The following is a 56,972-nucleotide window of genomic DNA, read 5'->3' on the forward strand; positions in this document are numbered from 1 at the left end:
GCGATGTCGATCGTGACGTTGGGTCGCGCCTCGTAGATCGCACCGATGACGCCGAACGGCACTCGCACCTGATTGATCGAGAGACCGTTCGGCAGCACTGAACCGCGCACGGTCTGCCCAACGGGGTCGGTGAGGGCGATGATCTGTTCGACGGCCTGCGCGAGCGCCTCGAGTCGTGGCTGGTCGAGCTTGAGACGGTCTTGCAGCCCCAGGCTCATGCCGCTCTCGCGGCCGTTTGCGAGGTCGAGCTCGTTCGCGGGAACAATGCGTTCGATGCCTCCCCGAACGCCGTCGGCGATCGCCTGCAGCGCAGCGTTCTTCTGCGCGGTAGTGATCGTGACGAGCCCTCGGGCGGCGTCCCGCGCCGCCACGAGCTTGTCGTGGAACGTGAGCGTAGCGGTGTCAGGCATGACCCGAGTCTATTGGGTCACGATGCCTGCACGCTGGGCGCTAGCGGGTGGCTCGAGAGGTCGGAACGGGCGCCGTGAGGGCGAAATCCGGGGTCTTCGCAGCGAACCAGGTGCCTGTGCGTCGGCCGCTCACTGCGGTCATGACCTCGTCGGCAGAGGTGAGCAGCACGGGGATGCCGTGCGCCGCCGCGTACCGTGCAGCACCGACCTTCGTGCCGGCCCCGCCTGTTCCCACGCCTGCTGCGCCGGTGCCGCCGATCTCGACCTCGGCCAGAGCGTCGCCGAACGGGACCTCGGCGATGTGCTCGGCGCCGGGACGCTCGGGAGGCATGGTGTAGAGCCCGTCGACGTCGCTCAGGAGAATCAGCACATCAGCACGCAGCAACTGCGCGACCAGCGCCGCGAGACGGTCGTTGTCGCCGAAGCGGATCTCATGAGTCGCGACCGTGTCGTTCTCGTTGACGATCGGAAGGATGCCCAGGGCGAGCAAGCGGTCGATGGCACGCTGCGCGTTGCCGCGCGACGTGGCGTTCTCGAGGTCGCCGGCCGTGAGCAGCACCTGCCCGGCGATGATGCCGTATCGGCGAAGGCTCTCCTGGTAGCGCACCATGAGCACGTTCTGGCCGACGGCCGCGGCCGCCTGCTGCGTTGCGAGGTCGCTCGGTCTCGCATCGAGCTTCAAGAAGGGGATGCCCGTCGCGATCGCACCCGAAGAGACGAGAACCACTTCGCTCCCCCGGGCATGCGCCACCGCGAGGGCATCGACGAGGGGCGCGATCCGCCCCGCGTTGTGGCCACTGATCGATGACGACCCCACCTTGACGACGATGCGGCGGGCGGTGGGGATCCCGGCGCGCTCGCTCAACGGCATCCGCACCCCGCCGTGCGGGGTCTCGACGCCAGAGCTCACGACTGAGATTCTTCCGTATCGGCCTCACCGGCATCGCCATCGGAGGCGGCTTGGCCGCGGTCGCGCCGAACCTCGAACCCTTCGTCATCGCGCCAGATGCCGGCCGCGCGCTCTCGCGCAAGCTCTTCACGCGCCGCCGCCTTCGCGTCCATGCGCTCGAAGTACGCTTCGCGCCGCTCGGCGCGAGTCGCACGAGCTCCCCCGCTGATGCGCTCGTCGAGCCCGCGGGGGCTCGTCACGAGCTCAGCAGTCGAGGTGAGCGTCGGCTCCCAGTCGAACACGATGCCGTCCTCTCCGCCGATGACGACGGTGGCTCCCGCAACCGCGCCGGCCTTGAACAGCCCCTCTTCGATGCCGATCTTGGCGAGCCGGTCGGCGAGGTAGCCCACCGCCTCATCGTTCTGGAAGTCGGTCTGCTCGACCCAGCGCTCTGGCTTTTCGCCGCGCACACGGTAGACGTTGCCGTGCGTTCCGCCCTCGACCGTGATGGTGAACGGAGCCTCGTCGACGGGTCGGGGGCGCATCACGATGCGCGGAGCCTCGGGCTGCGCGAGACGTTCGAGACGCGCGGCTTCGACGATCTCGGCCATGGCGAACGAGAGCTCACGCAGACCGGCGCGACTCACCGCGCTGACCTCGAACACGCGATAGCCCCGCTGCTCGAGCTCCGGACGCACCATCGCGGCAAGGTCGGTGCCGTCTGGCACATCCGTCTTGTTGAGCGCGATCAACTGCGGGCGCTCGAGCAAGGGCGTCTCCCCCTCGGGAACCGGATATGCGGCCAGTTCGCCGAGGATGACCTCGAGGTCGGTGATGGGGTCGCGCTGAGGTTCCAGCGTGGCGCAGTCGAGCACATGCACCAGCGCAGCGCAGCGCTCCACGTGGCGGAGGAACTCGAGCCCGAGTCCGCGCCCCTCGCTCGCGCCCTCGATGAGGCCGGGCACATCTGCGACCGTGAAGCGCATGGAACCGGCCTGCACGACGCCGAGATTGGGGTGCAGTGTGGTGAACGGATAGTCAGCGATCTTCGGCTTCGCCGCCGAGAGCGCGGCGATGAGGCTCGACTTGCCGGCGCTCGGATAGCCGACGAGGGCGACATCCGCAACGGTCTTGAGCTCGAGGCGCACGTCGCCCTGCCAGCCGCGCGTGCCCAGCAACGCGAAGCCGGGCGCCTTGCGCTTCTGGCTCGCGAGAGCGGCGTTGCCCAGCCCGCCGACGCCTCCCGGCGCGACGACGAAACGAATGCCGGGCTCGTCGAGGTCGGCCAAGATGCTGCCGTCGACGTCCTTGACGACCGTGCCGACCGGTACGGGGAGTTCGGTGTCGGCGCCGTTGTGGCCCTCGCGGTTGTCTCCCATGCCGAAGCCGCCGTTCTCGGCGGTGCGGTGCGGCCCGCGGTGGTAGCTGAGCAGTGTCGTGACCTGGGGATCGCTGACGAGCACGATGTCGCCGCCCTTGCCCCCATTGCCGCCGTCGGGCCCGCCGAGGGGCTTGAACTTCTCACGGCGCACCGAGACGCAGCCGTTGCCGCCGTTGCCGGCGCGCAAGTGCAGCACCACGTCGTCGACGAACGTCGCCATGGTTCGCTCCTCTCTGCCCTGAACCCTGCCCTGAAACACCAAAGGCGAGCCGAAGCTCGCCCCTGGAGTGATGTCTGACTTAGCCGGCAGCCACGATGTTGACGACCTTGCGGCCGCCCTTGGTGCCGAACTGCACTGCGCCTGCTTCGAGCGCGAACAGCGTGTCGTCGCCGCCACGGCCGACGTTCACGCCGGGGTGGAAGTGCGTGCCGCGCTGGCGGACGATGATCTCGCCGGCGCTGACGACCTGGCCGCCGAAGCGCTTCACGCCGAGGCGCTGGGCGTTCGAGTCGCGACCGTTACGGGTGGACGATGCTCCCTTTTTGTGTGCCATTGCTGCGCTGCCTTACTTGATGCCGGTGATCTTGACGCGAGTGAGCTCCGAGCGGTGGCCCTGGCGCTTCTTGTACCCGGTCTTGTTCTTGTACTTCTGGATGACGATCTTCGGGCCGCGCAGGTCGCCGAGCACCTCAGCGGTGACCTTGACCTTCGCGAGCGACTTCGCGTCGTGCGTGATGGTGTCACCGTCGACGAGCAGCACGGGGGCGAGCTCGATCTTGCCGTCCTTGTCTGCCGCGATCCGGTCGACGACGAGAACCGAGCCGACCTCGACCTTCTCCTGCCGGCCGCCGGCGCGCACAACTGCGTAAACCACTTGTAACCCTTACTTGTCAGAGGAAATCTCTTGGCACCTCGCGCGGACCGAAGCCGGCGCACGCCAACGATCAAGAATACTTGACCGGCACATGCACGGTCAAACCGCTGCGAGCGGCATCCGTGGCGCACTGCGAGGTGACCAGGCGTTCGATTCTATCAGCAGCGGGACGGATGCCGTGACGGCACCGCTGCGACCAGCGTCGGCGCCGTGAAGTTCGCCCCGCCCGGCCGGGAGTCGGACGAGCGGTGGCGTCGCCCGAAAGCAGGCATAGGCTCGGCGCATGGCCGTGCTGATCGATCCGCCCGTCTGGCCGGCGCACGGCACCCTGTGGGCTCACGTGGTCAGCGACACCTCGCTGGAAGAACTGCACGCGTTCGCCGAGTCGGCTGGGATTCCCAGTCGCTCCTTCGACCACGACCACTACGACGTGCCCGAGCACCGCGTCGCCGAGCTGATCGCACTCGGCGCAGAGCCCGTGAGCGGCAGTGAGCTCGCGCGCCGACTCATCGGAAGCGGCTTGCGAGTGCGGCAGCGCGACAAACGGCCACGCGCCGGTTGATCCAGACGCAATCGGTCAGGATGCTCGACGCGCGGCCGCTCAAGACGTCGCTGCGTGGGTGGCGTCAGCCGATCTGCTCGGGCGCTCCGCCTGACGACGAGGCACGCCGCGAAGACCGGCCCTGACCGGGTCGCTTCGGCTCGGGCAGTGCGTCGAGCACCGATTCGAGCAATTGCTCCGTCGCACTGAGGTCGACGCTGCGCTTCGCGCGCTGGGCGTTCGAAACCGGCAGCGGGATGTCGAGGATCGACACCGGCGCCTCCTCGCTCTTCGCGGCCTCACCCTCGCGGCTCACGACATCACCGAGGACATCGCCATGCGACTTCGAGGGCGGGTACTCCGCAGCAGCCTGCGGCGCAGCGGCACGGCCGCGTCGATTCTTCGCGCGTGCCTGCGGCGCGGCCGAGTCGGCGCGGGGAGAACCCTCGTCGGCGGCCGGACGGTCCTCGAGAGGGACCGACGGGGCGTCTGCCGCTCCCCCGGCATCCGTCACGGCTGCTTTGACTGATTCCTCGGCGGTGTGGGCCACTGTGCTCGCGGCAATCTGCGCGAGCGCGTGACGGGCGTCCTCGGTGATGGAGTGCGTTCCGTTGCCGTTGGCCTTCTGCGCCGCTGGCTGCTGCCCGCCGCCGTTGCCGCCCTTGCTCCGGCGCCCGCGACCGCTGCCGCCCGATTCCTGCTGGGGGCGGTGCTTGAACACCGGCTCGTGGTGCACGATGATGCCGCGCCCGGCGCAGGTCTCGCAGGGCTCGCTGAACGACTCGATGAGCCCGAGGCCCAGCTTCTTGCGGGTCATCTGCACGAGGCCCAATGAGGTGACCTCTGCGACCTGATGCTTGGTCCTGTCTCGGCTGAGGCATTCGACCAGGCGACGCAGCACGAGATCGCGATTCGACTCGAGCACCATATCGATGAAGTCGACCACGATGATCCCGCCGATATCGCGCAGCCTGAGCTGCCGCACGATCTCCTCAGCCGCCTCGAGGTTGTTGCGGGTCACCGTCTCTTCGAGGTTTCCGCCCGAACCGACGAACTTGCCGGTGTTCACGTCGACCACCGTCATGGCCTCGGTGCGGTCGATCACGAGCGAGCCGCCGGAGGGCAGCCACACCTTGCGTTCGAGCGCCTTGTCGATCTGCTCGCTGACGCGGTACTCGTCGAAGCTGTCGCGTTCGCCCTCGTAACGCTCGACCCGCTCGAGCAGGTCGGGCGCCACCGCGCGCAGGTAGCGGTCGATGGTCTCCCGCGCGTCGTCGCCCTCGATCACGAGCTTCGTGAAGTCCTCGTTGAACACGTCGCGCACGATCTTGACGAGGAGGTCGGGCTCGGAGTGCAGCAGCGCGGGGGCCTGCGCCTTCTCGACCTGGCGAGTGATGTCCGCCCACTGCGAGGTCAGCCGCGTGACGTCCCTGGTGAGCTGCTCCTCGGTGGCACCCTCGGCCGCAGTGCGGACGATCACGCCGACGTTGTCGGGCAGCACGTCCTTGAGAATCTTCTTCAGGCGCGCGCGCTCGGTGTCGGGGAGCTTGCGGCTGATGCCGTTCATCGAGCCGTTCGGCACGTAGACCAGGTAGCGGCCGGGCAGGCTGACCTGGCTCGTGAGCCGGGCGCCCTTGTGTCCGACCGGGTCCTTCGTGACCTGCACGAGCACCTTGTCGCCGGGCTTCAGCGCGAGCTCGATGCGACGCGGCTGGTTCTTGCCGTCGCCCTCCGCGTTGGCGGCCGCTGCCTCCCAGTCGACTTCGCCCGAATAGAGCACGGCATTGCGGCCACGGCCGATGTCGACGAACGCGGCCTCCATGCTGGGAAGCACGTTCTGCACGCGGCCGAGGTACACGTTGCCGATGAGCGAGGCGTCCTGGGCCCGTGCCACGTAGTGCTCGACGAGCACATCGTCTTCGAGCACGGCGATCTGGATGCGGCCATGCTTCGAGCGCACGACCATGACTCGGTCGACGCTCTCGCGACGGGCGAGGAACTCGGCCTCTGTGATCACTGCCCGGCGGCGGCCCGCATCGCGGCCGTCACGGCGGCGCTGCTTCTTCGCCTCCAGGCGAGTCGATCCCTTGATGCGCTGCGGCTCGGTGATGAGTTCCTGGGGCTTGCGTGCCTGGCGCACGCGCACCACCGTGCTCGACGGCTCCTCGTCGTGATCCGCGTCAGCGCCGCGGCGCCGGCGACGACCGCGCGCAGCACTGCTGGGCTCATCGTCGATGTCATCGCGACGAAGTGCGGGAAGCGGAGCCGCGATCTTCGGCGCGTGGAAGATGAGCGAAGTCGTCGACGTGGCGACCGGGCGTGCCGCCTCATCGTCAGACGCCTCGGCGTCGGCCTCGGCTCCCGCCTCTTCTTCTCGTGATTCCGGTGCTTCGGCTGCTTCGGCGGCCTCGGCCGCATCGATCGTGGCACCGGCCTGCGGCGTCTGCGCCGGCGTGCCGGTCTGCTCGCCCTCGGCCACGTCGTCAGCACCCGCGCCGGCAGCCGATGCAGGCGCTGACGGAGTCAGGGGCGCGTCAACGCCCGCCGGGTCGGCGGGACGGGCCGCGACAGCATCCGTCGGCGCTGCATGCGTCGGCATTGCATCCGTCGGCGCGGCATTCGTCGGCACTGATCCATCGGCCATCTCGGAGGCCGTACGAGCGCCACCGTTCCCGGTCGATCCGTTCGTCCCTCGTTCAGCCGCGCGTCGGCGCACGCCGAAGATGCGCGTTCGTCTTCTCGGTGTCTCTTCGTTCTTCTCCACCATCGGTGGTGCACTCCCTGCCCGGTGCGGGGTACCGCGCACCCACTCCGGGAACTCTTATCGTGCGGTCGTCGCCTGCGGCGACCTGCCGCGAATCCTTCACTCTGCTGACGGCTCGCATCCTCTGCGATCACCGTCGCGTGCCCTCTCACGGCACTCACGGAACTGGCTATCCGTCACCGCGGCGAACTCTCGCCCTGCGCGTGGCCCGGTTCTCTGCCCGGTAAGCCTTCTCTGGCGCCGATGCGGGCGCGGCCCGCTCGACTGCTCTCGATTATCGCATGCCCCAGCCAGAATCGGCTGTGCGGGCGCGCCAAACGTCACCAGCGTGGCCTCGTCTGCCGTTCGCTGCGCGGCGCAGCGCCGCGCGCTAGCGGAACCAGAGGTCGAGCTCGCGCGCTGCGGTCTCGGGCGAATCGCTGCCGTGAACGAGGTTCTGCTGCACCTTGAGGCCCCAGTCGCGGCCGAGATCGCCGCGAATCGTGCCGGGGGCAGCGGTGGTGGGGTCGGTGGCCCCCATGAGCGCTCGAACACCTTCGATGACGCGTTCACCAGCGACTCGAATCGCGACCACGGGTCCCGACTCCATGAACTCCAGCAGGGGTTCATAGAACGGCTTGCCCGCATGCTCGGCGTAGTGGCGCTCGAGCAGGTCGCGCTCCGCCTGCACCAGGCGAAGGTCGACAAGGCTGTAGCCCTTGGACTCGATGCGGCGCAAGATCTCGCCGGTGAGGCCCCGCGCCACCCCGTCAGGCTTGACGAGCACCAGAGTTTCTTCGACGGCCATTACTCTCCTTCTGTTTCTGCGTCCGCGCGCTCGCTCTCGAGTCGAGCACGGAACCGTTCATTGCGGCGATCGAGCTGGCGCCCTTTCGCGAAGTAGTACCCGTACATCGCCGCGAACCCCACGCCGATCAAGAACATGATCGGCTCGAGGAATCCGCAAGCGATGAAGATCAGTTGCAGCGCAGCGCCGACCCAGGGGCCCCACGTATAGCGCAGCATCCGAGTGGCGATGACGAGCAGCACCACGACCAGGATGCCGCCGAAGAGCGCTTGCAGTGGTTCGAGCTTGCGCAGCCCGTAGAAGACCAGCGCGACGAAGAACACGAGCATCATCTCGAGCCCGAGCACCACGGACAGCAGCGACTCGGTGGCCCCCCGACGACGACGCGGCGCCCTGAGCCGCGACTGCTGCTGCTGGTGGGAGGCGGAACTCATCGGCGTATCGTCCTCAGGAACGTGCTGGGTCATGACTGCTTCCACTGCTCCTGCTCCGCGAGGTCGATGACATCGCCGGCGAGCGTAACCGACCCGGTGACGATCACGGCACCGCGCTCCGACTGCGAGGCGTCATCCCGGGCATCGTCCAATGCGGTGGGGAGATGCGGTTCGACCCGAACACGATCGCTGCCTGCGACGGCGACGACGGTGGCCGCAAGCTCATCGGCGTCGATGGCCCGATCCGAGCTCGAGGCCGTGACCACGAAGCGCGAGACGACCGGATCGAGCGCCTCAACGATTCCGCGGGCGTCTTTCCCGTGGAGGATGCCGATGACGCATACGACCTCATCGAAGTCGAAGTACGCGGTGAGCGCGCTGGCGAGGGCGCCTGCGCCGTGCGGATTGTGGGCGGCATCCACGAAGACGCTCGGCTCGGTGCCGACGAGCTGAAGCCGTCCTGGTGAGGTGACCTGACCCAGCCCCTCTGCGACGAGGTCGGCGTCGAGCGACCTCGAGCCCTCGCCGAAGAACGACTCGACCGCTGCGACTGCCAATGCGGCGTTCTGAGCCTGGTGGTCGCCGTACAGCGGCAGGAACAGGTCGCGGTACTCTCCCCCGAGGCCGCGAAGCGTGATCAGCTGGCCACCGACCGCGACCGTGGTGCTCTCGACGGCGAAGGCCGTTCCCTCGACGTCGACGCTCGCCTCGTTCTGCGATGCCCGAAGGCGCAACTCGGTGATCGCCTCCGGGTCTTGCAGTGCTGACACCACCCGCGCCGCGGGCTTGATGATCCCGGCTTTCGTCCTGGCGATCTCTTCGAGGGTCGAACCCAGCCGGTCGGTGTGGTCGAGCGCGATGGGTGTGAACACGGCCACCGCGCCATCGGCGATATTGGTCGAGTCCCACTCGCCGCCCATGCCGACCTCGATGACCGCCACATCCACCGGAGCATCGGCGAAGCTGGCGTAGGCGAGCACCGTCAGCGCCTCGAAGAAGGTCAGCGGCGGTTCTCCGTTGGCGGCGAGTTCGGCGTCGACCATCAGCAGATACGGCTGGATATCGGCCCAGTTGTCACTGAGGGCGGCGTTGCTGATGGGCCGCCCGTCGATGACGATGCGCTCGTTGAACCGCCGCAAGTGCGGGCTCGTCAGCATGCCCGTGCGCAGCCCGTGCGCACGCAGCAGGCTCTCGATCATGCGGCTGGTGGAAGTCTTGCCGTTCGTGCCGGTGACGTGCACGATCGCGTAGGCGGTCTGCGGGTCGCCGAGCAGCTCCGCCACCCGACGCGTCGGCTCGAGCCTGGGCTGAGGATTCGCCTCCCCGACGCGCTCCAGCAGCTGCGCGTACACCGCGTCCGCCGCGTCACGGTACTCGTTGTCGTCGAACGCGGCGTCATCCCAGGCGCCCGCCTCGTCGAAGATGTCGTCGTTATTCATGCCGTGGCGTCATCCAACCGGAGCGTCGTTGATACGGGCAAGGGTCACGGTCATCGATGAGCCGTCGCCGATCTTGACGTCGCCCCCCTCAGCCTCGATCACCTCGAGTTCGACCGCAAGGGTCTCGGCCGCGATGAGGTCTCGATGCGACTCGAGCTGAGCCGCCGCATTCGAGGTGAGCACGAGGCGGATGCGGTCGCTCACATCGAGCCCCGCCGCCTTGCGGGCCTCCTGCACGCCCCGGATCGCGTCTCGTGCAGCGCCTTCCGCCTCGAGCTCGGGCGTCGTGGCCGTGTCGAGCAGCACGAATCCGCCCCCGTTGAGGAACGCGATGGCGTTCTCAGGGTCGGCCGACTCGAGCACGAGCTCGAATTCGCCCTCCTGCAGTGCGACCCCGCCGACGGTGACGCCGTCTGCGTCCTGCTGCCAGTCGCCGGACTTCGCCGCCTGAATGACCTGCTGCACCTGCCGGCCGATACGAGGCCCGGCCGCGCGAGCGTTCACCGTCAACCGGTGCGTGATGCCGTACTCGGCGAGGCTCTGCTCACCGAGCGCCTCGGCGACGACGGCCTTCACATTCAGCTCGTCGCGCAGGATGTCGGTGAACTCTGCCAGACGCTCGGCATCCGCGGTCACGACACGCAGCGACGCGAGCGGCAGACGTACACGCAGCTTGCGCGCCTTTCGCAGCGCGAGCCCTGCCGACGCGATGTCGCGCACCCGATCCATGGTCGCCACCAGCACGTCGTCGGAGGGGAATGCATCTGCATCCGGCCAGTCCTCCAGGTGCACGCTGCGCCCGCCGGTCAGTCCGCGCCAGATCTCCTCAGTGATCAGCGGCAGGAGCGGTGCCGCCACCCGAGTGACCGTCTCGAGAACGGTGTAGAGGGTGTCGAATGCCCGGCGGTCGTCACCGTTCCAGAATCGATCGCGACTGCGCCGCACGTACCAATTCGTCAGCACGTCGGCGAAGTCGCGGAGCGCGGCAGCGGCGAGCGGCCCGTCGAGCCGTTCGAGGTGCCCGGTGACCTCGTCGATGAGATCGCGCGTCTTGGCGAGCAGGTAGCGGTCGAGCACATCCGTGGAGTCGGTGCGCCACTCGCCCTCCACCCCAGCGGCGTTGGCGTACAGCGTGAAGAAGTAGTAGGTGCTCCACAACGGCAGCAGCACCTGGCGCACCCCCTCACGGATGCCCTCCTCCGTCACGATGAGGTTGCCGCCCCGGATGACGGAGCTCGACATGAGGAACCAGCGCATGGCGTCGGCGCCGTCGCGGTCGAACACCTCCGCCACGTCGGGGTAGTTGCGCAACGACTTCGACATCTTCTGCCCGTCGCTGCCGAGCACGATGCCGTGGCTGATCACGTTCGAGAAGGCGGGGCGGTCGAACAGCGCGGTGGCCAGCACATGCATGGTGTAGAACCAGCCGCGCGTCTGGCCGATGTACTCGACGATGAAATCCGCGGGATTGTGCGAATCGAACCACTCGCGGTTCTCGAACGGGTAGTGCACCTGCGCGAACGGCATCGAACCGGAGTCGAACCAGACATCGAGCACGTCATCGATGCGTCGCATGGTGGATGCGCCTGTCGGGTCGTCGGGGTTCGGCCTCGTGAGCTCGTCGATGTATGGACGGTGCAGGTCCGGCTCGCCGTCGGCGTTGCGGGGCAGCGTTCCGAAGTCGCGTTCGAGCTCGTCGAGCGAGCCGTAGACGTCGATGCGCGGGTACGCCGGGTTGTCGCTCTTCCACACGGGAATCGGCGACCCCCAGTAGCGATTGCGCGAGATGGACCAGTCGCGCGCGCCCTCGAGCCACTTGCCGAACTGGCCGTGCTTGACGTTCTCGGGCACCCAGTTGATCTGCTCGTTGAGCTCCAGCATCCGCTGCTTGATCTCGGGGACCCGCACGAACCAGCTCGAAACGGCCTTGTAGATGAGCGGCTGCCGGCAACGCCAGCAGTGCGGGTAGGGGTGCTCGTAGCTCGCCTGCCGAAGCAGCCGGCCCTCGGCTCGCAGCGCCTGTGTGATGGGCTTGTTCGCCTCGAACACATGCTGGCCGGCCCACGGTTCCACTGCGGGCAGGAAGCGGCCTCCGTCGTCGACCGAGAGGATGACGGGGATGCCGTAGCGCGCCGTCGTGACCTGGTCGTCCTCACCGTAGGCCGGGGCCTGGTGAACGATGCCGGTGCCCTCGCCGGTCGCGACGTAGTCGGCGACCAGCACCTGCCACGCGTTCTCGTTTCCGTAGGCCTCGTCGGCGTAGAAGTCCCAGAGCCGGTCGTATTGAACGCCCTCGAGCTCGGCGCCTCGCACGGTGCGCAGGACTGCGGCTGCCGCGGCATCCGCACTGTCGTATCCGAGGTCCTTCGAATACGCGGCGACCGTCTCGGTCGCGAGCAGATACAGCGCTACTCCCTCGGCCGAACCGTCGCCCGCTCCGAGCGGACCGCTCGGCAGGACCGCGTACTCGATGTCAGGGCCGACGGCGAGCGCGGCGTTCGTGGGCAGCGTCCACGGAGTGGTGGTCCAGGCCAGCGCACGCACCGCGGTGAGTCCCAGGGCCTCGGCCTTCTCGCCGACGAGCGGGAACGTCACAGTGACGGTCTGGTCCTGCCGCGTCTTGTAGACGTCGTCGTCCATGCGCAGTTCGTGGTTCGACAAGGGGGTCTCGTCGTTCCAGCAGTACGGCAGCACCCGGAAGCCCTCGTACGCGAGCCCCTTGTCGTAGAGCTGCTTGAACGCCCAGATGACGCTCTCCATGAAGGTCGTGTCGAGCGTCTTGTAGTCGTTCTCGAAGTCGACCCAGCGGGCTTGCCGGGTCACGTACTCCTGCCACTCCTGCGTGTACCGCAGCACCGATTCGCGAGCAGCGCTGTTGAAGGCGCCGACGCCCATCGCGTCGATCTCGTCCTTCTTGGTGATGCCGAGCTGGCGCATGGCCTCGAGCTCGGCGGGCAGTCCATGCGTGTCCCAGCCGAAGCGGCGCTGCACCTGTTTGCCCCGCATGGTCTGGAATCGCGGGAAGAGGTCTTTCGCGTAGCCGGTGAGGAGGTGTCCGTAGTGCGGCAGGCCGTTGGCGAAGGGCGGGCCATCGTAGAAGACCCACTCCTCGCAGCCGTTGCGCTGCTCGATCGACGCCTTGAATGTGTCGTCGTTCTTCCAGAACGCCAGAATCCGCTCTTCGATGGCGGGGAAGCTCGGCGAGGGGCTGACGCCCTGGCCATCGTCGTCTCGGCGGTTGCGAGGGTAGCTCATGTCACTCCTGGCAGTTCTTTCGGCTGCACGAGGACGCTGCGCGATTCGAAATCGCACACCGCGGTACCACCCCGCTTGCCGCCTTGCGGCGACCGCTCTTCCTTGGCTGTGACGGGCCAGCCCCGTTCAGTTCTACTTGGCCTTGCGTCGCCGCGTCGGCTGTTCTTCTGAAGGCTCCCCGGTGATTGCCGGATCAGCGCCACTGAGCGTCGATCTTACCGGATGCCGTCCCTCGCGCCCGGCCGCCCGACGAGGACCGGTCAGCGACTCCTGCACCTCCCGCGGGCGCCGGGACGTCTTGCGCCGCTTGCCAGCAGACGCGGTCACCGCTCCGAATGGCGTCACCAGCACCGGCAGCGTGCGTGGCAGGCTTGGAGCATGCCTGTCGCCGCCGAGCCGCTTGATCGTCTGCGTCGCCGCACGAGCGTGAAATGGGGAGCGTATCCCGACGACGTTCTTCCGCTGTGGGTGGCCGAGATGGACCTGCCGCTGGCGGAGCCGATTGCGCAAGCCCTCCACGACGCGATCGACCGCTCCGACACCGGCTACCTCAACGGCCGTGGCGCCGTGCCCGAGGCCTTCGCCGGCTTCGCGGCCCGCCGACTCGGGTGGGAGGTGTCGCCCGCGGCGGTGCGCCTCACGATCGACGTGAGCTACGGGCTCGTGGAGGTGCTGCGCCGAACGATCGCTCCCGGCGACGAGGTGGTCGTCACTCCCCCGGTCTACCCGCCGTTCTTCGAGATCGTGCCCGAGGCCGGTGGGCGTGTGGCCGAGGTGCCGCTGCTCACGGACGGGGCCGGCACGCCGGCGCTCGACCTCGACGGCATCGAGCGGGCCTTTCGAGCCGGTGCGCGCGCCATGCTGCTCTGCAATCCGCATAACCCGCTCGGTCACCCTCACACGCGTGAGCAGCTCGAAGCGCTCGCCGTCCTGGCTGCCGCACATGGCGTGTCGATCGTGAGCGATGAGATCCATGCGCCCCTCACGCACTCCTCCGCGACGTTCACGCCGTTCCTCGAGGTGTCGGATGCCGCACGCGAGTGCGGCTTCTCGGTCACTTCGGCGAGCAAGGCGTTCAACCTGGCGGGCTTGAAGTGCGCGGTGATGGTCGCGGCGAGCGACCGCGGCATCCGCGCATTCGATGCGATGCCCGAGGAAGTCTTCTGGCGAGCCAGCCAGTTCGGCGCGATCGCCACGGCGGCCGCGTTCGCGTCGGGTGACGAGTGGCTCGACGGCGCGCTGCAGACGATCGAATCGAACGCGCTGCTCGTCGAGCGGCTCGTCGCCGAGCGGTTGCCCGGCGTGGCATATCGCCGCCCGCATGCCAGCTACCTGGCGTGGCTCGACTTCAGCGGAACGGCGTGGGCGGCCGACCCGGCTGGAGCCGCGCTCGAGCAGGCGCGGGTCGCGCTGAACCCCGGCGGCGGCTTCGGCCGGCAGGGCGCAGCGTTCGCGCGACTGAACTTCGGAACCTCACCCGAGATCATCGAGGAGGCTGTCGGCCGGATGGCTGAGGCGCTCGCATCGGCGACAGCCCGTCGAGCGGCGGCCGGCACAACGCCGCGAGCCTCCTCCGTGTCTCGTTCCGCGTCGACTCCCGAGGAGTGAACAGGGAATGCATCTGAATGGATCCTCCGCGCTCGTGACGGGCGGGGCCTCGGGTCTCGGCTTCGCGACAGCCAGCCGTCTCGCGGAACGCGGCGCCAAGGTGGTGATCACCGATCTCGAGTCGAGCCGCGGCGCGGATGCGGCCACACGCATCGGCGCGGAGTTCGTGCCGGCAGACGTGACCGACAGCGCGCAACTCGAAGCCGCGGTCGCCCGTGCGGTGGAACTCGCGCCCCTGCGCATCGCGGTGTGCTGCGCAGGCATCGCGACACCGGGCAAATTGCTGGGCAGAGACGGGCCGTTGCCGCTTGAGCAGTTCGAGCGCGTGGTCGCGGTCAATCTCACCGGAACGTTCAACACCGTGCGCCTCGCAGCCAATGCCATGGTGTCGTCACAGGCGGTGGATGGAGACCGCGGCGTCATCGTCATGACCGCTTCTGCGGCCGCGTTCGAGGGACAGATCGGGCAGCCCGCGTACTCGGCTTCGAAGGGCGGAGTGGCGTCGATGACGCTCCCCCTCGCCAGAGAGCTGTCGCGCTTCGGGATCCGCGTGGTGAGCATCGCTCCCGGCATCATGGCGACGCCATTGACGATGGGTCTCCCGCAGTCGGTGCGCGACTCGCTCGGGCACCAGGTGCCGCATCCGTCGAGGCTCGGACGTCCTGAAGAGTTCGCTTCGCTCGTCGAGCACGTGGTGACGAACGGGTACCTCAACGGCGAGGTGGTGCGGCTCGACGGCGCGATCCGCATGGCGCCGCGCTAGCGCCGCAGACGCACAGGCGCGTCGGCGCGCGGTGCTTGGGCTGGAGGCAGCGGCGTCACGGGCTGGGCAGACGCGGAGCGGCATCGAGCAGCTCGCGCGTGAACGGATGCTCGGGGTGACGCAGCACCTCGCGTGCGGTTCCCTGTTCGACCGCACGCCCGTCGCGCATGACGAGCACGTGGTCGGCGAGTCTGCTGACGACCGCGAGGTCGTGAGAGATGAACACCATGCTGAGCCGTCGCTCGTCGCGGAGCCGTTCGAGGAGTTCCAGCACTTGCGCCTGCACCGAGACATCCAGCGCTGAGACGGGCTCGTCGCAGACGAGCACGCGAGGCTCCCGAGCGAGCGCCCGCGCGATCGCAACCCGCTGGCGCTGGCCGCCCGAGAGCGCGTGCGGGCGGCGGCTCAGCAGACCGGTCTCGAGCCCGACCTCGGCGAGCAGCGCGCCGGCACGTTCGACCCGGTCTCGTGCTCCGGCGCGACCGCCGTTGCCAGTGTCATTGAGCCGCAATGCCTCGTGGAGCACGTGGGCGATGGTGAAGCGAGGGTCGAGCGAACCGAAGGGATCCTGATCGATCAATTGCAGAGCGTGACGTCGAGTACGGCGGCGACGCTCGGGAAGCACCGACCACGGCGCGCCTTCGAGCAGCACTTCCCCGTGATCGGGTTGCTCGAGAGCGAGCAGAACGCGCGCAAGGGTGCTCTTGCCCGAGCCGGACTCCCCAACGATGCCCAGGGTCTGCCCTCGCCGCAGCTGCAGCGATACCCCGTCGACGGCCCGGCGAACGCCGCGGCCCGGGGCCGGATAGCGCTTGCTGACCGAACGAGCTTCGAGCACCACCTCGCCGTCGCCCGCCTCCGCACGAACATCCGGCCGCGGCACGGCGTCGAGCAGCATGCGCGTGTAGGGGTGCTCGGGCGCTGAGAGCAGCTCCCGCGTCGGCCGGGATTCCACGATGCGCCCGTGGTGCATGACGGCGATGCGGTCGGCCAGCTGGGCGACCGCCGCGAGGTCGTGGCTGATGAGCAATAGTCCGATGCCCGAACGTTTCAACTCGGCGAGGAGTTCGAGCACACGTCGCTGCACCGTCGCGTCGAGCGCGGTGGTCGGTTCGTCTGCGACGAGGAGCACCGGATCGCCGGAGAGCGCGGAGGCGATCAGGGCGCGTTGACGGAGCCCGCCGGAGAGCTCGAGCGGGTATTGCCGCGCACGAAGCTCCGGTTCGGGGACAGCGACCCGACGCAGCAGGTCGATCACCCGCGAGCGGCGCATCGCGGCATCCATCCGGGCACGCCCGGGCGCCGCATGCACCTCGAACGCCTCGATGACCTCCGCGCCGACGCGCCGCAGGGGGTCGAGGGCGACCAGTGCGTCCTGGGCGATGAGCCCCACGCGTGAGCCCCGCACGCGCCGCCAGTCGCGCTCGGTGTATCGGCGGGCGTCGAGTCCCGTGACAGTGAGCTCGGTGGCCTCCAACGCGGCCCCGGGCGGTGCGAGACCGAGCAGAGCCCGGCCGGTGAGGGTCTTGCCCGAGCCCGATTCCCCGACGATCGCGAGACACTCGCCAGCAGCGACGGTGAACGCGACGTCATCGACGACGACGGCGTCGCCGAAGCGGATGCTGAGCCCTCGCACCCGAGTCACTGTGCGACCGGCGCTGCCCATCGGCGTGCCGCTCATGCGACCGCCCCGCGGGTCTTCAGATGACGGCCGACCGTGCCGATCGACACGACCGCGGCCATGATCGCAAGGCCTGGGAAGACGGCGACCCACCACGCGGTCGAGAGGGTGTTGCGACCCTCGGAGAGGATCACTCCCCACTCGGGCGATGGAGGCGCCGGGCCAAGACCGAGGAAGCTGAGTCCCGCGGCCGAGACGATAGCGGTGCCCACGCCGAGGATCGACATCACGAGCAGCGGGCCGAGCGTGCCCGGCACGATGTGGCGCAGAGCGCTGCGCCACGGGGGCACGCCGAGCACGGTCGCTGCGCGAACGTAGCCCGCGTTCCGCACGACAAGGGTCTGGTTGCGGGCGACGCGCGCGTAGGCGGGCATCGCGGCAGAAGCCACCGCCACGAGCAGCCCGGTCTCGCCCGGGCCCACGACCGCGATCACGACGAGTGCGAGCAGGAACTCGGGAAACGCCATGAGCACCTCGATGGAGCGCGATACTGCTGCATCGATCACCTTCGGTGCGAGCCCGGCCACCACGCCGATGATCAGGCCGGCGACGAGCGCGAGCGCTGTGGCGCCGAGGCCCACTCCGAGCGAGGCGCGCGCGCCGTGCACGACCCGGGCGTACACATCGCGACCCGCTCGGTCGGTGCCGAACCAGTGCTCGGCGCTCGGCGCGTCGAGGCTTGCCGACGCGTCGGCGCGGAGCGGATCGAGGGGGGAGAAAAGGCTCGGAACCAAGACGGCGGCCATCAGTACGACGAGAAAGAGGGATGCCGCGATCACCCCCGGCGTCGGCAGCCACCCCCGCGGCTCACGGCCTGGCCTCCCACGTCCGCCCTGGGCCTCGGCGCGCGTGCGCCACTGCAGAAGCGTCATCCGGCCATCCGAACTCGAGGATCAATACGAGCGACCAGCAGATCGACCAGCAGATTGATCACGGCGAACACCGCCGCGGCGAGCGCGATCAGAGCGAGCACCATCGGCAGATCGCGCCCGAGGATCGCACGCACCGTCACCGCGCCGAGTCCCTGTCTCGCGAACACCGTCTCGACGAGCACCGCTCCACCGAGCAGCGAACCGACGAGGTACCCGGAGAGTGTCAAGGTCTCGCCAGCGGCATGCCTCAGGCTGTGTCGGCTCAGCAGGCGGACATCGCTGATGCCTCGGGCCCGAGCGGTGAGCGCGAAGGGTTGGGATTCCGCGTGCCCGATGCCCTGCCTGAACACCTGACTCACGATGCCGGTGAGCGGGAGCGCGAGGGTGAGCGCCGGCAGCACGAGGGCGGGCAGTCCTGCGCTCGCGGCCGTCGGGAACCATCGCAGCTGATACCCGAAGACAGCGAGCAGCACCAGACCGATCCAGAACGTCGGTGAAGAGACGAGTGCGAGTTCGAATGTCGACACCACGGGCCGCAACGCCGGCGAGCGTGCGAGCAGGACGCCGGCGGTCGCCAGCCCGAGCGCGAACACCAGGGCGAGCCCGGTGAGCTGCAGGGTCGGCAGCGCTTGATCGGCGATCACCGTCATCACCGGCTGCCGCAGCTGGTACGAGTCGAGCTCTCCGGTGACGAGGCGCCCGAGCACCGTGAAGTACTGAACGATGGGAGGCTCATCGAGCCCCCACTCGACGCGGATCTGCTGGCGGACGGACTCTCCGACGCTGGCCGTGACACCGAGCATCACGTCGACGGGATCCCCCGGGATCGCCCGGAGCGCGATGAACCCAGCCGTTGTCGCGCCCCACACGACGAGCAGCATGCCCCCGAGACGGCCGAGCGCCCTCGCCACGAGGCTCGCGGGAGGGGCGCTCAGCGATGTCTGGGAGGCAGAACGGCGAGTGTCGACGCGCTTCGCGGCTCGCCCGCCGTCAGGGCTGCTCGGCGGCATCCATCGCCCTCGGCGTCAGCGCTCCACGGTCGCGCCGTAGAACGAGGCGCGGCCGTAGAGGTCGAAGGTGAGCCCCTTCACCGAGGTGCTCGCGACCGTGATCTCCGACGGCACGACAAGGGGGACGATGAGCACCTGCTCATTGTTCCAGCGCTGCACCTCCTGGTACAGCCGCTCGCGCTCGGCGGGATCGCTGGTCGCGACCGCCTGGTCGAGCAGTTCGTCGATCTCGGGCTTGCTCACAGTCGACACCGTCTGGAATCCGCCTGTGCGCAGGTGGCTGCGCAGCACATCTGCGTCGGGGCTGGAGAAGCCCCAGTCGGTGAGGTCGAACGCGCGGGTTGCGTAGAGCTCGTTGTACTGAGCGGGCTCCACCACCTGACGTGCGAGCTGGAAACCGATATCGCGCAGGTCGCTCTGAATGATGTCGGCGAGTGCGGCACGGTCATCGGGAACGGGCGTCCATGCGGTCCAGACCGCCCCGAGCCTCACGCCGTCCTTGGTGCGATACCCGTCGGCATCCCGCTCGGTCCAGCCTGCCTGGTCGAGGAGTGCGTTGGCCTTGTCGGTGTCGTACGACCACGTTCCCTCGACCGCCGGCTCGTAGGAGTTCGGCGTGGTGGGGGCGAGAACGCTCCACGCTCGTGCGTACTGACCGTCGTAGACGCCCTCGACGGCCGCATCGAGGTCGAACCCGAGCCGGAACGCCTGGCGCACCAGCGGGTCGGCGAAGACGCCGTGCGCCTCGTTGATGTAGAGAGAGTACGGGATGCCGGGCAGTTCGACCGCGGTGACGTCGAAGCCGTCGCCGACCTCCTGGACCATCGTCGGCGTCACATCGGCGATCACATCGACTTCGCCGCTGTTCAACGCGCCGACGCGCGACGCGGATTCGGGCAGCACCCGGATGACGAGCTCATCGGATGCCGCGCGTCCCTGGTGCTCCGTGCCCTCCGCCGGCCACGCGTACTCATCGTTCGCCGTGAAGCGCAACTCCTGATCGGGGGTGTACTCGCTCAGCACGAACGGCCCGGTGCCGACGGTTACGCCCGGCCCGCCGGCCTTCAGGTCGTCTTTGTGCTCCGCGAGGGCCTTCGGTGAGTAGAAACCCAATTGCGGGAGGCTCAGACCCTGCAGGAACGGCGCATACGGCTGGCTGAAGTCGACCCTCACCGTGTACTCGTCGAGCACTTCCGTGCCGACGTAGTAGCCGTCCTCTTCGGCGTACCCGATGAGACTCGCGGCCTGGGCCGACGCCGTCTCGGGGTCGACGATGTGGTCGAAGTTGGCCTTGACCGCCTCGGCGTTGAACGGTTCGCCGTCATGGAAGGTGACGTCTTGGCGCAGCGTGAACGTGTACTGCAACTGGTCGTCGCTGATCTCCCAGCTCTTCGCAAGCCACGGCACGAACTGGCCGTCTGCCGTCTGCCCCACCAGCGAGTCGAAGACGTTCCTGAGCACGAGCGAGCTCACGTCGAGCTGCGTCGAGTGGATGTCCATGTGGCCGGAGCCGAGGTTCGCCCCTTCGATCCCGAACGTGACGGTGTTCGTGTCGTCATCTGCGGCTGGTGCTGCGGCACACCCGGCAAGCAGCGCTGCGGCCGCGGTGAGCGCCATCGCGGCACCGAGGCGGCGGCGTGGGGCTCGCTGGGGCAGCTGGGACTGTGAGCGTTCGGCTCGAGTGGTTGGCATGCGGGAGTTCTCTCTGAGAGGGATCGGATGCAGGGGCGGCCGAGCGAGGGGCCGCAGGCCAACTCTAGTGATATTTGGACTGCGTCTAACAAATAGCGGTCGGGACTGCGGCCCGCCTTCCTGATTCGGATCGGTTGCTGGAAGGATGACGGGGTGACTGAGCGTGCGGCGAACCGAGGGCGTCCTCGAGCCGTCTCTCGCGGGATGCTGCAGGAGGCGGCGTTCGAGCTGTTCCTCGAGCAGGGGTATGACCGCACGACCGTGGACCACATCGCCACGCGTGCCGGCGTGAGCCGCGCGACGTTCTTCAACTATTTCGGGGCCAAGAGCGACGTCTTCTGGGTCGACGTCGACGATGCGCTCGACGCGCTCGCCGACGCGTTCGGGCAGCTTCCCGCATCCGCGGGCTCCGACCCGATCGCAATCGCCTCGAACGCCCTCGTCTCCATCGCAGCGGAGTTCGGCGCGGCCCGGGTGCCGTGGGTGCTCACGCAGTACGACGCGATCGGGGGCGCAGGCGAACTCCAAGCGTCGGCCATGTCGAGGCTGTCGCGATTCGCCGGGCTGCTCGAGCGATTCATCGAACGGCAAGGGGACCGATCGGCGTCTCGGCCTCCTGTCGACCGGGCCGCCCCGCCGCACTCCGCCTCGTTCCCGATTCCCCGGGCGGCCGCGTACTCGCTCGCGGGCGCGGTGGTCGCGGCAGCGCGCGAGTGGGCGGATGCCGGTACTGGCCGTGGCGGGCTCCAGCAGTACGTGCACGCCGCCGTCGGCCCCCTCGCTGCCGCCTTCGCCGCAAGCGGCTCACGGTAGGATCGATCGGACGGTTTTCGCCACACACTCAGGCACCCGCACACGGCGATCGGGCACTCCTCGACCGCCCGAGAACACAGACTCGGTGCCGCACATATCGAATCGGAGCTCCATGTCTGCCGCGCACGTGCCTGCCACCCCGCACGCCATTCCCGAGAAGCCCGCGCTCGAAGGCCTCGAGCCGAAGTGGGGCGAGCGCTGGGAGGAGCACGGCACATACCGGTTCGATCGCGCCCGGCTCGACCGCGAGTGCATCTACTCGATCGACACACCGCCGCCGACCGCATCCGGCTCACTGCACATCGGCCACGTGTTCAGCTACACGCACACCGATGTGATCGCGCGCTACCAGCGCATGCGCGGCAAGAACGTCTTCTACCCGATCGGCTGGGACGACAACGGCCTGCCCACCGAACGGCGCGTGCAGAACTACTACGGCGTGCGTTGCGACCCGACGCTGCCCTACGACCCCGACTTCACGCCGCCATTCGAGGGCGGCGACAACAAGAGCTCGAAGGCCGCCGACCAGCAGCCGATCAGCCGCCGTAACTTCATCGAGCTGTGCGAGCGCCTCACGGTCGAAGACGAGAAGCAGTACGAAGATCTGTGGCGCAAGCTCGGCCTGAGCTTCGACTGGTCGCAGACCTACCGCACGATCGCCCCCGAGGCGCAGGCGGTCGCCCAGCGCGCGTTCCTTCGCAACCTCGCCCGGGGCGAGGCGTACCAGGCCGACGCGCCCACGCTCTGGGATGTCACGTTCCGCTCGGCGGTCGCGCAGGCCGAACTCGAGGACAAGGACGTGCCCGGCGCGTTCCACACCATCGTCTTCCACGGGCCCGAGGGCGATCTGAAGATCGACACCACGCGCCCCGAGCTGCTGCCTGCCTGTGTCGCACTGGTCGCGCACCCGAGTGACGAGCGGTATCAGCACCTCTTCGGCAAGACCGCGACGAGTCCCGTGTTCGGTGTCGAGGTCCCGATCGTCGCGCACCATCTCGCCCAGCCCGACAAGGGCACCGGCATTGCCATGATCTGCACCTTCGGTGACATGACCGACGTCATCTGGTGGCGGGAACTCGACCTGCCCAACCGGGCGATCATCGGCTTCGACGGCCGCGTCATCGCAGAGGCGCCGGCCGCCATCACGTCGCCGACCGGCCGCGCCGCGTTCGAACAGCTCGCAGGCAAGACGGTCTTCAGCGCCAAGCAGGCAGTCGTCGAGCAGCTGCGCGCGACGGGAGAGCTCATCGGCGACCCGCGCCCCATCACCCACCCGGTCAAGTTCTTCGAGAAGGGCGACAAGCCGCTCGAGATCGTCTCGACGCGCCAGTGGTACATCAAGAACGGCGGCCGCTCCGAGGAGCTCCGCACGCGCATGATCGACCTCGGCAAGCGCATCGACTGGCACCCCGATTTCATGCGCGTGCGATACGACAACTGGGTCGGCGGCCTCAGCGGCGACTGGCTCATCAGCCGCCAGCGCTTCTTCGGCGTGCCGATTCCGGTGTGGTACCGGCTCGACGAGCAGGGCGAGCCGGTCTACGAGAATCCCATCGTGCCCGACGAGTCGGCACTGCCCGTCGACCCGTCGTCCGACGCGGCACCGGGGTTCGACGAGTCGCAGCGCGGCGAACCGGGAGGGTTCATCGGCGAACTCGACATCATGGACACCTGGGCGACCTCATCACTGACACCCCAGCTCGCGGGCGGGTGGGAGCGCGATGCGGCCCTGTTCGATGCCGTATTCCCGTACGACCTGCGCCCGCAGGGCCAGGACATCATCCGAACCTGGCTGTTCTCCACGGCCCTGCGCTCCCTGCTCGAGCACGACGGCCAGGCACCCTGGCGCAATGCGGCCATCTCAGGCTTCATCGTCGACCCCGACCGCAAGAAGATGTCGAAGTCCAAGGGCAACGTCGTCACGCCGGCCGGACTGCTCGACGAGCACGGATCCGACTCCGTGCGGTACTGGGCCGCCTCGAGTCGCCTCGGCACCGACGCGGCGTTCGACCCGCAGAACCCCAAGCAGATCAAGATCGGCCGCCGGCTCGCGATCAAGGTGCTCAACGCCGCGAAGTTCGTGTACTCCTTCGATGCGGATGCCGCGACAGCGGCCGGCGCGTCGGCCACCGAGGCACTCGACGCCGACCTCTTGGCGCAGCTCGCGCAGGTCGTGCGCGAAGCGACCAAGGCGTTCGAGCAGTACGACCATGCACGGGCGCTCGAGCTCACGGAGCAGTTCTTCTGGACCTTCTGCGACGACTACCTGGAGCTCGTGAAGGAGCGTGCGTACGGCGCTGCGGGTGAGGCTGGGCAGACCAGCGCCGTCTACGCCCTCCGCACTGCCATCGACGTCATGCTGCGCCTGTTCGCGCCGTTCATCCCCTATGCCACCGAAGAGGTCTGGAGCTGGACGCACGAAGGCTCGGTGCACACAGCTTCCTGGCCCACGCCCGAAGAGGTCTCCGACGCAGAGGCCACCGGACTGCTCGACCACGTCAGTGCTGCGCTCATCGGCATCCGTCGCGCCAAGACGGACGCGAAGGTGTCGCAGAAGACGCAGGTCGAGCATGCCGTCATCGCGGGCCCGGCGCTGCTCAGCGACGCCGCAGAAGATCTACGAGCGGTCGGCCGGATCGATCGGCTCGAGGTCGTCGACGGTGATGAAGTCGAAGTCCGCGAAGTGACGCTCCGCGAAGCGGAGGCGTGATGCAGCTCGGCACTCGCTGGCCTGTCGGAGGGGAGCCCCCTGCCTCGCTGCCTGCCGAGGTGCATGCCGCGATCAGCGAGGTCGAGGCGCAACTGGTGGGCATCGACACGGCCCTTTGGCGGTGGACCCTCACCTGGCTCGAACGCCGCCCGGTCGTCGACCTCGATGACGGTACGCGCATCACGGTGGACCGGTCGGGCGCGGTGCGCATCAGCCCGCCCGACGAGTCGACCTCAGACGAGGACGAACTGGACTTCTGAGCTTGGCCGGCCGCGTGCCGCCGCGACCCGGCCCGTGTCACTACGCGCGGATGCCCGGCCCTCGCAGCTGATCGACGCGACGCTCGTGAGCGAGCAGCGTCCGCTCGCGGACGATCGCTCGCTCATGCTGCGAAGCGTTGGGCAACGAGCGCGCTGCGAGCGCAGCACCCCAACGGATCATCGTGCGGCCGACGCTCGAGGCGAGCCGATCGGTGCGACCGCGGCGTCGGCGCAGCGCTTGGCTGACCGTGACTGACATGGCTGACTCCTGAAGAATGTGTGCGGGCGCTGCTGCACGCAGCGCGACCGGATCGCCGGCACAGGCCAGCGCGGTGACGGCGGTCATCGCGACCCCGTCTCGGTTTCCGCCCCATCGGCCTCATCAGCCCTGGGGACGGGGGCGTCCTCCGTGTGCTCGACACCATCGAGCACGGGGAAGCCGTTGTACTGAATCTGCACCGGGCGCATGCCGGGCACGGACTGCCCCCGATAGCGCTCGAGGTGCTTGCCGACCAGCTCGGTCACCTCACGATTGAGGCGCCCGAGCTGCTCGCTTGTGAGTGAAGCATTCGAGGTGTGAACGATGCTCGCCTCGTTCCAGCTCTGCGCGAGCTCATCGACACCGCGTTCGAGGAAGTCGTGGAGCAGTTGTTCCCGGTGCTTCGACCACTCGCGCACGACCAGCCGCGACGCCGAACGCCCGGCCGGGCTCCTCATGAGTTCGGCTGACGTCAGCGAGATCGGCCCGGGACGACGCTCCCACCAGCGCTCTCGACCGGTTCCGCGGCCATCGACCTCGCGGACGAGGGAATGGCGGGCCAGCTGCCGAAGGTGGTAGCTGGTTGCGCCACTGGACTCCCCCAGCCGATCAGCCAGACCGCTCGCGGTTGCCGGCCCGTAGGTGCTGAGCAGGTCGAGGATCTTGACGCGCAGCGGGTGCGCGAGGGCCTTGAGCGTCTCGAGGTCGAGCTCGCCGGTCTCCTCAGGTGCGCGCTCGCCCGTGCCCTCGGCAGCGGCGGTCGCCTCATCGGCGCCAGCGGCGGGCGCGAGGCCCTCTTCAATGCCGTCTGCGTGCCTGCTCATGATGCAAAGATATCATTGCAAAGAGGTCTTTGCAATCACTTCTTTGCATTGGAAGCTTTGCAAGGTTCTCTTTGCAACGCTTTGTTTGCACACCGGCAAGCCGTTCCCTGCAAACGGATGCTGGGCACTCTCCATCTGCGAAAGCAGCGTGCCGTCACACTGCGCAACCGCGCGGCAGCGCGACCATACGGCTCGTGGTTCTGCGCCTCCGTCAGCCGCGGCAGAGCACCCATCCGTGCGGCAGCGACAGCCATCCGTCCGGAGCCGCCGCCCAGTCTCGCCACGCCTGCGAGATGCGCTCGAGGTCCTGCTGGGTCGCAAGGCCCTGCTCTATCGCGTTCGTGGCGAAGCCCGACTTCACGGCGCGGTCGGCCCACAGCCCACCCCACCACTCCCGCTCATCGTCGCTCGTGTAGCACCACATGGCGCCAGAGGCCTCGACCTCGGTGAACCCCGCCTGCAGCGCCCAGGACTTCACGCGCCGCCCGGCATCCGGATCACCGCCGTTCGCGCGGTGCACACGCTGGTAGAGCGTCATCCACTCGTCCAAGCCTTCCAGCTGGGGGAACCAGAACATGCCGTGATAGTCCGCTTCCCGAGCGGACACGACTCCCCCGGGCTTGCACACTCGCCGCATCTCGCGCAGCGCCGCGACTGGATCCACCAGGTGGTGAAGCACCTGATGGGTATGCACGACGTCGAAGGTGCCGTCGTCGAACTCCAGTTCGTAGACGTCGCCGACGGCGAACTCGAGGTTGGAGCCTCCCAGCCCGCGAGCGTAGCTCTCGGCCTGATCGAGCACTTCGCTGGATGCGTCGATCCCCACGACGCGTCCAGGTGATACCCGGGCCGCGAGATCGGCGGTGATGGTGCCGGGACCGCAGCCGACGTCGAGCAGACTCATGCCGGGCGCCAGGTGCGGCACGAGGTGATCCGCCGAGTTCTCAACGTTGCGCCAGGTGTGGGAGCGCAGCACGCTCTCGTGGTGGCCATGGGTGTATCGCTCGTGCCGTGATGCCATGCTGCGAGCGTAGACCCGTCGCGCGCGGCCCGGATATCGTTGCCGGATGGTGAACCCCCTGCTTGATGACAGCGATCTCGACTTCGGCATGCCGCACTTCGAAGCACTGCGTCTCGAGCACTTCGCTCCCGCGCTGGATGAAGCGATGGCTCGTCAATCGACGGCTGTCGAGCGGATCGCGACCGACCCCACACCTCCGACGTTCGAGAACACGATCGAAGCGCTCGAGCAGAGCGGCGCCTTGCTCGACCGGGTCACCGCCGTGTTCTTCAACCAGCTCGACAGCGACGCCTCACCGGAGATCGACCGCCTCGATGCGGAGTACTCGCCGAGACTCGCCCGGCACCGCGACTCGATCACCCAGCATCCGGGCCTCTTCGAGCGAATCGAGGCGGTATGGCAAGCACGCGCCCAACTGGACGAAGAAGCGAGATTCCTCACCCAGCGGTACCGCACTGAGTTCATGCGTGCCGGTGCTGCGCTGGATGATGCCGCTCAACAGCGTCTGCGAGAGATCAACGCAGAGCTCGCTGAGCTCACCAGCCGCTTTGACGCTCATTTGCAGGCCGATACGAACCACCTGGCTGTCGAGTTCGACGACCACGACGAACTCGCGGGCCTCGGTCCTGGCGAACTGTCGACCGCTGAAGCGGCGGCGCGCGAACGGAACAGCGCGGCGCGCTACGTCGTCGCGCTTCCCCTGCCCACAGGACACCCGTGGTTGTCCCTGCTCGAACGGCCGAGCACCCGCGAGCGCATCATGTCGGCCTCCCGCGCGCGGGGGTCTCGGCCGGGGGCGAACGACAATCGACCGTTGGTGCGGAGGATCGCCGAATTGCGAGCCGAGCGAGCGGGGCTGCTGGGCTTCGATGATCACGCCGCGTGGGTGACGGCTGATGAGACCGCGGAGTCACCTGCGCGCGTCAGAGAACTGCTGCAGCGGCTCTCGGCGGCCGCAGCTCGCAACGCACGCATGGAGCAGAGTTCGCTCGAGACGCTCGCCGGACACGACATCGCAGCGAGCGATTGGTCGTGGTACGACGAGCAGTTGCGGCAGGCCGAGTTCGATTTCGCCGCGAGTGAGCTGCGCCCATATTTCGAAGCCGACCGCGTGCTCCACGACGGCGTCTTCTTCGCCGCGAACCAGCTGTACGGCATCACCATGCACGAACGCGACGATCTTCCCGCGCATCACGCCGATGTGCGCGTGTACGAGGTGCGCGACCACGACGGCGCCCGCCTGGGGCTCTTCCTGTACGACGCCTACGCCAGGCCCTCGAAGCGAGGGGGCGCGTGGATGAACGAATTGCGCACCGGTGCCTCGATGCTCGGCGGCGACGCCATCGTGGTCAACACCCACAACATTCCGAAGCCCGCGGCGGGCGAGCCGACGCTGCTCACCTACGACGAGGTGAACACGCTCTTCCACGAGTTCGGTCATGCACTGCACGGCCTGCTGTCGTCGGCCAGGTATCCGAAGCTCTGGGGCACGAACGTTCCCCGCGATTTCGTCGAGTTCCCGAGCCAGGTGAACGAGATGTGGATGCTGTGGCCCGACGTGCTGGAGAACTACGCCGCGCACTACGAGACGGGCGAGCGGATGCCGCAGCGGCTCGTCGACAAGCTGCTCGCCGCCCGGAAGCACGGCGAAGGCTTCGCGACCAGCGAATATCTCGCCGCCGCGCTGCTCGACCAGGCCTGGCACTCACTCAAGCCCGGCCAGCGGGTCGACGACGTCGCGGTCTTCGAGGCTGCGGCGCTGGCCGACGCGGGGCTCGACAACCCTGCCGTCCCGCCTCGGTACTCGAGCACGTATTTTCAGCACGTGTTCGGCGGCGGCTACGATGCCGGCTACTACTCCTACATCTGGAGTGAGGTGCTCGACGCCGACACCGTCGAATGGTTCAAGGAGAACGGCGGACTCACACGCGAGAACGGCGACCACTTCCGGCGCACGGTGCTCTCGGTCGGCGGTTCCAAGCAGGCGCTCGAAGCCTTCCGCGAATTCCGCGGTAGGGACGCCGAGATCGAACCGCTCCTGCGTCGGCGCGGCCTCGAGTAGCTAGGCCGACTTCTCCTGCCGACGCGGCTTGATCGGCACGATGGTCGGCGCCGCGTTGTTCTCGACGGCTTCACGCGTGACGACCACTCGGGCCACGTTGCTCGCTGAGGGCACATCGAACATGATCGGCCCGAGCACCTCCTCGAGAATCGCGCGAAGCCCACGAGCGCCCGTCTGACGGACCACTGCGAGATCGGCGATCGCCTCGAGCGCCTCGGGCTCGAAGTCGAGCTCGACGCCATCGAGCTCGAACATGCGCTGATACTGCTTCACAAGCGCGTTCTTCGGTACCGTCAAGATCTGCATCAGCGCCTCGCGGTCGAGCTGGCTCACCGTGGTCACCACCGGCAGACGGCCGATGAACTCGGGGATGAGCCCGAACTTGTGCAGGTCTTCTGGCAGCACCTCGCTGAAGAGGTTGATGTCGTCGCCCTTGCTGTGCAGCGGGGCACCGAACCCGATGCCGCGCTTGCCGGCACGGTTCGAGATGATGTCTTCCAGCCCCGCGAACGCACCCGCGACGATGAACAGCACGTTCGTGGTGTCGATTTGGATGAACTCCTGGTGCGGATGCTTGCGCCCGCCCTGCGGCGGCACCGACGCGACCGTGCCCTCGAGGATCTTCAGCAGCGCCTGCTGCACACCCTCGCCAGAGACATCCCGCGTGATCGACGGGTTCTCGGCCTTGCGCGCGATCTTGTCGACCTCGTCGATGTAGATGATGCCGGTCTCAGCGCGCTTGACGTCGTAGTCGGCCGCCTGGATGAGCTTCAGCAGAATGTTCTCGACGTCTTCGCCGACGTAGCCGGCCTCGGTGAGGGCGGTCGCGTCGGCGACGGCGAAGGGCACGTTGAGCCGCTTGGCGAGGGTCTGCGCGAGATAGGTCTTGCCGCATCCCGTCGGGCCGATGAGCAGGATGTTGCTCTTGGCGATCTCGATGTCGTCGGCGTGCACATCGGCGGCATGCAACTGGTTCGCCGCCCGCACGCGCTTGTAGTGGTTGTACACGGCCACTGCCAGTGCGCGTTTCGCAGCGTCTTGCCCGATCACGTACTCGCCGAGGAAGTCGAAGATCTCGCGCGGCTTCGGAAGATCGAACTCGCTCGACGCCTCTTCGCCCGCCTCGGCCAAGCGCTCTTCGATGATCTCGTTGCACAACTCGACGCATTCGTCGCAGATGTACACGCCCGGCCCCGCGATGAGCTGCTGCACTTGCTTCTGGCTCTTTCCGCAGAACGAACACTTGAGCAGGTCGGCGCTCTCACCGATGCGAGCCATTCGCGGCCTCCCTCGAAGCTGGAGTTCGTGATACCGAGCCTAACCCGAGCGGCCGACACTCGCGTGCAGTCGGCGGCGGGTCGGCCACATGTTACGAGGCCTTCCAGGCTCGATCACTAGGGTGGGTCGCGGCCGAATCGGCCGGAACATCCTTGAACGCCGGAGGCACCCGCATGTCACGCCTGTCCCGTCCGCTCGCCGTCGCCGCGGCATCCGCCGCCCTTCTGCTCCTCGCAGCCGGCCCCGCCGCAGCCCACAGCACGGTCGTCGACTCGACGCCGTCTGAGGGCGAGGTGCTCACGACTCTGCCCGACCAGTTCTCGGTGACCGCGGATGAGGAACTGCTCGACCTGGGCGGCGAAGGGAATGGCTTCGCCATGGTGGTGCAGGATGCTGAGGGCCTGTACTACGGCGACGGCTGCGCCACCATCTCTGGCGACACGATGACAGCACCAGCACTGCTCGGCGAGCCGGGCGAGTACACGCTCACGTACCAATTGGTGTCTGGTGACGGACACCCTCTCTCGGGTGTCATCAGCTTCGAGTGGGCACCGGACGGCGATTTCGAGGCTTCTGCCGGCTCGCAGACGGCCGGTGCTTGCGTGGGCTCGAACGGCGACCAGGCAGACGACCAGCATGGCGAACAGGCCGACCAGCAGGACCCCGCCGCGGAGGGCGATGCCGCTGCACCCTCGACGCTGCCATTCTTCGTCGCCGGCGGTGTGGCGCTCCTCTTCATCGCGGGAGGCATCACCTTCGCACTGGTTCGACGCTCCGCGTCGAAGCGCTGACGCGCGCCGCGTCTTCCTCGGGCGAACAGCTCGAACAGCAGACGGCCGCCGGAGTACTCTCCGGCGGCCGTCTCGTCTGTCAAGCTCGTTCGACGATTGCTACTGGTTGATGGCCAGCGGCCCGCTCTTGCGGCTCGTGAGCACCTGGTCGATGAGCCCGTACTCGAGCGCGTCTTCCGCGCTGAGGATCTTGTCGCGGTCGATGTCCTTGTTGACCTGGTCGACGCTTCGGTTCGAGTGCTTCGACAGGGTCTCCTCGAGCCAGGTGCGCATGCGCATGATCTCGTTGGCCTGAATCTCGATGTCGGACGCCTGACCGCGGCCCGCCTCGCCCATCGCGGGCTGGTGGATCAGGATGCGGGCGTTCGGCAGCGCGAGCCGCTTGCCGGGCGTTCCCGCTGCGGTGATCACGGCGGCCGCCGACGCGGCCTGACCCAGTACGACGGTCTGGATCTGCGGTCGGATGTAGAGCATCGTGTCGTAGATCGCCGTCATCGCAGTGAACGATCCACCGGGCGAGTTGATGTACATCACGATGTCGCGATCTGGGTCCTGGCTCTCGAGCACGAGCAGCTGCGCCATGACGTCATCGGCCGAAGCGTCATCGACCTGCACGCCGAGGAAGATGATGCGGTCTTCGAAGAGCTTCGCGTAGGGGTCCTGGCGCTTGTAGCCGTACGCCGTGCGCTCCTCGAAGCTCGGCAGGATGTAGCGCGAGTTCGGCAGCGTGCCTGCGGCTCGGAAGGTTGGGGTTTCCATCTGTGTGATCTCTCGCCTTCCGTTACTTGTGGTTGTCGGTGTCGGTGCCGCCGCCGCCGATGACATCGGAGGCAGACGCCCGGATGTGATCGACGAAGCCGTACTCGAGCGCCTCTTCGGCCGTGAACCACCGGTCACGGTCGCCGTCGGCATTGATCTGCTCGACCGACTTGCCGGTCGCCGCAGCGGTGATTTCGGCAAGACGCTGCTTCATGTTCAGGATCAGCTGCGCCTGGGTCTGAATATCGCTCGCGGTGCCGCCGAAGCCGCCGTGAGGCTGGTGCAGCAGCACGCGGGCGTTCGGCGTGATGTAACGCTTGCCCTTCGTGCCTGCCGTGAGCAGCAACTGGCCCATGGATGCGGCCATACCGATGCCGACCGTCACGATGTCGTTCGGCACGAACTGCATGGTGTCGTAGATCGCCATGCCTGCGGTGATCGAGCCGCCCGGCGAGTTGATGTAGAGGTAGATGTCCTTCTCGGAGTCCTCGGCGGCCAGCAGCAGCAGCTTCGCGGCGATCTCGTTGGCGTTGTCGTCGCGCACCTCGGAGCCGAGCCAGATGATGCGGTCTTTCAGCAGTCGGTCAAAAACACTGGGTTGCAGTGTCGGTTCGGCCATGGGAGAAGCTCCATTCGATCGTCGCTTGCTTCGAATCTATCGACTCCAACGCGCGTGCTCCGCCGTGTTCGCCCAAGGCAAAGCGGCATCCCCGAATACGGATGTCGCGTCAGAACGTCGCGTCGAGCGCCGCCATGATGTCTGCAATGAGATCTTCGGGGTCCTCGAGCCCGACGGAGAGCCGCAGGTGCCCATACCGCTTGAACGGGTCTGGATAGGCGGTCACGCGGGGACCGTCGGTTCCCACGTGCACGATGAGCGTCTCGTCGTGGCCGAGCGACACTGCCGAGGTGATCACCCGCAGGTTCGAGACGAACCTGTTCTGAGTGCCGGAGTCGCCGTCGACAGCGAACGCGAGCATCGCTCCCCCGCCGTTCGGCAGCACCCGCTTCGCGAGCTCGTACTGCGGATGCGACGGCAGCCCCGGGTATGCGACGAACGCCACGCGAGGGTCGGCGTGGAGGAACTCGGCGACCCGCTGCGCGGAGGCGACATGCTGTCTCAGCCGAAGCGGCAGCGTCACGGACCCCCGCACGATGAGCCAAGCGTTGAACGGACTGATCACTCCCCCGACATCGACCATGGCATCGGCACGAACTCTCGCAACGAGCTCGCCGCGGCCGAGCACCGCTCCGCCCATCGCGTCGCCGTGACCATTGATGTACTTCGTCAGCGAGTGCACCACGAGGTCGGCTCCGTCGGCGAGCGGTCTCGCGAGCGGCGGCGGGGTGAACGTCGAGTCGACCGACAGCAGTGCTCCGGCCTCGTGCGCGATGGTGGCGAGCGCGCCGATGTCGGCGACGCGCGTCGTGGGGTTGGCGATCGTCTCGGTGTGGATGAGACGGGTGTTCGGCCGGACGGCCTGCCGCACGGCATCCAGATCGCCGGTGTCGACGAAGGTCGCCTGAATGCCGTACTTCTCTGGGAGCAGCTCGGTGAACAGCCGCCAGGTGGCCTCGTAGCTCTGATCGGTGACGACGACGTGGTCGCCCGAGCGCAGGAAGGTGAAGAACACGGCGTGCAAGGCGGCGACACCGCTCGCGAGCGACACGGCGGCCTCGGCGCCCTCGAGGAGCGCGAGCTTCTCTTCGAGCGCCTTCTGGTTGAAGCCTCCGTTGCGCGTGTACAGGGTGTGCTCGGGCGATGACCAGCTGATCGAGCTCGGATCGTCGGGCAGCGCGTACGAGTTCGCCATGACGAGCGGGGTTCGAACGGCACGAGTGCCCTCGTCGATGCGGTTGCCGGCGTGCACCGCCTGGGTGAGCGGCCGAAGGGATGCGGGCGCGTGCTTGTCGGGGCGCTCTGCGCCGGAGGGTGCACTCGGTGTGGCAGTCATCCCACGAACATTACGCCGACCGGATGCCGCAGCATCCGGTCATGACGCAGCATGACGACTCGCGGCGGCTGCGAGGCCGAGAAGAGCGAAGGCGGCCCGGTTGCCCCGGACCGCCTTCGCAACGTTCAATTCAGGAACGGATCAGTGCTCGTGACCTTCATGGTCGTGACCCTCATGCTCGTCACCCTCGAACTCGGAGGCGTCGATGACGTCGTCCGGGTTCTCGGTGGCCGCCGCGGTGAAGGCCGACAGGTCGACGGGCTCGCCCTTGTCATCGACGACCTTGACCTTGCTCAGCACGACCGAGAGCGCCTTCGAACGGGCCAGCTCACCGACGAGCGCGGGAATCTGGTTGTTCTGCGACAGCGCCTGCACGAACTCGCTCGGCTCCATGCCGTACTGCGCCGCGCTCTGGATGAGGTACTGGGTGAGTTCGGCCTGGCCGACCTTGACCTCTTCCTTCTCGGCGATGGCGTCGAGCAGGATCTGGTTGCGGAACGTCTTCTCGCTCGACTCGGCCACCTCGGCGCGGTGCTCGTCGTCTTCGAGTCGGTTCTCCTGCTCGAGGTGACGGTGCACCTCGTCTTCGATGAGCTTCTCGGGCACGGGGATCTCGACCAGCTCGAGCAGCTTCTCGACGAGCTGGTCGCGTGCCTGGGAGCCCTGACCGAAGGTCTTCATCGACTTGGCCTGCTCGCGCAGGTCTGCCTTGAGCTCGTCGATGGTGTCGAACTGGCTCGCGATCTGCGCGAAGTCGTCGTCGGCCTCGGGAAGCTCGCGCTCCTTGACGGCGTTGAGCGTCACGGCGATCTCGGCGGTCTTGCCGGCGTGGTCGCCACCGACGAGCTTCGACTCGAAGGTCGTGCTCTCTCCGGCGGTGAGCGAGTCGAGGGCTTCATCGATGCCTTCGAGCAACTCGCCCGAGCCGAGCTCGTAGCTGACGTTGTTCGCGGTGTCGACCTCGGTGCCTTCGATGGTTGCGACAAGGTCGACCTGAACGAAGTCGCCGCTCTTGGCCGGGCGGTCGACGGTGACCAGGGTGCCGAAGCGGGCGCGCAGCGCGTCGAGCTCCGACTCGACATCGGCGTCGGTCACCTCGACGGAGTCGACCTTGAGCTCGATCGAGTCATACGAGGGCAGCTCGAACTCGGGACGCACGTCGACCTCGACGGTCACGATCAAGTCGCCGGAGAAGTCCTTCTCGTTCGGCCACTGGGTGATGTCGGCCTCGGGACGACCGAGGGTGCGCAGTTCCTGCTCGGCGACGGCGTCGCGGTAAAAGCGCTCCAGCCCCTCGCTGACGGCGTGGTTGAGCACCTCGCCGCGACCGACACGCTGATCGATGATCGGGGCCGGCACCTTGCCCTTGCGGAACCCGGGGATCGTCACCTGCTCGGCGATGTGCTTGTACGCGTGGTCGATGCTCGGCTTGAGCTCTTCGGGCGTGACAGTGATGGTGAGCTTCGCGCGCGTGGGGCTCAGCTTCTCAACCGTGGTGTTGGCCAATGCGGGTTCTCCTGTGTCTAGCGAAAGCTGGGTTGGTCGGGGCGACAGGATTCGAACCTGCGGCCTCCCGCTCCCAAAGCGGGCGCTCTAGCCAAGCTGAGCTACGCCCCGGCGCCGGTGCTGCTGGCGATCCACGGCGCTGCGCCACGCTTGCGACTGCACCACCCGAAAATCGGCCTCGGCAAGTCTAGCGGAGGAGCACCAATGAGCGCGCCAGTCCATCTTGCACCGAAACGTGACGTCGGCCGGATGCTGTCATCGTCGAAGCGACGCCTGGCCATGCAGTAGGCTTGCCTTCGCACTTGCGCGGAACCGCGCTGCGAACGAAAATCGAATAAAATTCGGGGCTGTAGCTTAATGGTAAAGCCTTAGTCTTCCAAACTAATGACGCGGGTTCGATTCCCGTCAGCCCCTCCACACTGACGAAGGTCGCCCCTGTGGCGGCCTTCGCTCGTTCAAGACCTCGCTCGTTCAAGTGCAGCGGCGGAGCGACCGCACCGAACTCGGCGACGAACAGAGTGCAGGCTCGCGGCATCCCTGGAAGGACCGAAGGTTCTGGCGGGTTTCAGGGTGGGCGCTTACCCTACGAGCGACACCCGGGATGTCGAGGAGGCGCCCTCATGGTTCAAGTTCGTGTGGTCGGCGTCGCAGTGGATGTGAACGCGCAGCCTGTCGTCCTCTTGCAGCCTCTGACGTCGGTCGACGGCGAGGAGAGGTTCTTGCCGATCTGGATCGGAGCGCAGGAGGCGACGTCGATCGTCATCGCCGCGCAGGGCGCCGAAGCGCCTCGCCCTCTCTCACACGACCTCATGAAGAGCATGCTCGACGCGCTCGACGCCTCTGTGGAGCAAGTCGAGGTGACGCGGATCGACGCGGGCACGTTCTACGCGGAAGTGACCCTCGAGGGCCCAGCCGGTCGGCAGATCCTCGACGCCCGCCCCTCCGATGCCATCGGTTTGGCGCTGCGCACGGGCGCCGTGATCTGGGTGGCGGATGAGGTCTTCGAAGAGGCGAGCATCCCCGCAGACGCCGCGCGCGTCGAGAGCGAGGAAGAGAAGCTTGCGGAGTTCAAGCAGTTCCTCGAAGACGTCGACCCCGAGGATTTCCAAGGCTGACCCGCAAGCGGGCTTCGCGCACGAACCGCTCTTGATACCGCCTCGGCCAGACTTCGCGACGCTACGCACAGCAGGAACTCTCGCCAGCGATGGCAGAACTGGCCGGCGTGCGCGCACTACCAAGCCCAGACGGCCTGCGCCCCAGGCGTCGACGCGCCCCCAAGCCGAGAAACCGGCAACTCACCCGATTCGGGATACTGAGCGATTTTCGTTTGTTTCTCTCACATGGTGCATGTTCTGTCTTGCAATGCGAGAACAGTCGCATAGAATCGTCGGAGCGTAGACCGGAATCAAGGAGGATCTGGGTGACGGCCAGTGGCATCTTCGCTGAAGGGATCGATATGACCTTCACGCGGAATCGTATGACTCATCATGTGCTCTCAGCAGTGGACGTCGATATCGCGCCGGGCGGTTTCGTCTCACTGCTCGGACCCTCCGGCTGCGGCAAGAGCACGCTGCTGAAGATCCTTGCAGGGCTCCAGGATCCGACCGCCGGCACCGTGCTCATCGGCGGCACTCCCGTCGCCCGCGCGGTCGCCGAGGGCCAGATCGGCCTGGTGCAGCAGAAGCCAGCGCTCCTTCCGTGGAAGACCGCGCTCGAGAACGCCGCGTTCCTCATCGAGATGACCGGCGACCGCGCCACAAAGCGCACGGCGAAGGAACGCGCCGCTCAGGCTCTCGAGCTCGTGGGGCTCAGGGGCGCCGAGAACAAGCTTCCCCACGAACTGTCGGGCGGTATGGCGCAGCGAGTCTCGATCGCACGCGCACTGGCGCTCGACCCCAGCATCCTGTTCATGGACGAGCCCTTCGGAGCGCTCGACGCGATCACGCGCGACCAGATGAACGAGGCGCTCTACGACATCTGGACCCGTACCCAGAAGACGGTCGTGTTCGTCACTCACTCGATCCCCGAGGCCGTGTTCCTGTCGCAGACGGTGCACGTGATGAACGCGAACCCCGGACGCATCTCGCTCAGCGTCGACATCGATCTGCCCGGGCCGCGTTCGACTACGAGTGCGCAATTCCTCGAGTACGAACGGGTGCTGCACGAAGAGCTCGACCGCAACGTTGAGGAAGCGAGGATCTCCGCATGAGCACCGACACCGTCACCATCGCCGTGCGCCGCTCCGCTCACGGGCCGAGCGCGGGGCAGCGCATCGCCGAACGCTGGTCGGCGCTCTGGCCGAGCGTCACGCTCTTCGCGGCCGTCCTGATCGCGTGGGAAGCGATCGTCGTGATCTTCGACATCTCGAGCTTCATCATCGCGAAGCCGAGCGAGATCGTCATGGAGACCATCGCGTCGTGGGATCTCCTCATGGAGGCCAGCTGGGTCACCACCCAGGAGATCGTCTACGGCTTCGTGCTGAGCATTCTGCTGGGCGTCGGCCTCGCGCTCCTCGTCGTCCGCTTCAAGTGGCTCGACCGCGCGCTCTACCCGCTGATCGTGCTCTTCCAAGTCGTGCCCAAGGTGGCGCTCGCGCCGATCTTCATCCTCTGGTTCGGCTACGGCCTGACCCCGAAGCTCTGGCTGATCGTCGTGATCGCGTTCTTCCCGATCACGCTGAACATGATCGTCGGCCTCAAGAGCTTCGACCCGGATCTGCAGTTGCTGACCAAGTCGGTCGGCTCGTCGCGCAGCCAGTTCCTGGCGAAGGTGCAGTTCCCGACGTCGCTCCCCTATCTCATGGCCGGACTTCGCATCGCGATCACTCTGTGTGTGATCGGCGCTGTCGTGGCCGAGTTCTCGGGGGCGTCATCGGGGCTCGGGTACCTGATCCAGTTCGCATCGACCCAGCTCGACACCCCGCTGATGTTCGCGGCACTCGTCGTGATCTCGGTGCTCGGGCTCGTGCTCTACTACGCGATCTTCTGGCTCGAGCTGCTCGTCGCACGCTTCTACCCCCACGTGCGCACCACCCAGGTCCAGTAGCGAATAGCACCCATCCAGCAACACCCCTCACCATCACCAAAGGAGACACCTATGTCACGACGCCTCATCGGCAGCCTCGCCGCCGTGGCGCTCAGCGGCCTCGTTCTGAGCGGCTGTGCGGCATCCGACCAGGGTTCAGCGGAGAACCCTGACGCCGCGAAGGAGATGGACCACGTCACGGTCCAGCTCGACTACGTGGTGCGCGGCAACCACGCGATGTTCTTCGTCGCCAAAGACCAGGGCTTCTTCGAGGAAGAGGGCATCGTGGTCGACGACATCATCAAGGGCACCGGCTCGCCCGACGCGATGCGCATCGTCGCGGGCGGTCAGGCCGACTTCGGCTTCGGCGACCTCCCGACGCTCGCCACGGCCAACACGCAGGGCGCTGAGGTCACGGCGCTCGCCGCCGTGAACCAGGTCTCGCCGCTGTCGATGTGCTCGCTCGCCGACAACCTCGAGCTGAACAGCGTCGACGACCTCAAGGGCAAGAACATCGGTGTTCACCCCGCGGGATCGACGTACATCTTCTGGCAGGCGCTGCTTGCTGCGAACGGCCTGACCAAGGCCGACGTCAACGAGCTGACGGTCACCCCTCCCTACGAGAGCTACCTGCTCACCAAGCAGGTGGATGCGGTGATCTGCTACATCGACGCGGAGGTGCCTGAGCTCGAGGCCAAGGCCGGCGGCGAGGGCAGCCTCAGCATCTTGCACGGCTCCGAGAACGGCTACGACGTCTACGGGTCTGGCATGTTCACCAGTGCCAAGCTCATCGATGAGAACCCCGATCTGGTGCAGCGGTTCACCAACGCCTACCTGAAGGCATTCCAGTGGGTCATCGACAACCCGGAGAAGGCCGCCGAGATCACCGCCGCATCGTCGAGCGAGCTGAAGGGCAAGACCGACATCTTCCTGAAGCAGCTCCAGGCCGACATCGACTTCACCTTCGAGAGCGCGGAGACCGATGAGCTCGGACTCGGTGCTATGAACGCCGAGAAGTGGCAGAAGACTGTCGACATCCTCGCCGATCAGGGAGTGATCGAGAGCAAGCCTGAGATCAACGCGATCTTCGACAGCAGCTTCGCGGAGAACGCGGCCAAGTAGTCGAACGTCGACCCGCTCACTGGAGCGGGAGCCAGCGCCCCAGGTTCCGCACATGGAACCTGGGGCGCCCTCGTTTCGCACTCTCGCGGACAGGACCGTTCGGCACTGGACGGACCGGCTGCGCGCGTGCAGGCTGAGTTCGGTGGAGGAGGCAGACGCCCCCTGCCCGGCCGAAGGGACCAGCCATGGGCATCATCGTCGCGAACATGTTCCTCACGCTCGACGGCGTGTACCAAGCGCCAGGCGGCGTGGACGAGGACCGCGAGGACGGGTTCGAATACGGAGGTTGGCAGGCGCCGTTCGCCGATGAGGCCTCGGGCGAGTCGATCGGGGAGCAGATCCAGCGGCTCGACGCGCTCCTGCTCGGCCGCAAGACGTACGACATCTTCGCCTCGTACTGGCCGAAGATGAGTGATGACCACCCAGTTGCCGCGAAATTCAACGCGGTGCCGAAGTACGTGGTCTCAACGACACTCGGCGAGCCGGAGTGGGCCGGGACGACCGTGCTTCCGCATGCGATGGCCGCGGCGCACCTTCGGGAGCAGTACGACGAAGTCCATCTCTTCGGCAGCGGTGATCTGCTGCGATCACTCTTCACGGAAGACGTGGTCGACCGACTGAACCTGTGGCTGTATCCGATCACGCTCGGCCAGGGAAAGCGCTTCTTCGGAACCGGCACGATCCCGGCATCCTTCAGCCTCGTGGAACCGGCCCGCAGCTTCGACAAGGGAGCGGTGTCGCTGAAGTACCAGAGATCGGGCGAGGTCGAGACCGGCGATATGGACGACGTCGACGCTCGCAGCTCGGTGGAGTAGCGCTCCCACTTCGCGTTCCCCAGCGCGACCTCGCGGGCCCCGTGCCACCACTCGCCCTGCCGCTAACGTGATGGCGGACGTGACGCCGCGAATGGGGGGGGAATCGAGTGACCGATCCGCACGGCTTCGAGCGCTTTGCCGCGCCGTTGACGATGCCGAGCAGCCCCGAGCAATTGCGTGACACTGCCAGTTGCCCGGCCTGCTTCAATCGCTTGCAGGGACCGCTGTGCCGCGCATGCGGGCTCGACCTTGCGCACCCCGCCGCCCGTGACCTCCTCGAGGCGTCACAGGACGCGGCGGCGGCGCTGGACCGCCGTGCCGGAGTGATCGGCCGCATCCGCTTCGAGACCTCGCAGCGAATGACCGCTGCCGCGTCGCCGCTGCCCGCCGCTCCGACGGCGGCGTTCTCGGTCGCGATGCCGGAGAGCGAGATGCCAGCTGCTCCTGCCTCGGCCACCGGGGCGGCCACGGCCCCGCCGGTTGCCGCATCAGCCCCAGCGAGCGCGGCGCCGACGTTCACTCCCCCGGCCGGGTTCGCCGTGCCGCCACAGCCCCTCCCTCGCATGCACAGCGCTCAGGATGCGGAGCTCCCCCGCCGCTCGAGCGTGCAGGTCGCCCTGCTGGTCGTCGGCGTCACGCTGCTCTCGATCGCGGCGATCTTCTTCCTCGTCTACGCGTTCATCAACTTCGGGCTCGTGTGGCGCAGTGTGATCGTAGGCGGTCTGACGCTCGCCGCATTCGCGACGTCGCATGTGCTCGCGAGACGTGGACTCTCGGCCACAGCAGAGGGCATCGCCGCGTTCGCGCTGGTGCTCGCCTATCTCGATGCCTGGGCGATACGCGAGAACGACCTCTTCGGCACTGCAGCCTCAGACGGGCTGCAGTACTGGGGCACCTCGCTCGTGATCATCTCGGCCGCCGCAGTCGTGTGGAATCGACTGTCAGGCTTGCGCGTGCCGAGCCTCGCCGGATTCGCATTCCTGCTGCCCGGTGTCGCGCTGCTCGGCCTCGGCGTTGGCTTCACCGATTTCCCGGACCGTCTGTTCGCCGGCTCGATCGTCGCAGCGGTCGCCGGGTTCGCGTGGACGCTCACACCGAAGACGACCGAGCGCACGATCGTGCTCGGTCAGACGCTGCTCGCGGTGGTGGTCGCAGCGATGAGTGCGGCCTTTGTGGGCGACCCGCGCTACACACCTTTGGTCGCGCTGCTCGCTGTCGCCGCCGTGTCGGCTGCGCACACCGTCGTCGCGCTGCGCATCAGCGACGCTTCGACGGTGCCTCCGAGCGGCCCCGCGTCAGAGTCGTCTGGGGCCTCTGGGTGGTCTGCGCCGTCTGAGGCATCGGCGAGCGGCAGCGATATCGCGGAACGACGGAAGGCGAATCGGCGGACAGGAGCGCAGATCGCGCGCGCCTTCGCCTTCGCGTTCGGCGCGGTGGCCGGCGCCGCCGTCGCGGCATCCGCGCTGCCGCTGGATACCGGCTGGGCGCCCTACCCGCTCCTCGTGCCGCCCCTGCTCGCCGTCATCATCGCCCTCGCGCTCGATGCGGTGGCCGGAACGCGTCACGGAACAGCGAGGCGCGTCTTCGCCGCGGCATCGATAGCCGCGACAGTGGTCGCGGGTCTCGCTGCGATCCAGCCGATCGGAACCGCAGTCCTGGAATCGTTGCGTGCCGCGGCGCTCGGTCTTGCCTTCCCGTGGCGCGAGCCCGCCGACGTCGTGATGAGCGGTCCCCTCGAAGACTTGGCGTGGTCGCTGCTCTTCATGCTCGGCTCGCTCACGATGGCGGCGGTCCTGTGGCGGCTCACGGGGGCGCTCCAGCACCGGTTCCCCCTGGTGCTCTGGTGGGGCGCCCTGCTCGCTGTGACCGCGGTGCCGATCGCCGAACCGCTCTGGGCGAGGCTCGCGGGCTGGTCGACCATCGCGCTCGCATCGCTGCTCGCCGCTCCCCTCTGGAGGCGCGAGGCCTCGTGGCGCATGCCGCTCATGGCGATGGCGATCACAGCGACGGCCCTGGCATATGCCGCATGCTGGTCGAGCCGCGACACCTGGTGGGTCCAATCGGTCGTCGTGCTGCTCGTGCTGCTCGGCATCCGCTGGCGCACGCAGTCGAACTGGGCACCGCCGATCGTGACCGGTGTCGGTGTCGTCTTCCTGGTCGGCAGCGCAGCGATGGCGGCGGCGCACCTCGCATTCGGTGAAGCGCTCCTCCCTGGTGTGGATGCGGTCGATCGTCTGCGCTTCGCCAGCATCATGGCCACCCTGCTCTTCGGCCTCGGGGCGGCGTGGATGCCGGGCACCGCCGATCGGCGTGTCGTCTTCTGGCTGGCGGGATCCTCTGCGGCGGTGACGGTCTCCCTTGCGACAGTGATCGCGCGCTCCTTGCCCCAGACGGCACGCGAAACGTTGATACTGCCCGAGCCCGGCGTCGGACTCGTGATCGCACTCGCGCTGATCGCGGCCATCCTGGTGTGGCTTCGTGGAGGAGACCGCACCCAACCGGAGCTCCGTCCCGAACGGCTCGCGGCATCGACCGCCCTGGCGCCGGCACTGGCACTCGCTGCCGGCGAGTTCGCCCGGCTCATGCCTGATGCGGTGTTCTTCGAGACGATCGCATCGAGCAGCGCTGCGCTCGTCGCCGCGGCCGGGTCGCTCGCCGCGCACACGCTTGGGCGAGAAGCTCTTCCCCGCTGGTCGAAGGATGCCGGTGTCGCGATCGTCGCGCTGCCGGCGCTCGCGGCTGCTGCAGCTGCAGGCTCGAGCGCCCTGTGGCTGGTCCTCGTTCTCAGCGGCGTCACCGTGCTCTTGCTTGCGATCGATCGCGACGGCCTCTTCGCGTCGGCCTCGCAACGCCGCCATCTCGGATGGCTGGCGCTGGCGCTCACCCTCGCTGGGATGTGGTGGCGCCTCCGAGACGCTCACGTGGCCGCATTAGAGCCATATCTGCTGCCGCTCGCGGGGTCATTGATCGCCGCCGGCGTGCTCATCGCCCGGCGCCGCGGCGCGCACCGCGCGGGTGCCCTGATCGCACTGGCCGGAGCGCTCGTCGGCATCCTCCCGCTCGCAGCCGACTACGCCGACGGCGCGGCGCTGCCGGCCATCGTGCTCTTCGGTGTGAGCGGGCTGCTGCTCCTCGCGGGCTCGGCGCTGCAGGGCGTCGTGACCGAGTGGCACGCTGCCGCCCTGGCGGCCGGCGCGGCTGGCGCGACCTCGACTGCGCTCGCGCGGGCGCTCCTGTCCCATCCGGCCGACCTCGAGCGCGACTGGTGGCTGCTGGCGCTCGTGGCGGTGCTGGTGCTCGCATCACTCGCACTCGCTCAAGCACTCGACCTCGCGTTCGACAGGGAACGAGTCGGCCGGGACGACCAGTTCGCCGCTGTCCACCGGTTCTCGATCGGGAGGCCGGTCGCAGCATCCGGACTGCTGGCGCTGGCGATGGTCGCCGCAACTATCGGTGAAGCGAGCGCATTCGATGCCTCGGCCGGGGACGCTCGCGCACTCCTCCTCGTGTCGGCGCTCGGCGCGGTGCACGTGCTCTCCGTCGTTCGCGACCGCGCCCCCTTCGAACGCTGGGTCGGCTGGCCCGCGATCGGCCTGGCTGCCGTCACGGCAGTGATCGCGCTCGTCGTCGTCGAACCGATCGAGCTCGTCACCGTGCCGCTCGGAACGGCGCTCCTGCTCGCGGGCGCGGTGCGAATGCTTCGCGATCCGGAAGCGGGTTCGTGGCCGTGGCTCGCGCCAGGGCTGCTCGCGATTCTCGTGCCCTCACTTGTCGCGACGGTCGATGATCGCCCATTGTGGCGGCTGGTGGGCATCGGAGTGATCGCCGTGGCGGCGATCGTCGTCGGGGTCACCCGCCGCCTGCAGTCGCCGTTCGCCATCGGAGTCGCGGCCGCGCTCGTGCACGGCATCGCGACGTTCCTCCCGCAACTGCGCACCGTCTACGAAGCAGTGCCGTGGTGGCTGTGGCTCGGCGCCGGCGGCGTTCTGCTCATCGTGCTCGCGGCGCGCTACGAGCAGCGGCTCAACAACCTGAAGTCGATGGCCCTGCGCTTCGCGGCCCTTCGCTGACAGGCGACCCCATCGACTGGACGCCCTAGAGCGAGTTCACGGGCTCGATCAGGCTCGGGCCGTCGCCGCTCAGCGGAGCGACCTCGTGCGCGGTCAACTGCTGCGCTTGTGCCTGCGACATCCGCACCGCCTCATCGACCATGCGCTGGTCGCCGGGTGCTGTCGGGTCGAGCCACCAATCCCAGGCCTCATGAGGGAGCGGCATCGGGTTCCGAGGGTGGATCCACTCAAGCTGATCGGTCGCGGGCATGGTCAGGATCGACGCGGTGAGCTGCCACTCTCCGGTGCCCTTCCACCACGAATAGAGCCCGGCGAAGGCGATCGGGTGTTCCGGATGCCGGATGAAATAGGGCGTCTTACGCTTTCCCTCGGTCTTCCACTCGTAATAGCCGGCTGCGGGCACGAGCGCCCGTCTGCTCACGACCGAGTCTTTCCAGATGGACTGCGAGCCCGCCGTTTCCGCCCTCGCATTGAACGTGGGGAACTTCAGCTTTCCGTCGCGTGACCACCCAGGGATCAGGGACCACCGCGCCGCCTCTGCTCGACGTATGACCGCGCTCGCCGGGTCGTGCCGATCGGCCAGGGTCTCCACCAGTACCGGAATCTGCTGCGTCGGTGCGACGTTGTACGAGGAGACCCAGCCGGGGCGCCAGTCCTCCGGCCTCGCGCCGGTCTGCCAAACGAACTCGGCGATCATCTCGTTGACCTCGTCATCGACTGCGAAGCGGCCGCACATGGCATCAGCGTACGCAGTTCCGGGGCCGCGTCGAGGCACCGCGACACGCCGATGAGATGTTGTCGAGCGCTCGACTTCGGATCTACTATTGGAGCAACATTCACGTTGTGTTTCCCACCCGAACACCGTGAAGCCCGAGAGCGGTACCCGCCGCTCGCACTCGCAAGACCGCACCCACCCCGGGTCACGCGAGATTCACGCGAAACACCCGCCCATCCCGAAGACCGGCACACCCCCGAGCCGGTCAGATGATCGAACCCGAAATACCCGCATCCGCGGTCTCACCCTAGGAGCCCGTCATGTCTTCGGACGCACCCGTTTCCACCGTCCCCGCAGGTTGGTATCCCGACCCGCTGGGCACGTCATTGCTCCGCTGGTGGACCGGCGTCAGCTGGTCGGAACGGCTTGAGCACCGTCGCCCCGAGATCCATCTCGCACCTGGCGCCGTCGACCACTACGAGGGCGACGACCTGCCGGTGCGCATGCGCGAATTCGCCTGATCCGCGGCTGCGGCAGCAAGACGGCATCCCTGCTCAGATCTGGCAGGTTCAGGTCTGGCAGACAGGACACCAGTAGAGCTTGCGCCCGGCCACGAGTTCCATCGCGATGTTCGTGCCGCATACCCTGCAGGGCAACCCTGCGCGGTGATATACCCAGTGCCGGTCATCCCGGTGCACGAGCGCGCGCCGATACGCCTCTTCGTCAAGTCCGTCCATGGTCATCATCTGACCGACGCGCACGCCGTCGACCAAGAGCCTCGTCCAGTCGCGCCACAACTCCCTGACCAAGTCCTCGGGCACCTGCTTCCCCGGGGTGTGCGGGTCGAGGCCGGCACGGAACAGCAGTTCCGCGCGATAGATGTTGCCGATCCCGCTCACGATCGACTGGTCCATGAGCAGCACGCCGATCGGGGTCGCTCGTCTGCGAACGGCGGCGGTGAACCGTTCCTCGCCCCCCTCGGGGCTGTCGACGAGCGGGTCGGGGCCGAGCCGAGCGATCACCGCTGCCACCTCATCGACCGTGATGACCTCGCAGGCGGTCGGTCCCCGGAGGTCGGCACACGACGACTCGGTCAGGAGTCGCACGCGCACCTGTCCGATCGGCTCGGGCGGGAACACATCGATGTCCTCGCCCTGCTTCTCGTGCTCCGCCATTCGCAGCCGCGTGCGTCGCGGTGCTCCGATGCTGTGCAGCGAGTCCTCTGCAGCGGCGTCGATGATGGGAGAACCAGCGGACCGATCGGGCGACCCATCACCGGAATCGTCGTCCGAGCGTCCTTCGGCACCCTCCGCATCGTCGTCAGCCAGCGTTGCCGTGGTAGACACCGTGACGTCGCCCGTGAAGTCCCAGGCGCCGTACATGCCCAGGTGCACCCTGAGCCAGTCGCCGTCCTCGAACTCCAGGAACATGTGCTTGCCGACCGCTCGGGCATCGGTCATCACTCGCCCATCGATCTTCGCCGCGCCGGCGGCGAACCGCCCTTGCGGCGACGAGGCGCGCACAGTGTGCCCGACGAAGTGCTCGGCGAACTGGCGGGCGATGCGGTGTACGGAGTGACCCTCGGGCATCAGTGGATCTCGTGGCCCGCAATCGCGCCCGTCGTCTCGTATTCGGCGAGCTGCGCGATGCGGCGCGCATGGCGCTCCTCCCCGGAGAACGGGGTCGCGATGAAGGCGTCGATGAAGAGCACCGCCTCATCGATCGAGTGCTGCCGGGCACCGATCGAAATGACGTTGGCATCGTTGTGCTCGCGGGCGAGGCGAGCCGTGTCGTGGTTCCAGACCAGTGCGGCGCGCGCGCCTTCGACTTTGTTCGCTGCCATCTGCTCACCATTGCCCGAGCCGCCGAACACGACGCCCAGCGCCTCGATGCCCGCCCGCTGGTCGGCGACCACGGCGCGCGCCGCGTTGATGCAGAACGGGGGGTAGTCGTCGAGCGGGTCGTACTCCTTCGGCCCGTGATCGATGACCTCATGCCCTTCACGCTCGAGGTGCTCTTGAAGATCGCGGCTGAACTCCAGACCGGCGTGGTCGGTGGCGATGTGGATGCGCATGGGCCCAAGTCTATGCAGCGGTACCGGGCGAGCCGGCTGCTCCGGATGCCGGGGCGCACCGCTCGCGATCCCTCTGCGTTCGCACGTCGGCATCACTCGCGGAGCCGGTGAGCACACGGCGATCACTCAGCGAACTGAGGCCGAGAACCATTGATCTTGGCCCCCGAAAGGAGCACATTGGTATGACGCACACGCCCCTAGCGGAGGTGGCTCAGATGAACCCGACGACGATGTCACCGCTCATGCCGATACTCTCGGCCGGTCGACACAGGAATCCGCGCCGCGGCGCTTGCTTCATGGAGTTCGCATCGTACCTTGCGGGCGAGCGATGGAGCGATCATCCGAAGTGCACGCACGCGGGGCTCGCGAATCTCGCGCGCATGGTGAATGACTGCACGAGCGACGCCGCGCGCAGCGAGTTGGCGCCCATGATCCCGTCGGTCATCGGCCTGACGAGCGACGATGTGCGGCTCGACATGCTGCTCGCGGTCGAGGCCTCGGCAGCAGCGCTCCCGGTGGCGTTCGAAGAGCGGCAGCGCTCGCTCGCGGTCGGAGCGCTCGTGCTCGAGGCAACGCTGGATGCGCAAGGCGGCATGCCCGACGACATGCGGAGCAGGCTTCACGCTGCGTTCAGCTCGGCTCCAGCGGCCGAGCGGTGGGCGCGCGGTTTCCTTGGCCGGTACTTGCGCAAGCTGCCCCGCGAAATGTCGGCGCGCCATTGCCGGTGCCTCGTGCAGAGCGCGGTCGACGGCATCGCGCTGGCCTGTGTGGATGACAACGATGCCCGACTCCGCCGACTGCTGAAGCGCGGCATCGAACTCGCACACCAGTTCGTCGATGCCGAGCGCGTCGCCGAGCAGACCGCATCCGCGGCAACCGCCTCGACCGGAACGGTCAGTCGAACTGCGGACCGCGAGTACGCGAGCGCTTGAGCTCGAAGAAGCCGTCGTAGGAGGCTGCAGCGACGACGCCGTCCCAGAGACGCAGCGCGTCGTCGCCCCGCGGCGCCGGTGAGATCACAGGGCCGAAGAACGCCACCCCGTCCACCGAGATGATCGGCGTGCCCACGTCCTGACCGACGCGACCGATGCCCTCGGCATGGCTCGCCCTCAGTTGCGCGTCGAACTCGTCGCTGTCTGCGTACCGGGCGAGCGCGGGGTCGAGTTCAAGCGCCTCCAGTGCACCGGCGATGACGGCATCCGCGTCGACGGACTCACCCGGGTGGATTCGCTCGCCGAGCGCGTCGTAGAGCGGCTTCACGAGCTCGCGACCGTGGAGCTCCTGCACTGCAGTCACGAGCCGCACGTATCGGATGGCCCGGTCGAGCATGGTCCGGTAGTCGTCGGGGAGCTCGTTGTTCTCGTTCAGCACTGTCAGGCTCATGATCCGCCAGTCGATCTCCACCTCGCGGTGCCGAGCCACCTCGTCGACCCACCTGCTGGCCATCCAAGCCCAAGGGCAGGAAGGGTCGAACCAGAAATCAACACGAGTCGGAGCAGCCATGCCGTTCACGGTACCCGAGGCGTCTGAGCACTCCGGCACCCCCGATCTCGGGTGCAGGCGTGAGGTAGGTCCGGCGCTTCTGCTGGAGGGTCCGACTCGCGGGCTAGGCTTGATCATCGCGGCGACACGCCGACGCGTCGTCTCGCTCGAAGCCGTCAGTCGAAGCCGTCACTCGACGTCGTCCACCGAAGGAGCAGGCACGTGCCAGGAGAGAACCTCACCCGTCTGGAAGCGCAGGAACGACAGCGCCTCGTGGAGGTCGCGAGCTACGACGTGGCGCTCGACCTGACGGTCAGCGACGAGGTGTTCTCTTCGGCGACCACTGTGCGGTTCTCCGCCGAACCCGGCGCTTCGACCTTCATCGATCTGATCGCACGTCGAGTGCACAGGGTGGTGCTCAACGGTCGTGCCCTCGACCCCCGCACGGTGTTCGCCGAATCTCGCGTGCAACTCGACGGCTTGCGCGAGCAGAACGTGCTCGAGATCCTCGCGGATGCCGAGTACACGAACACGGGTGAGGGCCTGCACCGCTTCGTCGACCCCGTCGACGGCGAGGTCTATCTGTACTCGCAGTTCGAAGTGCCCGACAGCCGCCGCATGTTCGCCGTCTTCGAGCAGCCTGATCTCAAGGCATCCTTCCGCTTCATGGTGACGGCGCCCGCCCGCTGGCAGGTCGTCAGCAACTCGCCGACTCCCGAGCCGGTCGTGCGCGGCGATAGTGCGACGTGGTCGTTCGCGCCGACACCGCGCATCTCGTCGTACATCACGGCGCTCGTCGCGGGGCCGTACGACGTCGTGCGGAGCGAGCTCACCAGCAGCGACGGCCGTACCATCCCGCTCGGCGTGTTCTGCCGGGCATCGCTGTCGGAGTACATGGACGCCGACTACGTCTTCGAGAAGACGCGGCAGGGATTCGCGTACTTCGAGGAGCACTTCGACTACCCGTACCCGTTCGAGAAGTACGACCAGCTCTTCGTGCCCGAGTTCAATGCGGGCGCGATGGAGAACGCAGGCGCGGTCACGTTCACGGAGACCTACGTCTTCAGGAGCAAGGTCACGGATGCGGTCAAGGAGCGCCGCGTCGTGACGATCCTGCACGAGCTCGCTCACATGTGGTTCGGCGACCTCGTGACCATGAAGTGGTGGGACGACCTCTGGCTCAATGAGTCGTTCGCCGAGTGGGCTTCGACTATCGCCACCGCCGAGGCGACCGAGTGGCACGAGGCGTGGACGACGTTCCAGGCGATGGAGAAGACCTGGGCGTATCGCCAGGACCAACTCCCCTCGACGCACCCGGTTGTCGCCGAGATCAACGACCTCGAGGATGTGCTCGTCAACTTCGACGGCATCACCTATGCCAAGGGCGGCAGCGTGCTCAAGCAGCTCGTCGCTTGGGTCGGCCGCGATGCCTTCTTCGCCGGCGTTGCCGCGTACTTCAAGAAGCACGAGTGGGGCAACACCGAGCTGCGCGATCTGCTCGTGGAGCTCGAGGCGACCAGCGGGCGGGAACTCGGCGAGTGGTCGAAGCTCTGGCTCGAAACCGCCGGCGTCAACACCCTGCGGGCCGAGATCGAAGACGACGGCGAGACCATCACCTCGTTCGCCGTGCTCCAGAGCGCGCCTGACGACTACCCCACCATCCGGCCGCACCGCCTCGCCATCGGCTTCTACAACCTGCGCGACGGCAAGCTCGTTCGCGAGCACCGCGTTGAGCTCGACGTCGACGGCGAGCGCACGGAGGTGCCTCAGCTCGCCGGCAGCCGCCGTCCCGACCTGGTGCTGCTGAACGACGACGACCTGACCTACGCGAAGATCCGCCTCGACGAGCGCTCGCTCGAGACCGCGCTCGCGCACCTGAGCGATATCGATGAGCCGCTCGCGCGGGCGATCGTGTGGGGCGCGGTATGGGATGCGACGCGGGATGCCGAGACTCGCCCGAGCGACTACGTGCGTCTTGTTCTGCAGAACATCGCTGCGGAGACGGAGTCGACGACCATCCGCACCACGTTGAATCAGCTGGTGACGACGGTGCGGCTGTATGTCGATCCGGCAACGCGCCAGGGAATCCTTGAGCAGGCCGCGACAGACCTCTGGCGTCTCGCCGAGCAGGCCGAAGCTGGAAGCGACGCCCAGTTCCAGTTCGTCAAGTTCTTCTCGGGTCTCGCCTCGACCTCTGAGCACGTCGACACACTCCGCGGATTGCGCGATGGCGCCATCGCGCTCGAGGGCCTCACGATCGATACCGACCTGGGGTGGGAACTGCTCGAGGGGCTCGTGCTCAACGGTGCCGCGGGCGAAGCCGAGATCGCGAAGGCCCTGGAAGCCGACAACACCGCGAATGGCCAGCAGGCCGCAGCCCGAGCGCGCGCGACGATCGCCACTGCAGAGGGCAAGCTCGCAGCGTTCGAGGCAGTGATCAACGACACCTCGCTGCCCAACGCGATCGTGCGCAACGCCGCGCTCGGCTTCCAGCACGTGAATGACGCAACGCTGCTCCAGCCGCTGGTCGAGCGCTACTTCGACCAGATCGCCGCGGTGTGGAGCGAACGCAGCTACCACATGGCCGAGACCATCATCGTCGGACTCTACCCCGCGCCGCTCGCGTCGCGTGAGTTGGTAGAGGCGACTCGCGCCTGGCTGTCGGAGAACGCCGAACCGCCCGCGCTGCGGCGACTCGTGATCGAGGCGCTCGCCGGCGTGGAACGCGCGCTCGCCGCGCAGGAGCGCGACCGGCGGTGATCATCATCCCGAACTGGTGCCGGGGCGAAGCTCCGGCGAGGGTTGCGTCGGTGCACGCACCACGTTCACGCTGAGGGATGCGCATGGAGGAATTCACGACGTTCTGGGCCGGGCTGGCCGAATTCTACGAAACCTGGCGCATTCCGATCACAGCCGTGCTCGTGATCGTCGGCGCCGTGGTCGTCCGCGTGCTGCTGCATGCGGTCATCAGGCGGGTCGTGCATCGCATCGTGACCGGTGTCAAGAAGCGCAACCAGGTCGAAGACACGCAAGCCCTGCAGGCGTCGCCGCTCGCAGCGGTTCGGATCGTGCAGCGCACCAGGGCGCTCGGCGGCGTGTTCAACAGCATCGTCACCGCAACGGTCATCGTTGTGACCGCGCTCGTGCTCATCGCGATTCTCTTGCCGAACGCGACCGCCGCGTTCGCCGTCATCAGCGCCGCCGTCGGTGCGGGCCTCGGCTTCGGGGCCCAGAACATCGTCAAGGACATCCTCAACGGCCTGTTCATGGTGAGTGAAGACCAGTTCGGGGTCGGGGATGTCGTGGACCTCGGACCCGCCACGGGTGTGATCGAGCACGTCGGCATCCGCATCACGCACGTGCGCGATGTGAACGGCACGCTGTGGTTCGTGCGCAACGGTGAGATCGCGCGCGTGGGCAATATGTCGCTCGGGTGGGCCCGCGTCATCACCGATCTTGCAGTGCCGTATGAGCACGACATCGACCAGGTGCAGCAACTGGTGTTCGACGCCGCGAACGACATGGCCACCAATTCGAAGTGGCGCACGCGCATTCTCGAGCGACCGGAGGTGTGGGGCATCGAGTCGATCTCGGATGAGGCCGTCATCGTGCGAGTCGTCGTCAAGGCGCGATCGTCGAGCCGCGACGATGTCGGCCGCGAGCTCAGGGCTCGCCTGAAGCGGGCGCTCGACGATGCCGGCATCCGCCTGCCGTCGCTGAACAGTGTGGTGCTCAGCGGATTCGAAGGGGCGACGAGTGTGATGGGTTCACGGCCCCCGCAGACCGCTCCACTGCCCACTCGAAACACCGCGCCGAGGCGCAAGGGTGTGCTGCGCATGCAGAAGAACACGGGTGCCGACGACGCGCATCGCCCGAACGACTCGAAAGACACGAAGGACCATGGCTGATCTGACCCTCCGCACCGGCGAGCACGGCGATGCGGCCCTTGAGACCTTCTGGGCTCAGGTCGGCGGGCGCGCCACCTTCGAGCGCCTCGTGCGACGCTTCTACGAGGGCGTGCGCGGCGACGAGTTGCTCTGGCCCATGTATCCCGAGCACGATCTCGAAGGGGCGATCCAGCGACTGACGGGCTTTCTCGAGCAGTACTGGGGCGGACCGGCCGACTACAGCCGGGAACGGGGCCATCCTCGCCTGAGGATGCGGCACGCGGCGTACAAGGTGAACCCGGCCGCGCGCGATCGCTGGCTGCACCATATGCGCGTCGCCGTCGACTCACTGGAGCTGCCGCCGCTGCAGCACGAGACGCTCTGGGACTATCTCGAGCGCGCAGCGCACTCCCTGGTCAACACCTTCGACGAGTGATCGCACCCCGGGCCGTCCGTCCGGCCATCGGACGAATCCGGGGCCTACAGAAGGCCGAGCATGAAGATCGCGGGGGCGAGCGCGAGCGCGGCGGAGCCGGTGAGCACCGCGCTCCGAGCCGCGGGCGAGAGCGGTCGGTTCCCGGGCTCCAGTCGCTCGGCGCGGCGCTGCACCGCGACAGCGTCGGGCACGTAGCCGGTGCCCGAGGCATCCGGGGATTCCCAGGCACTGCCGACTCGCTTGATGGCGCGCGCGAGGGTCTCCCCACTCACGGTGCGCCGCGCTTCGTCGTCGGCGAGCATCTCGACCAGTTCCGCGACTGAGCGCTCTGCACGATTCGCGATCGGGAACCACGGCAGCGCAGCGTTCCACGCCTTGAAGGCGAGCAGCACGAGGTGGTGCTGCTGCCGCAGATGCGTGCGCTCATGCGCCAGCACCGCCTCGAGCTCGTCGTCGGCGAGCAGTTCGATGAGGCCCTGCGAGAGCACCGTGATCGTGTGCACGCCGGGCAGGCAATAGGCCACAGGCGCGGGATGATCGAGCATCCGAGCCCCTGGTTGCGACGGGATCGGGGAGCTCAGCAGGCCGACCAGCTCGCGGTGCCGACGGCGCTGACGCTCGGTCACGGCAGCCGTGCGTGCGAGATTCAGCAGCAGATGGATGCCGAGGATCACCGCGGCGCTCAACGCCAGCCCTTGCGTGACACCCACCGCAGCAGGCAGCGGCCCGGCGAACAAGGCCCCTGCGAACACGGGCACAGCCTCGACGAGCCCGAGCCCGGTGGGCAGCAGCCCGTAGCCCAGCAGCGATCCGATCATGGCGAGCCCGCCGCCGAGCGCGATCGCCTGCCAAAGGGCGAGCGCAACCGCCGGCGATCTCGTGGTCCAGCGAGCGCGTGCCAGCACCACCGGCACGGGCCACGCCAGCAGCACCGCGAGAAGCGCGATCGCTGCGCAAGCGATTGCCATCGGCTCAGCCGAGCAGTCGTCGGAGCGTGTCGGCCTCTCGGGGAGTCACCGTGTCGACGAACCGCGCCAGTGCGGCCTCTCGATCCGAAGCGCTGCCGAGCACCTCGAGCATGAGCTCGGCCGTGTGGTCGGCACGACTGCGGCGAGCGCTGAATCGTTTGGGGCGGCGATCGCCGTCAGCCGCCACGAAGCCCTTGGCCTCGAGCCGGCTCAGCACGGTGAGCATCGTGGTCTGCGCCAGCGCGCGCTCGGCGAGGCAGTCGCGCAACTCATTCGCGGTGAGCGGCGCCGAAGCATCCCACAGCGCGTCCATTACTGCGCGTTCGAGTTCTCCAAGCCTTGCCATGGACCCCAGTTTAGCTGCACCACGGGCGATGCTCTACGCTCAGTAGAAGAAACTTCTACGCCCTGTAGAGAACGGACGGAGCGCGTGAACGAACTCCTCGACCCGCTGCTGCTCGCGCGGTGGCAATTCGGGCTCACCACGATCTACCACTTCCTCTTCGTGCCCATCACGATCGGCATGGCGACGACGGTGGCGATCTTCCAGACGGCGTGGGTGCGCACGGACAAGGTCGTCTATCTGCAGCTCACTCGCTTCTTCGGCACGCTCTTCCTCATCAACTTCGCGATGGGCGTCGTGACGGGCATCGTGCAGGAGTTCCAGTTCGGCATGAACTGGTCGGAGTACTCCCGATTCGTCGGCGACGTGTTCGGTGCACCGCTCGCTCTCGAGGGCCTGCTCGCGTTCTTCCTCGAGGCGACGTTCATCGGGCTGTGGATCTTCGGCTGGGACAAGCTCCCCCGCCGTCTTCACCTCGCGACGATCTGGGTCGTGGCCGCCGGAACCGTGCTGTCGGCGTACTTCATCATCGCCGCGAACGCGTTCATGCAGAACCCGGTCGGGTACGCCATCAACGAGGCGAAGGGCCGAGCCGAGCTCGTCGACATCTGGGAGCTGCTGACGAACCCGGTCGCACTTGCGGCCTTCCCGCACACGATCTTCGCCTGCTTCATGGTGACGGCCGGCCTCATCATCAGCGCCGCCGCGTGGCACCTTGCGAGAGGACAGCACCGCGAGAGCATGCGACCCGCGCTCCGGCTGGGACTGTGGATGATGGTGATCGCCGCTGCGCTCACCACGTTCTTCGGCGATCAGCTCAGCCTCTCGATGGTGGCGACGCAGCCGATGAAGATGGCGGCTGCGGAGGCGACCTTCAACACGGTATGCGGAGCGGATGCCTCGTTCTCGGTGTTCACGCTGGGCACACCAGATGGATACACCGAGTTGTTCTCCATTCGCATCCCATATCTGCTGTCGCTGCTGTCGACGCACAGCCTTGACGGGTGCGTCGAAGGCATCATCGATCTGCAGGGCCAGTACGAATCGCTCTACGGGCCTGGTGACTACGCGCCCATCATCTGGATCACGTACTGGTCGTTCCGCTGGATGATCGGTCTCGGCCTGGCGCACGCGGCGATCGCCGCCGTCGGTCTGTGGCTCACCCGGGGTGGCCGCGAGCCGAGGCTCTTCCGCATCCCTCCGCGACTCATCTGGGGCGTTGCGATCTGGTCGTTCCCGCTGTCGCTCGGTGCCATGATCGTCGGCTGGATCTTCACCGAGATGGGACGGCAACCGTGGCTCGTCTTCGGGCTCCTGCCGACGGAGTCGGGCGTCTCGCCGAACGTGAGCGGCCTTGAAGTGCTGATATCCCTGGTCGCGTTCACGCTCGTCTACGGCACCCTCGCGGTCGTCGAGTTCCGACTCATCGTTCGAGCGATCCAGAAGGGACCGGCCACGCCCTCGGTCGACGAGCAGACCGGACGCGCCGAACCCGCCACGACGGTCTACTAGGAGGACCCCATGGATCTTGCAGGATTCGATCTCCCAACCCTCTGGTTCTGGATCGTCGCGGCGCTGTTCATCGGCTACTTCGTGCTCGACGGATTCGACTTCGGCGTGGGGATGACGTTGCCGTTCCTCGGACGCGACGACGTCGACCGCCGCGTGCTGATCAACACCATCGGGCCGGTGTGGGATCTCAACGAGACGTGGGTCATCGTCGCGGGCGCCGCGCTCTTCGCGGCGTTCCCCGAGTGGTACGCGACGCTCTTCAGCGGCTTCTATCTCGCTTTGCTCGTCATCCTCCTCGCGCTCATCGCGCGCGGCGTGTCGTTCGAATACCGCCACCAGCGGCCCGAGGCCAGCTGGAAGGCCCGCTTCGATCTGATGATCATCATCGGCTCGGCCGTGCCCGCCATGCTGTGGGGCGTCGCCTTCGCGAACATCGTGCAGGGTGTGCCGCTCGATGCCGAGCACAACTACATCGGAACCTTCTTCGACCTGCTCAGCCCGTATGCGCTGCTCGGCGGTCTCACGACGCTCATGCTGTTTTTCACGCATGGCGCGGTGTTCGTGACGCTGAAGACAGCCGGCGAGATCCGAGAACGGGCGCAGCGATTGGCCGCGCGGAGCGGAGCGATCACGGTCGTGGTCGCCGCGGCGTTCTTGCTGTGGACCGGGTTCGCGCACGGCGCGGGCTGGTTCTGGCCCTTGGCCGCCGTTGCGGCGGCATCGCTCGTGGCAGCACTGCTGGCAAACCTGCGCGGTGCCGAGGGCGTGTCGTTCACGTTCATGGCCGTATCGATCGCCACCGCCGTGGCCGCGCTCTTCGCGGCCCTCTTCCCCGATGTGATGCCGGCATCGAACGACGCCGCGAACGGCCTGACGATCGAGAACGCCGCCAGCTCGCCCTACACGTTGACAGTGATGAGCTGGACCGCGCTGATCTTCTTGCCGCTCATCCTCGCCTACCAGGGATGGACGTACTGGGTCTTCCGGAAGCGGATCACCAGGCAGACGATCGAGAACGCCGAACTCGACCAGTCGGCAGCTGAAGAGGCGGCGCGCTGACCACCATGCGCCCATTCGACCCTCGGCTGCTCCGCTTCGCCCGCTCGGCACGACTGCTGCTCGTGTCGGGCATGCTCATCGGCGTCGTACAGACCGCGGCGATCGTCGGTTTCGCATGGGCGCTCGCCGGCCTTGTGACCGGTTTCATCGAGGGCAGGCACGCCTTCGAGCTCCGCGGTCTCATCGCGCTCTTCGCCGCGAGCGTCGTGGTCCGCGCCCTCGCCGCCTGGCTCTGGGAGCTCACGGGTCTTGCGGGTGCGGCTCGCGTGCGGCAGGAGCTGCGCAAGCAGGTGCTCGCGGCGGCAGCGAGCCTCGGGCCAGATCGGCTCCGCGACCGCTCGAGCACTGAGCTCGCCACGGTGGCCGGCCCGGGCCTGGATTCGCTCGACGGCTACTTCGCGCGCTACCTGCCGCAGCTGCTCCTCGCCGGCATCGCGACGCCGCTGCTGGTCGTGGCCATGTGGTCGGCCGACCCGCTGAGCGCTGTGATCGTCGCGCTCGCGCTGCCGCTCATCCCCGTCTTCATGGTGCTCATCGGGCTCGCGACGAGCGCAGTGCAGCGTCGCCAGTGGGAAGCCCTACAAGAGCTGGCGCGGGCGTTCCTCGAAGTCGTCGGAGGCCTCGCCACCTTGATCCTGCACGGCCGTCAGCACCGGCAGGTCACTCGCCTCCGCGCCGTGACGCACGACTACCGTCGTCGCACCATGCGCGTGCTGCGCGTGACTTTCCTGAGCGGGTTCGTGCTCGAACTCGCGGGTTCGCTCTCGGTCGCCCTGGTCGCGGTGACAGCCGGCCTCCGCCTCGTCGACGGCACGATGGACTTCTT

Annotated in this window: 50 protein-coding genes and 2 tRNA genes (2 of these 52 only partly in view); 23 read left to right on the forward strand and 29 right to left on the reverse strand. The window is 67.5% G+C overall.

The genetic code is table 11. The features are described 5' to 3' along the window. From ABV606_RS01075 to rplU, 5 genes are all read right to left on the reverse strand, one after another. Positions 1-410, reverse strand: partial view of a glutamate-5-semialdehyde dehydrogenase gene (locus tag ABV606_RS01075; RefSeq protein WP_353988027.1) — the 5' portion only. Its footprint begins 853 nt before the window's first position; the window shows 410 of its 1,263 coding nt (coding positions 1-410); it begins with the start codon at positions 408-410; its stop codon lies off the left edge, out of view. 40 nt (positions 411-450) lie between these two features. Next, complete coding sequence (proB, locus tag ABV606_RS01080; protein ID WP_353988752.1) at positions 451-1,281, reverse strand: glutamate 5-kinase; 831 nt, start codon at positions 1,279-1,281, stop codon at positions 451-453. 35 nt (positions 1,282-1,316) lie between these two features. Then, a complete protein-coding gene (gene obgE / locus ABV606_RS01085; protein WP_353988028.1) occupies positions 1,317-2,900 on the reverse strand; it encodes a GTPase ObgE in 1,584 nt (527 codons plus the stop codon). 79 nt (positions 2,901-2,979) lie between these two features. Then, complete coding sequence (rpmA, locus tag ABV606_RS01090) at positions 2,980-3,234, reverse strand: 50S ribosomal protein L27 (protein WP_281487607.1); 255 nt, start codon at positions 3,232-3,234, stop codon at positions 2,980-2,982. A gap of 12 nt (positions 3,235-3,246) precedes the next feature. After that, positions 3,247-3,555, reverse strand: a complete 309-nt coding sequence (rplU, locus tag ABV606_RS01095) for a 50S ribosomal protein L21 (RefSeq protein ID WP_281487606.1) — start codon at positions 3,553-3,555, stop codon at positions 3,247-3,249. A gap of 283 nt (positions 3,556-3,838) precedes the next feature. Here rplU and ABV606_RS01100 point away from each other — a divergent pair, with 283 nt between their 5' ends. Beyond that, positions 3,839-4,117 carry a DUF4031 domain-containing protein gene (locus ABV606_RS01100; protein WP_281487605.1) on the forward strand — a complete coding sequence of 93 codons (279 nt, stop codon included), beginning with the start codon at positions 3,839-3,841 and terminating at the stop codon, positions 4,115-4,117. Positions 4,118-4,181: 64 nt separating this feature from the next. Here ABV606_RS01100 and ABV606_RS01105 read toward each other — a convergent pair whose 3' ends face one another. The 5 genes from ABV606_RS01105 to ileS all read right to left on the reverse strand — a co-directional run bounded on the left by ABV606_RS01105 (position 4,182) and on the right by ileS (position 12,775). Then, positions 4,182-6,740, reverse strand: coding sequence for an Rne/Rng family ribonuclease (locus ABV606_RS01105; RefSeq protein WP_435415202.1), 2,559 nt, complete (start codon positions 6,738-6,740; stop codon positions 4,182-4,184). A gap of 490 nt (positions 6,741-7,230) precedes the next feature. After that, a complete protein-coding gene (ndk, locus tag ABV606_RS01110; protein WP_353988030.1) occupies positions 7,231-7,647 on the reverse strand; it encodes a nucleoside-diphosphate kinase in 417 nt (138 codons plus the stop codon). Beyond that, entirely contained in the window at positions 7,647-8,114 is a 468-nt protein-coding gene (locus tag ABV606_RS01115; RefSeq protein WP_353988031.1) for a DUF4233 domain-containing protein, read from the reverse strand. The genes ndk and ABV606_RS01115 overlap by 1 nt, the downstream gene beginning before the upstream one ends. Beyond that, entirely contained in the window at positions 8,111-9,520 is a 1,410-nt protein-coding gene (locus ABV606_RS01120; protein WP_353988032.1) for a bifunctional folylpolyglutamate synthase/dihydrofolate synthase, read from the reverse strand. The genes ABV606_RS01115 and ABV606_RS01120 overlap by 4 nt, the downstream gene beginning before the upstream one ends. 9 nt (positions 9,521-9,529) lie before the next feature. Then, a complete protein-coding gene (ileS, locus tag ABV606_RS01125; RefSeq protein ID WP_353988033.1) occupies positions 9,530-12,775 on the reverse strand; it encodes an isoleucine--tRNA ligase in 3,246 nt (1,081 codons plus the stop codon). A 378-nt stretch (positions 12,776-13,153) separates the two neighbouring features. Between ileS and ABV606_RS01130 the strand changes: the two genes are divergently transcribed. Both ABV606_RS01130 and ABV606_RS01135 read left to right on the forward strand, forming a co-directional pair. Next, entirely contained in the window at positions 13,154-14,383 is a 1,230-nt protein-coding gene (locus tag ABV606_RS01130) for a MalY/PatB family protein (protein WP_353988034.1), read from the forward strand. Between the two features lie 7 nt (positions 14,384-14,390). Further along, entirely contained in the window at positions 14,391-15,146 is a 756-nt protein-coding gene (locus ABV606_RS01135) for an SDR family NAD(P)-dependent oxidoreductase (protein ID WP_353988035.1), read from the forward strand. Between the two features lie 55 nt (positions 15,147-15,201). On the opposite strand, the gene ABV606_RS01140 is transcribed toward ABV606_RS01135, so the two are convergent. Genes ABV606_RS01140 through ABV606_RS01155 form a run of 4 tightly spaced genes read right to left on the reverse strand, consistent with a single transcriptional unit; the run spans position 15,202 to position 20,401 of the window. Then, positions 15,202-16,827, reverse strand: a complete 1,626-nt coding sequence (locus ABV606_RS01140; RefSeq protein WP_353988036.1) for an ABC transporter ATP-binding protein — start codon at positions 16,825-16,827, stop codon at positions 15,202-15,204. After that, positions 16,824-17,699, reverse strand: a complete 876-nt coding sequence (locus ABV606_RS01145; protein WP_353988037.1) for an ABC transporter permease — start codon at positions 17,697-17,699, stop codon at positions 16,824-16,826. The genes ABV606_RS01140 and ABV606_RS01145 overlap by 4 nt, the downstream gene beginning before the upstream one ends. After that, positions 17,696-18,709, reverse strand: coding sequence for an ABC transporter permease (locus ABV606_RS01150; RefSeq protein ID WP_353988038.1), 1,014 nt, complete (start codon positions 18,707-18,709; stop codon positions 17,696-17,698). The genes ABV606_RS01145 and ABV606_RS01150 overlap by 4 nt, the downstream gene beginning before the upstream one ends. Positions 18,710-18,724: 15 nt before the next feature. Further along, positions 18,725-20,401 carry an ABC transporter substrate-binding protein gene (locus ABV606_RS01155; protein WP_353988039.1) on the reverse strand — a complete coding sequence of 559 codons (1,677 nt, stop codon included), beginning with the start codon at positions 20,399-20,401 and terminating at the stop codon, positions 18,725-18,727. Between the two features lie 153 nt (positions 20,402-20,554). On the opposite strand from ABV606_RS01155, the gene ABV606_RS01160 reads away from it, so the two are divergent. From ABV606_RS01160 to ABV606_RS01170, 3 genes are all read left to right on the forward strand, one after another. After that, positions 20,555-21,214 carry a TetR/AcrR family transcriptional regulator gene (locus ABV606_RS01160; protein ID WP_281487593.1) on the forward strand — a complete coding sequence of 220 codons (660 nt, stop codon included), beginning with the start codon at positions 20,555-20,557 and terminating at the stop codon, positions 21,212-21,214. A 112-nt stretch (positions 21,215-21,326) separates the two neighbouring features. Continuing rightward, a complete protein-coding gene (valS, locus tag ABV606_RS01165; RefSeq protein WP_281487592.1) occupies positions 21,327-23,924 on the forward strand; it encodes a valine--tRNA ligase in 2,598 nt (865 codons plus the stop codon). Continuing rightward, positions 23,924-24,184 (forward strand): hypothetical protein, encoded by a 261-nt coding sequence (locus tag ABV606_RS01170; protein WP_353988040.1) that lies wholly within the window; start codon positions 23,924-23,926, stop codon positions 24,182-24,184. The genes valS and ABV606_RS01170 overlap by 1 nt, the downstream gene beginning before the upstream one ends. Positions 24,185-24,224: 40 nt before the next feature. Here the strand turns inward: ABV606_RS01170 and ABV606_RS01175 are convergent, their stop codons facing one another. The 3 genes from ABV606_RS01175 to ABV606_RS01185 all read right to left on the reverse strand — a co-directional run bounded on the left by ABV606_RS01175 (position 24,225) and on the right by ABV606_RS01185 (position 26,288). Further along, positions 24,225-24,443, reverse strand: coding sequence for a hypothetical protein (locus tag ABV606_RS01175; RefSeq protein ID WP_353988041.1), 219 nt, complete (start codon positions 24,441-24,443; stop codon positions 24,225-24,227). An 83-nt stretch (positions 24,444-24,526) separates the two neighbouring features. Next, positions 24,527-25,267: an ArsR/SmtB family transcription factor gene (locus ABV606_RS01180; protein ID WP_353988042.1), complete on the reverse strand. Its 741-nt coding sequence runs from the start codon at positions 25,265-25,267 to the stop codon at positions 24,527-24,529. A gap of 211 nt (positions 25,268-25,478) precedes the next feature. Then, positions 25,479-26,288, reverse strand: coding sequence for a class I SAM-dependent methyltransferase (locus tag ABV606_RS01185; RefSeq protein ID WP_281487588.1), 810 nt, complete (start codon positions 26,286-26,288; stop codon positions 25,479-25,481). Between the two features lie 46 nt (positions 26,289-26,334). On the opposite strand from ABV606_RS01185, the gene ABV606_RS01190 reads away from it, so the two are divergent. Further along, on the forward strand, positions 26,335-28,350 hold the full coding sequence (locus tag ABV606_RS01190; protein ID WP_353988043.1) for a M3 family metallopeptidase: 2,016 nt from the start codon (positions 26,335-26,337) through the stop codon (positions 28,348-28,350). On the opposite strand, the gene clpX is transcribed toward ABV606_RS01190, so the two are convergent. Next, positions 28,351-29,628 carry an ATP-dependent Clp protease ATP-binding subunit ClpX gene (gene clpX, locus ABV606_RS01195; RefSeq protein WP_281487586.1) on the reverse strand — a complete coding sequence of 426 codons (1,278 nt, stop codon included), beginning with the start codon at positions 29,626-29,628 and terminating at the stop codon, positions 28,351-28,353. A 173-nt stretch (positions 29,629-29,801) separates the two neighbouring features. Here clpX and ABV606_RS01200 point away from each other — a divergent pair, with 173 nt between their 5' ends. Beyond that, positions 29,802-30,419: a copper resistance CopC family protein gene (locus tag ABV606_RS01200; protein WP_353988044.1), complete on the forward strand. Its 618-nt coding sequence runs from the start codon at positions 29,802-29,804 to the stop codon at positions 30,417-30,419. A 99-nt stretch (positions 30,420-30,518) separates the two neighbouring features. Here ABV606_RS01200 and ABV606_RS01205 read toward each other — a convergent pair whose 3' ends face one another. The 5 genes from ABV606_RS01205 to ABV606_RS01225 form a co-directional block, all read right to left on the reverse strand. After that, positions 30,519-31,178, reverse strand: a complete 660-nt coding sequence (locus ABV606_RS01205; RefSeq protein ID WP_281487584.1) for an ATP-dependent Clp protease proteolytic subunit — start codon at positions 31,176-31,178, stop codon at positions 30,519-30,521. Positions 31,179-31,200: 22 nt separating this feature from the next. Continuing rightward, on the reverse strand, positions 31,201-31,797 hold the full coding sequence (locus tag ABV606_RS01210) for an ATP-dependent Clp protease proteolytic subunit (RefSeq protein ID WP_353988045.1): 597 nt from the start codon (positions 31,795-31,797) through the stop codon (positions 31,201-31,203). Positions 31,798-31,906: 109 nt separating this feature from the next. Beyond that, complete coding sequence (locus tag ABV606_RS01215; RefSeq protein ID WP_353988046.1) at positions 31,907-33,133, reverse strand: trans-sulfuration enzyme family protein; 1,227 nt, start codon at positions 33,131-33,133, stop codon at positions 31,907-31,909. Between the two features lie 141 nt (positions 33,134-33,274). Further along, positions 33,275-34,639, reverse strand: coding sequence for a trigger factor (tig, locus tag ABV606_RS01220; protein ID WP_353988047.1), 1,365 nt, complete (start codon positions 34,637-34,639; stop codon positions 33,275-33,277). 33 nt (positions 34,640-34,672) lie between these two features. After that, positions 34,673-34,750, reverse strand: a tRNA-Pro gene (locus ABV606_RS01225). Between the two features lie 232 nt (positions 34,751-34,982). Here ABV606_RS01225 and ABV606_RS01230 point away from each other — a divergent pair. The 7 genes from ABV606_RS01230 to ABV606_RS01260 all read left to right on the forward strand — a co-directional run bounded on the left by ABV606_RS01230 (position 34,983) and on the right by ABV606_RS01260 (position 43,670). Then, positions 34,983-35,056: transfer RNA gene (locus ABV606_RS01230), tRNA-Gly, on the forward strand. 203 nt (positions 35,057-35,259) lie between these two features. Continuing rightward, entirely contained in the window at positions 35,260-35,754 is a 495-nt protein-coding gene (locus ABV606_RS01235) for a bifunctional nuclease family protein (RefSeq protein WP_353988048.1), read from the forward strand. A gap of 305 nt (positions 35,755-36,059) precedes the next feature. Then, positions 36,060-36,848 carry an ABC transporter ATP-binding protein gene (locus tag ABV606_RS01240; RefSeq protein WP_281487578.1) on the forward strand — a complete coding sequence of 263 codons (789 nt, stop codon included), beginning with the start codon at positions 36,060-36,062 and terminating at the stop codon, positions 36,846-36,848. Beyond that, a complete protein-coding gene (locus ABV606_RS01245; protein ID WP_281487577.1) occupies positions 36,845-37,684 on the forward strand; it encodes an ABC transporter permease in 840 nt (279 codons plus the stop codon). Before ABV606_RS01240 ends, ABV606_RS01245 begins: the two co-directional genes overlap by 4 nt. Before the next feature lie 51 nt (positions 37,685-37,735). Next, positions 37,736-38,785, forward strand: coding sequence for an ABC transporter substrate-binding protein (locus ABV606_RS01250; protein ID WP_281487576.1), 1,050 nt, complete (start codon positions 37,736-37,738; stop codon positions 38,783-38,785). Between the two features lie 185 nt (positions 38,786-38,970). Then, positions 38,971-39,600, forward strand: a complete 630-nt coding sequence (locus ABV606_RS01255; RefSeq protein ID WP_353988049.1) for a dihydrofolate reductase family protein — start codon at positions 38,971-38,973, stop codon at positions 39,598-39,600. Positions 39,601-39,707: 107 nt separating this feature from the next. After that, positions 39,708-43,670, forward strand: coding sequence for an SCO7613 C-terminal domain-containing membrane protein (locus ABV606_RS01260; RefSeq protein ID WP_353988050.1), 3,963 nt, complete (start codon positions 39,708-39,710; stop codon positions 43,668-43,670). A gap of 25 nt (positions 43,671-43,695) precedes the next feature. On the opposite strand, the gene ABV606_RS01265 is transcribed toward ABV606_RS01260, so the two are convergent. Further along, complete coding sequence (locus tag ABV606_RS01265) at positions 43,696-44,406, reverse strand: SOS response-associated peptidase (protein ID WP_353988051.1); 711 nt, start codon at positions 44,404-44,406, stop codon at positions 43,696-43,698. 299 nt (positions 44,407-44,705) lie between these two features. Between ABV606_RS01265 and ABV606_RS01270 the strand changes: the two genes are divergently transcribed. Next, positions 44,706-44,906 (forward strand): DUF2510 domain-containing protein, encoded by a 201-nt coding sequence (locus tag ABV606_RS01270; protein WP_281487572.1) that lies wholly within the window; start codon positions 44,706-44,708, stop codon positions 44,904-44,906. Between the two features lie 48 nt (positions 44,907-44,954). Here ABV606_RS01270 and ABV606_RS01275 read toward each other — a convergent pair whose 3' ends face one another. Together ABV606_RS01275 and ABV606_RS01280 are read right to left on the reverse strand one after the other, a co-directional pair. Further along, entirely contained in the window at positions 44,955-45,974 is a 1,020-nt protein-coding gene (locus ABV606_RS01275) for an Fpg/Nei family DNA glycosylase (RefSeq protein ID WP_353988052.1), read from the reverse strand. Then, complete coding sequence (locus ABV606_RS01280) at positions 45,974-46,459, reverse strand: ribose-5-phosphate isomerase (protein WP_353988053.1); 486 nt, start codon at positions 46,457-46,459, stop codon at positions 45,974-45,976. Before ABV606_RS01280 ends, ABV606_RS01275 begins: the two co-directional genes overlap by 1 nt. Before the next feature lie 296 nt (positions 46,460-46,755). Here ABV606_RS01280 and ABV606_RS01285 point away from each other — a divergent pair, with 296 nt between their 5' ends. Beyond that, positions 46,756-47,391 carry a hypothetical protein gene (locus ABV606_RS01285; RefSeq protein ID WP_353988054.1) on the forward strand — a complete coding sequence of 212 codons (636 nt, stop codon included), beginning with the start codon at positions 46,756-46,758 and terminating at the stop codon, positions 47,389-47,391. Here ABV606_RS01285 and ABV606_RS01290 read toward each other — a convergent pair. Beyond that, positions 47,354-47,962, reverse strand: a complete 609-nt coding sequence (locus ABV606_RS01290) for a mycothiol-dependent nitroreductase Rv2466c family protein (protein WP_281487568.1) — start codon at positions 47,960-47,962, stop codon at positions 47,354-47,356. The two genes, ABV606_RS01285 and ABV606_RS01290, sit on opposite strands and share 38 nt — an antisense overlap. 201 nt (positions 47,963-48,163) lie before the next feature. On the opposite strand from ABV606_RS01290, the gene pepN reads away from it, so the two are divergent. The 3 genes from pepN (at position 48,164) to ABV606_RS01305 (ending at position 52,264) form a co-directional block, all read left to right on the forward strand. Beyond that, the gene (pepN, locus tag ABV606_RS01295) at positions 48,164-50,701 is read left to right on the forward strand and encodes an aminopeptidase N (RefSeq protein ID WP_353988055.1); all 2,538 of its coding nucleotides are present in this window, start codon (positions 48,164-48,166) and stop codon (positions 50,699-50,701) included. Between the two features lie 83 nt (positions 50,702-50,784). After that, the gene (locus ABV606_RS01300; protein ID WP_353988056.1) at positions 50,785-51,849 is read left to right on the forward strand and encodes a mechanosensitive ion channel family protein; all 1,065 of its coding nucleotides are present in this window, start codon (positions 50,785-50,787) and stop codon (positions 51,847-51,849) included. Beyond that, positions 51,842-52,264 (forward strand): globin, encoded by a 423-nt coding sequence (locus ABV606_RS01305; protein ID WP_281487565.1) that lies wholly within the window; start codon positions 51,842-51,844, stop codon positions 52,262-52,264. Before ABV606_RS01300 ends, ABV606_RS01305 begins: the two co-directional genes overlap by 8 nt. Before the next feature lie 44 nt (positions 52,265-52,308). On the opposite strand, the gene ABV606_RS01310 is transcribed toward ABV606_RS01305, so the two are convergent. Both ABV606_RS01310 and ABV606_RS01315 read right to left on the reverse strand, forming a co-directional pair. Further along, positions 52,309-53,232: a M56 family metallopeptidase gene (locus tag ABV606_RS01310; RefSeq protein ID WP_353988057.1), complete on the reverse strand. Its 924-nt coding sequence runs from the start codon at positions 53,230-53,232 to the stop codon at positions 52,309-52,311. A gap of 4 nt (positions 53,233-53,236) precedes the next feature. Further along, complete coding sequence (locus ABV606_RS01315) at positions 53,237-53,578, reverse strand: BlaI/MecI/CopY family transcriptional regulator (protein ID WP_281487563.1); 342 nt, start codon at positions 53,576-53,578, stop codon at positions 53,237-53,239. A gap of 84 nt (positions 53,579-53,662) precedes the next feature. Between ABV606_RS01315 and ABV606_RS01320 the strand changes: the two genes are divergently transcribed. The 3 genes in view from ABV606_RS01320 to cydD are tightly spaced (at most 9 nt apart) and all read left to right on the forward strand, a layout consistent with a single transcriptional unit that may run on beyond the window. Then, a complete protein-coding gene (locus ABV606_RS01320; protein WP_353988058.1) occupies positions 53,663-55,087 on the forward strand; it encodes a cytochrome ubiquinol oxidase subunit I in 1,425 nt (474 codons plus the stop codon). Between the two features lie 9 nt (positions 55,088-55,096). Then, the gene (cydB, locus tag ABV606_RS01325; protein WP_353988059.1) at positions 55,097-56,146 is read left to right on the forward strand and encodes a cytochrome d ubiquinol oxidase subunit II; all 1,050 of its coding nucleotides are present in this window, start codon (positions 55,097-55,099) and stop codon (positions 56,144-56,146) included. Positions 56,147-56,151: 5 nt separating this feature from the next. Next, positions 56,152-56,972: the 5' portion of a thiol reductant ABC exporter subunit CydD gene (gene cydD / locus ABV606_RS01330; RefSeq protein WP_353988060.1), read on the forward strand. The gene runs 832 nt beyond the window's last position; only the first 821 of its 1,653 coding nucleotides appear in the window; the start codon lies at positions 56,152-56,154; its stop codon lies off the right edge, out of view.

The sequence above is a fragment of the Ruicaihuangia caeni genome, from assembly GCF_040536845.1.
Classification (GTDB): Bacteria; Actinomycetota; Actinomycetes; order Actinomycetales; family Microbacteriaceae; genus Ruicaihuangia; species Ruicaihuangia caeni.

Coding starts and splice junctions, on each gene's coding strand:
- ABV606_RS01130 (WP_353988034.1), top strand. CDS start 13,154: ATGCCTGTCGCCGCCGAGCCGCTTGATCGTCTGCGTCGCCGCACGAGC.
- ABV606_RS01145 (WP_353988037.1), bottom strand. CDS start 17,699: ATGACGCTTCTGCAGTGGCGCACGCGCGCCGAGGCCCAGGGCGGACGT.
- ABV606_RS01120 (WP_353988032.1), bottom strand. CDS start 9,520: ATGAATAACGACGACATCTTCGACGAGGCGGGCGCCTGGGATGACGCC.
- valS (WP_281487592.1), top strand. CDS start 21,327: ATGTCTGCCGCGCACGTGCCTGCCACCCCGCACGCCATTCCCGAGAAG.
- ABV606_RS01265 (WP_353988051.1), bottom strand. CDS start 44,406: ATGTGCGGCCGCTTCGCAGTCGATGACGAGGTCAACGAGATGATCGCC.
- ABV606_RS01140 (WP_353988036.1), bottom strand. CDS start 16,827: ATGAGCGGCACGCCGATGGGCAGCGCCGGTCGCACAGTGACTCGGGTG.
- ABV606_RS01190 (WP_353988043.1), top strand. CDS start 26,335: ATGGTGAACCCCCTGCTTGATGACAGCGATCTCGACTTCGGCATGCCG.
- ABV606_RS01210 (WP_353988045.1), bottom strand. CDS start 31,797: ATGGCCGAACCGACACTGCAACCCAGTGTTTTTGACCGACTGCTGAAA.
- obgE (WP_353988028.1), bottom strand. CDS start 2,900: ATGGCGACGTTCGTCGACGACGTGGTGCTGCACTTGCGCGCCGGCAAC.
- ABV606_RS01275 (WP_353988052.1), bottom strand. CDS start 45,974: ATGCCCGAGGGTCACTCCGTACACCGCATCGCCCGCCAGTTCGCCGAG.
- ABV606_RS01180 (WP_353988042.1), bottom strand. CDS start 25,267: ATGAGCAGGCACGCAGACGGCATTGAAGAGGGCCTCGCGCCCGCCGCT.
- ABV606_RS01175 (WP_353988041.1), bottom strand. CDS start 24,443: ATGTCAGTCACGGTCAGCCAAGCGCTGCGCCGACGCCGCGGTCGCACC.
- ABV606_RS01310 (WP_353988057.1), bottom strand. CDS start 53,232: ATGGCAATCGCTTGCGCAGCGATCGCGCTTCTCGCGGTGCTGCTGGCG.
- ABV606_RS01315 (WP_281487563.1), bottom strand. CDS start 53,578: ATGGCAAGGCTTGGAGAACTCGAACGCGCAGTAATGGACGCGCTGTGG.
- ileS (WP_353988033.1), bottom strand. CDS start 12,775: ATGAGCTACCCTCGCAACCGCCGAGACGACGATGGCCAGGGCGTCAGC.
- ABV606_RS01235 (WP_353988048.1), top strand. CDS start 35,260: ATGGTTCAAGTTCGTGTGGTCGGCGTCGCAGTGGATGTGAACGCGCAG.
- ndk (WP_353988030.1), bottom strand. CDS start 7,647: ATGGCCGTCGAAGAAACTCTGGTGCTCGTCAAGCCTGACGGGGTGGCG.
- ABV606_RS01155 (WP_353988039.1), bottom strand. CDS start 20,401: ATGCCAACCACTCGAGCCGAACGCTCACAGTCCCAGCTGCCCCAGCGA.
- ABV606_RS01170 (WP_353988040.1), top strand. CDS start 23,924: ATGCAGCTCGGCACTCGCTGGCCTGTCGGAGGGGAGCCCCCTGCCTCG.
- ABV606_RS01215 (WP_353988046.1), bottom strand. CDS start 33,133: ATGACTGCCACACCGAGTGCACCCTCCGGCGCAGAGCGCCCCGACAAG.
- proB (WP_353988752.1), bottom strand. CDS start 1,281: ATGCCGTTGAGCGAGCGCGCCGGGATCCCCACCGCCCGCCGCATCGTC.
- ABV606_RS01280 (WP_353988053.1), bottom strand. CDS start 46,459: ATGCGCATCCACATCGCCACCGACCACGCCGGTCTGGAGTTCAGCCGC.
- clpX (WP_281487586.1), bottom strand. CDS start 29,628: ATGGCTCGCATCGGTGAGAGCGCCGACCTGCTCAAGTGTTCGTTCTGC.
- ABV606_RS01115 (WP_353988031.1), bottom strand. CDS start 8,114: ATGACCCAGCACGTTCCTGAGGACGATACGCCGATGAGTTCCGCCTCC.
- ABV606_RS01270 (WP_281487572.1), top strand. CDS start 44,706: ATGTCTTCGGACGCACCCGTTTCCACCGTCCCCGCAGGTTGGTATCCC.
- cydB (WP_353988059.1), top strand. CDS start 55,097: ATGGATCTTGCAGGATTCGATCTCCCAACCCTCTGGTTCTGGATCGTC.
- ABV606_RS01305 (WP_281487565.1), top strand. CDS start 51,842: ATGGCTGATCTGACCCTCCGCACCGGCGAGCACGGCGATGCGGCCCTT.
- ABV606_RS01185 (WP_281487588.1), bottom strand. CDS start 26,288: ATGGCATCACGGCACGAGCGATACACCCATGGCCACCACGAGAGCGTG.
- ABV606_RS01150 (WP_353988038.1), bottom strand. CDS start 18,709: ATGCCGCCGAGCAGCCCTGACGGCGGGCGAGCCGCGAAGCGCGTCGAC.
- ABV606_RS01135 (WP_353988035.1), top strand. CDS start 14,391: ATGCATCTGAATGGATCCTCCGCGCTCGTGACGGGCGGGGCCTCGGGT.
- ABV606_RS01255 (WP_353988049.1), top strand. CDS start 38,971: ATGGGCATCATCGTCGCGAACATGTTCCTCACGCTCGACGGCGTGTAC.
- ABV606_RS01205 (WP_281487584.1), bottom strand. CDS start 31,178: ATGGAAACCCCAACCTTCCGAGCCGCAGGCACGCTGCCGAACTCGCGC.
- ABV606_RS01285 (WP_353988054.1), top strand. CDS start 46,756: ATGGAGTTCGCATCGTACCTTGCGGGCGAGCGATGGAGCGATCATCCG.
- ABV606_RS01245 (WP_281487577.1), top strand. CDS start 36,845: ATGAGCACCGACACCGTCACCATCGCCGTGCGCCGCTCCGCTCACGGG.
- ABV606_RS01200 (WP_353988044.1), top strand. CDS start 29,802: ATGTCACGCCTGTCCCGTCCGCTCGCCGTCGCCGCGGCATCCGCCGCC.
- ABV606_RS01250 (WP_281487576.1), top strand. CDS start 37,736: ATGTCACGACGCCTCATCGGCAGCCTCGCCGCCGTGGCGCTCAGCGGC.
- ABV606_RS01290 (WP_281487568.1), bottom strand. CDS start 47,962: ATGGCTGCTCCGACTCGTGTTGATTTCTGGTTCGACCCTTCCTGCCCT.
- ABV606_RS01100 (WP_281487605.1), top strand. CDS start 3,839: ATGGCCGTGCTGATCGATCCGCCCGTCTGGCCGGCGCACGGCACCCTG.
- ABV606_RS01300 (WP_353988056.1), top strand. CDS start 50,785: ATGGAGGAATTCACGACGTTCTGGGCCGGGCTGGCCGAATTCTACGAA.
- rpmA (WP_281487607.1), bottom strand. CDS start 3,234: ATGGCACACAAAAAGGGAGCATCGTCCACCCGTAACGGTCGCGACTCG.
- ABV606_RS01105 (WP_435415202.1), bottom strand. CDS start 6,740: ATGGCCGATGGATCAGTGCCGACGAATGCCGCGCCGACGGATGCAATG.